The sequence below is a fragment of the Thioalkalivibrio sp. AKL6 genome (genome assembly GCF_000376905.1).
GTDB lineage: Bacteria > Pseudomonadota > Gammaproteobacteria > Ectothiorhodospirales > Ectothiorhodospiraceae > Thioalkalivibrio > Thioalkalivibrio versutus.
On record NZ_AQXS01000009.1, the window covers coordinates 278,505 to 336,175 of the forward strand.

At 65.9% G+C, this 57,671-nt stretch carries 53 protein-coding genes and 1 riboswitch (2 of these 54 cut by a window edge); of the genes, 35 read left to right on the forward strand and 18 right to left on the reverse strand.

Going from position 1 to position 57,671, the window contains the following annotated elements; all coding sequences use genetic code 11:
* The 10 genes from D575_RS0106545 to gshB form a co-directional block, all read right to left on the reverse strand.
* Positions 1–39: the start of a dihydroorotase gene (locus tag D575_RS0106545; protein WP_018145118.1), read on the reverse strand. It extends 1,254 nt beyond the left edge of the window; the window shows 39 of its 1,293 coding nt (coding positions 1–39); the start codon lies at positions 37–39; the stop codon falls past the left edge of the window.
* Positions 36–1,049: an aspartate carbamoyltransferase catalytic subunit gene (locus D575_RS0106550; protein ID WP_018145119.1), complete on the reverse strand. Its 1,014-nt coding sequence runs from the start codon at positions 1,047–1,049 to the stop codon at positions 36–38. The genes D575_RS0106545 and D575_RS0106550 overlap by 4 nt, the downstream gene beginning before the upstream one ends.
* A gap of 19 nt (positions 1,050–1,068) precedes the next feature.
* A complete protein-coding gene (gene pyrR / locus D575_RS0106555) occupies positions 1,069–1,590 on the reverse strand; it encodes a bifunctional pyr operon transcriptional regulator/uracil phosphoribosyltransferase PyrR (RefSeq protein ID WP_018145120.1) in 522 nt (173 codons plus the stop codon).
* A complete protein-coding gene (gene ruvX, locus D575_RS0106560) occupies positions 1,587–1,982 on the reverse strand; it encodes a Holliday junction resolvase RuvX (protein WP_018145121.1) in 396 nt (131 codons plus the stop codon). The genes pyrR and ruvX overlap by 4 nt, the downstream gene beginning before the upstream one ends.
* Positions 1,983–1,984: 2 nt before the next feature.
* Positions 1,985–2,563, reverse strand: a complete 579-nt coding sequence (locus tag D575_RS0106565) for a YqgE/AlgH family protein (RefSeq protein ID WP_018145122.1) — start codon at positions 2,561–2,563, stop codon at positions 1,985–1,987.
* 90 nt (positions 2,564–2,653) lie between these two features.
* Complete coding sequence (locus D575_RS0106570) at positions 2,654–3,526, reverse strand: TonB family protein (RefSeq protein ID WP_369772570.1); 873 nt, start codon at positions 3,524–3,526, stop codon at positions 2,654–2,656.
* 156 nt (positions 3,527–3,682) lie between these two features.
* On the reverse strand, positions 3,683–4,231 hold the full coding sequence (locus D575_RS0106575; protein ID WP_018145124.1) for a Gx transporter family protein: 549 nt from the start codon (positions 4,229–4,231) through the stop codon (positions 3,683–3,685).
* A 10-nt stretch (positions 4,232–4,241) separates the two neighbouring features.
* A complete protein-coding gene (locus D575_RS0106580; protein ID WP_018145125.1) occupies positions 4,242–4,616 on the reverse strand; it encodes a NusG domain II-containing protein in 375 nt (124 codons plus the stop codon).
* Complete coding sequence (locus D575_RS0106585) at positions 4,613–5,650, reverse strand: FAD:protein FMN transferase (protein ID WP_018145126.1); 1,038 nt, start codon at positions 5,648–5,650, stop codon at positions 4,613–4,615. Before D575_RS0106585 ends, D575_RS0106580 begins: the two co-directional genes overlap by 4 nt.
* 5 nt (positions 5,651–5,655) lie before the next feature.
* Complete coding sequence (gene gshB / locus D575_RS0106590) at positions 5,656–6,606, reverse strand: glutathione synthase (protein WP_038032125.1); 951 nt, start codon at positions 6,604–6,606, stop codon at positions 5,656–5,658.
* 183 nt (positions 6,607–6,789) lie between these two features.
* On the opposite strand from gshB, the gene pilG reads away from it, so the two are divergent.
* From pilG to D575_RS0106620, 6 genes are read left to right on the forward strand one after another with little or no spacing between them, the layout of a single operon-like run.
* A complete protein-coding gene (pilG, locus tag D575_RS0106595; RefSeq protein ID WP_018145128.1) occupies positions 6,790–7,206 on the forward strand; it encodes a twitching motility response regulator PilG in 417 nt (138 codons plus the stop codon).
* A gap of 45 nt (positions 7,207–7,251) precedes the next feature.
* Complete coding sequence (locus tag D575_RS0106600) at positions 7,252–7,617, forward strand: PleD family two-component system response regulator (RefSeq protein ID WP_018145129.1); 366 nt, start codon at positions 7,252–7,254, stop codon at positions 7,615–7,617.
* The gene (locus tag D575_RS0106605; protein WP_018145130.1) at positions 7,614–8,192 is read left to right on the forward strand and encodes a chemotaxis protein CheW; all 579 of its coding nucleotides are present in this window, start codon (positions 7,614–7,616) and stop codon (positions 8,190–8,192) included. The genes D575_RS0106600 and D575_RS0106605 overlap by 4 nt, the downstream gene beginning before the upstream one ends.
* Positions 8,193–8,231: 39 nt before the next feature.
* Positions 8,232–10,319, forward strand: coding sequence for a methyl-accepting chemotaxis protein (locus D575_RS0106610; RefSeq protein WP_026182073.1), 2,088 nt, complete (start codon positions 8,232–8,234; stop codon positions 10,317–10,319).
* Positions 10,320–10,334: 15 nt separating this feature from the next.
* Complete coding sequence (locus D575_RS0106615; RefSeq protein WP_018145132.1) at positions 10,335–16,085, forward strand: Hpt domain-containing protein; 5,751 nt, start codon at positions 10,335–10,337, stop codon at positions 16,083–16,085.
* Positions 16,082–16,573: a hypothetical protein gene (locus D575_RS0106620; protein WP_018145133.1), complete on the forward strand. Its 492-nt coding sequence runs from the start codon at positions 16,082–16,084 to the stop codon at positions 16,571–16,573. Before D575_RS0106615 ends, D575_RS0106620 begins: the two co-directional genes overlap by 4 nt.
* Before the next feature lie 54 nt (positions 16,574–16,627).
* Here the strand turns inward: D575_RS0106620 and D575_RS0106625 are convergent, their stop codons facing one another.
* The 4 genes from D575_RS0106625 to metK form a co-directional block, all read right to left on the reverse strand.
* A complete protein-coding gene (locus tag D575_RS0106625; protein WP_018145134.1) occupies positions 16,628–17,374 on the reverse strand; it encodes a 16S rRNA (uracil(1498)-N(3))-methyltransferase in 747 nt (248 codons plus the stop codon).
* A 5-nt stretch (positions 17,375–17,379) separates the two neighbouring features.
* The gene (gene metF, locus D575_RS0106630) at positions 17,380–18,234 is read right to left on the reverse strand and encodes a methylenetetrahydrofolate reductase [NAD(P)H] (RefSeq protein ID WP_018145135.1); all 855 of its coding nucleotides are present in this window, start codon (positions 18,232–18,234) and stop codon (positions 17,380–17,382) included.
* Between the two features lie 95 nt (positions 18,235–18,329).
* A complete protein-coding gene (gene ahcY, locus D575_RS0106635; RefSeq protein ID WP_018145136.1) occupies positions 18,330–19,742 on the reverse strand; it encodes an adenosylhomocysteinase in 1,413 nt (470 codons plus the stop codon).
* A gap of 19 nt (positions 19,743–19,761) precedes the next feature.
* Positions 19,762–19,842, reverse strand: a riboswitch (S-adenosyl-L-homocysteine riboswitch).
* A gap of 33 nt (positions 19,843–19,875) precedes the next feature.
* Complete coding sequence (gene metK, locus D575_RS0106640) at positions 19,876–21,048, reverse strand: methionine adenosyltransferase (RefSeq protein ID WP_018145137.1); 1,173 nt, start codon at positions 21,046–21,048, stop codon at positions 19,876–19,878.
* A gap of 405 nt (positions 21,049–21,453) precedes the next feature.
* Between metK and tkt the strand changes: the two genes are divergently transcribed.
* From tkt to D575_RS0106670, 6 genes are all read left to right on the forward strand, one after another.
* Positions 21,454–23,454 (forward strand): transketolase, encoded by a 2,001-nt coding sequence (gene tkt, locus D575_RS0106645; RefSeq protein ID WP_026182074.1) that lies wholly within the window; start codon positions 21,454–21,456, stop codon positions 23,452–23,454.
* 42 nt (positions 23,455–23,496) lie between these two features.
* Entirely contained in the window at positions 23,497–24,495 is a 999-nt protein-coding gene (gene gap / locus D575_RS0106650) for a type I glyceraldehyde-3-phosphate dehydrogenase (RefSeq protein WP_018145139.1), read from the forward strand.
* A 129-nt stretch (positions 24,496–24,624) separates the two neighbouring features.
* Entirely contained in the window at positions 24,625–25,803 is a 1,179-nt protein-coding gene (locus tag D575_RS0106655; protein ID WP_018145140.1) for a phosphoglycerate kinase, read from the forward strand.
* 37 nt (positions 25,804–25,840) lie between these two features.
* A complete protein-coding gene (pyk, locus tag D575_RS0106660) occupies positions 25,841–27,271 on the forward strand; it encodes a pyruvate kinase (protein ID WP_018145141.1) in 1,431 nt (476 codons plus the stop codon).
* A 78-nt stretch (positions 27,272–27,349) separates the two neighbouring features.
* Entirely contained in the window at positions 27,350–28,414 is a 1,065-nt protein-coding gene (gene fba, locus D575_RS0106665; protein WP_018145142.1) for a class II fructose-bisphosphate aldolase, read from the forward strand.
* 131 nt (positions 28,415–28,545) lie between these two features.
* Positions 28,546–29,325 carry a lipid-binding SYLF domain-containing protein gene (locus tag D575_RS0106670; RefSeq protein ID WP_018145143.1) on the forward strand — a complete coding sequence of 260 codons (780 nt, stop codon included), beginning with the start codon at positions 28,546–28,548 and terminating at the stop codon, positions 29,323–29,325.
* Here the strand turns inward: D575_RS0106670 and bioD are convergent.
* Complete coding sequence (bioD, locus tag D575_RS0106675) at positions 29,265–29,984, reverse strand: dethiobiotin synthase (protein WP_018145144.1); 720 nt, start codon at positions 29,982–29,984, stop codon at positions 29,265–29,267. The genes D575_RS0106670 and bioD overlap by 61 nt on opposite strands.
* Positions 29,981–30,877 carry a phosphoribosylaminoimidazolesuccinocarboxamide synthase gene (locus tag D575_RS0106680; RefSeq protein ID WP_018145145.1) on the reverse strand — a complete coding sequence of 299 codons (897 nt, stop codon included), beginning with the start codon at positions 30,875–30,877 and terminating at the stop codon, positions 29,981–29,983. Before D575_RS0106680 ends, bioD begins: the two co-directional genes overlap by 4 nt.
* Positions 30,878–31,168: 291 nt before the next feature.
* On the opposite strand from D575_RS0106680, the gene purE reads away from it, so the two are divergent.
* The 13 genes from purE to trpC all read left to right on the forward strand — a co-directional run bounded on the left by purE (position 31,169) and on the right by trpC (position 42,903).
* A complete protein-coding gene (gene purE / locus D575_RS0106685; RefSeq protein WP_018145146.1) occupies positions 31,169–31,678 on the forward strand; it encodes a 5-(carboxyamino)imidazole ribonucleotide mutase in 510 nt (169 codons plus the stop codon).
* Positions 31,675–32,856, forward strand: a complete 1,182-nt coding sequence (locus tag D575_RS0106690) for a 5-(carboxyamino)imidazole ribonucleotide synthase (protein WP_018145147.1) — start codon at positions 31,675–31,677, stop codon at positions 32,854–32,856. The genes purE and D575_RS0106690 overlap by 4 nt, the downstream gene beginning before the upstream one ends.
* A complete protein-coding gene (locus D575_RS0106695) occupies positions 32,853–33,470 on the forward strand; it encodes a class I SAM-dependent methyltransferase (RefSeq protein WP_018145148.1) in 618 nt (205 codons plus the stop codon). The genes D575_RS0106690 and D575_RS0106695 overlap by 4 nt, the downstream gene beginning before the upstream one ends.
* Positions 33,471–33,472: 2 nt before the next feature.
* On the forward strand, positions 33,473–34,138 hold the full coding sequence (locus tag D575_RS0106700; protein WP_018145149.1) for an energy-coupling factor ABC transporter permease: 666 nt from the start codon (positions 33,473–33,475) through the stop codon (positions 34,136–34,138).
* Between the two features lie 454 nt (positions 34,139–34,592).
* Positions 34,593–34,916: a c-type cytochrome gene (locus D575_RS0106705; protein WP_018145150.1), complete on the forward strand. Its 324-nt coding sequence runs from the start codon at positions 34,593–34,595 to the stop codon at positions 34,914–34,916.
* Between the two features lie 193 nt (positions 34,917–35,109).
* Entirely contained in the window at positions 35,110–35,799 is a 690-nt protein-coding gene (gene rpe / locus D575_RS0106710) for a ribulose-phosphate 3-epimerase (RefSeq protein ID WP_018145151.1), read from the forward strand.
* 23 nt (positions 35,800–35,822) lie between these two features.
* A complete protein-coding gene (locus tag D575_RS0106715) occupies positions 35,823–36,506 on the forward strand; it encodes a phosphoglycolate phosphatase (protein ID WP_018145152.1) in 684 nt (227 codons plus the stop codon).
* 94 nt (positions 36,507–36,600) lie between these two features.
* Entirely contained in the window at positions 36,601–38,088 is a 1,488-nt protein-coding gene (gene trpE / locus D575_RS0106720) for an anthranilate synthase component I (protein WP_018145153.1), read from the forward strand.
* A gap of 9 nt (positions 38,089–38,097) precedes the next feature.
* Positions 38,098–38,901: a triacylglycerol lipase gene (locus tag D575_RS0106725; protein ID WP_018145154.1), complete on the forward strand. Its 804-nt coding sequence runs from the start codon at positions 38,098–38,100 to the stop codon at positions 38,899–38,901.
* Positions 38,902–39,040: 139 nt separating this feature from the next.
* Entirely contained in the window at positions 39,041–39,634 is a 594-nt protein-coding gene (locus D575_RS0106730; RefSeq protein WP_018145155.1) for an aminodeoxychorismate/anthranilate synthase component II, read from the forward strand.
* Positions 39,635–39,800: 166 nt separating this feature from the next.
* Positions 39,801–41,030, forward strand: coding sequence for a multidrug effflux MFS transporter (locus D575_RS0106735; RefSeq protein WP_018145156.1), 1,230 nt, complete (start codon positions 39,801–39,803; stop codon positions 41,028–41,030).
* A gap of 29 nt (positions 41,031–41,059) precedes the next feature.
* A complete protein-coding gene (trpD, locus tag D575_RS0106740; RefSeq protein ID WP_018145157.1) occupies positions 41,060–42,094 on the forward strand; it encodes an anthranilate phosphoribosyltransferase in 1,035 nt (344 codons plus the stop codon).
* Positions 42,091–42,903, forward strand: coding sequence for an indole-3-glycerol phosphate synthase TrpC (gene trpC / locus D575_RS0106745; protein ID WP_018145158.1), 813 nt, complete (start codon positions 42,091–42,093; stop codon positions 42,901–42,903). The genes trpD and trpC overlap by 4 nt, the downstream gene beginning before the upstream one ends.
* A 33-nt stretch (positions 42,904–42,936) precedes the next feature.
* Here trpC and crp read toward each other — a convergent pair whose 3' ends face one another.
* Positions 42,937–43,584, reverse strand: coding sequence for a cAMP-activated global transcriptional regulator CRP (gene crp, locus D575_RS0106750; protein ID WP_018145159.1), 648 nt, complete (start codon positions 43,582–43,584; stop codon positions 42,937–42,939).
* Positions 43,585–43,828: 244 nt separating this feature from the next.
* Here crp and D575_RS0106755 point away from each other — a divergent pair, with 244 nt between their 5' ends.
* From D575_RS0106755 to D575_RS0106770, 4 genes are read left to right on the forward strand one after another with little or no spacing between them, the layout of a single operon-like run.
* Positions 43,829–44,986, forward strand: coding sequence for a site-specific integrase (locus tag D575_RS0106755; RefSeq protein ID WP_018145160.1), 1,158 nt, complete (start codon positions 43,829–43,831; stop codon positions 44,984–44,986).
* Entirely contained in the window at positions 44,979–46,598 is a 1,620-nt protein-coding gene (locus D575_RS0106760; protein WP_026182075.1) for a hypothetical protein, read from the forward strand. Before D575_RS0106755 ends, D575_RS0106760 begins: the two co-directional genes overlap by 8 nt.
* Positions 46,595–48,463: a tyrosine-type recombinase/integrase gene (locus tag D575_RS0106765; protein WP_018145162.1), complete on the forward strand. Its 1,869-nt coding sequence runs from the start codon at positions 46,595–46,597 to the stop codon at positions 48,461–48,463. Before D575_RS0106760 ends, D575_RS0106765 begins: the two co-directional genes overlap by 4 nt.
* Positions 48,450–48,887 (forward strand): hypothetical protein, encoded by a 438-nt coding sequence (locus tag D575_RS0106770; RefSeq protein ID WP_018145163.1) that lies wholly within the window; start codon positions 48,450–48,452, stop codon positions 48,885–48,887. The genes D575_RS0106765 and D575_RS0106770 overlap by 14 nt, the downstream gene beginning before the upstream one ends.
* A 217-nt stretch (positions 48,888–49,104) precedes the next feature.
* Here the strand turns inward: D575_RS0106770 and D575_RS0106775 are convergent, their stop codons facing one another.
* On the reverse strand, positions 49,105–49,347 hold the full coding sequence (locus tag D575_RS0106775; RefSeq protein WP_018145164.1) for a helix-turn-helix domain-containing protein: 243 nt from the start codon (positions 49,345–49,347) through the stop codon (positions 49,105–49,107).
* Positions 49,348–49,452: 105 nt separating this feature from the next.
* On the opposite strand from D575_RS0106775, the gene D575_RS0106780 reads away from it, so the two are divergent.
* The 6 genes from D575_RS0106780 to D575_RS0106810 form a co-directional block, all read left to right on the forward strand.
* Positions 49,453–50,604 (forward strand): hypothetical protein, encoded by a 1,152-nt coding sequence (locus D575_RS0106780; protein ID WP_018145165.1) that lies wholly within the window; start codon positions 49,453–49,455, stop codon positions 50,602–50,604.
* A gap of 199 nt (positions 50,605–50,803) precedes the next feature.
* The gene (locus tag D575_RS0106785; protein ID WP_026182076.1) at positions 50,804–51,094 is read left to right on the forward strand and encodes a nucleotidyltransferase family protein; all 291 of its coding nucleotides are present in this window, start codon (positions 50,804–50,806) and stop codon (positions 51,092–51,094) included.
* Positions 51,095–51,974: 880 nt separating this feature from the next.
* Positions 51,975–53,954: a class I SAM-dependent DNA methyltransferase gene (locus D575_RS0106795; protein WP_018145168.1), complete on the forward strand. Its 1,980-nt coding sequence runs from the start codon at positions 51,975–51,977 to the stop codon at positions 53,952–53,954.
* A complete protein-coding gene (locus tag D575_RS0106800) occupies positions 53,951–55,348 on the forward strand; it encodes a restriction endonuclease subunit S (RefSeq protein ID WP_018145169.1) in 1,398 nt (465 codons plus the stop codon). The genes D575_RS0106795 and D575_RS0106800 overlap by 4 nt, the downstream gene beginning before the upstream one ends.
* Complete coding sequence (locus D575_RS0106805; RefSeq protein WP_018145170.1) at positions 55,345–56,298, forward strand: GIY-YIG nuclease family protein; 954 nt, start codon at positions 55,345–55,347, stop codon at positions 56,296–56,298. The genes D575_RS0106800 and D575_RS0106805 overlap by 4 nt, the downstream gene beginning before the upstream one ends.
* A gap of 14 nt (positions 56,299–56,312) precedes the next feature.
* Positions 56,313–57,671 carry the 5' end (the start) of a type I restriction endonuclease subunit R gene (locus tag D575_RS0106810; RefSeq protein WP_018145171.1) on the forward strand. It continues 1,836 nt past the right edge of the window, so the window shows 1,359 of its 3,195 coding nt (coding positions 1–1,359); its start codon is at positions 56,313–56,315; its stop codon lies beyond the right edge, outside the window.

Consider the following 57,671-nt stretch of genomic DNA (forward strand, 5'->3'; position numbering starts at 1 on the left):
CGGGTCGAGGATGCGGGCGTTCTCGATCAGCACGCTCATGCCTGATGAGCCCCCATGACCATGGACATCACCGCCATGCGCACCGAGATCCCGTAGGTCACCTGTTCGAGGATCACCGAGTGCGGTCCGTCGGCCACGGCGGATTCGATCTCCACCCCGCGGTTGGCGGGGCCGGGGTGCATGACCAGGCAGGTCGGGTGCGCCAGTTGCAGCCGCCGCGAGGTCAGGCCGAACAGCTGGTAGTACTCGTGTTCGGAGGGCAGGTGGGCGTGTTCCATGCGCTCGCGCTGCAGGCGCAGCATGATGATCACGTCGACGTCTTTCAGGCCGGCGTCGAGGTCGTTGTAGACGTGTACGCCCAGCTGGTCGACATCCGCCGGCAGCAGCGAGCAGGGGGCGACCACGCGGACCTCGCCGGTCTGCAGGATGTTCAGCGCGTGGATCTGCGAGCGCGCAACCCGCGAATGCAGGATGTCGCCGACGATGGCCACCTTCAGCTTGGTGAAGTCGCCCTTGTGGCGACGGATGGTGAACATGTCCAGGAGCGCCTGGGTTGGGTGCGCGTGGCGGCCGTCGCCAGCGTTCAGCACGCTGATCCCCGGGGCTACGTGGCGAGCGATGAAATGGGCGGCCCCGCTCTCCTCGTGGCGCACGACGAACATGTCGACATTCATCGCCTCGATGTTGCGCAGGGTGTCCAGCAGGCTTTCGCCCTTCACCGCCGAAGAGGTGTTGATGTTCACGTTCAACACGTCGGCGGACAGGCGCTTGGCGGCCAGCTCGAAGGTGGTACGGGTGCGGGTGCTGGCCTCGAAGAACAGGTTGACGATGGTCTTGCCGCGCAGCAGCGGGACCTTCTTCACCGCCTTCTCGTTCATGTTGGCGAACGATTCGGCGGTGTCCAGGATCTCGGTCAGGAGCTCCCGGTTCAGCCCTTCGATGGTCAGCATGTGGCGCAGCTGGCCGTCATCGGTCAGCTGCAGGCGGTTGGGCAGCGGGCCCGGTTCGGGCAGCCGCGCGCCGGGGTGGGCGATCTGGGTCTCGGTCATCCGTTGTGCATCCGGCGGGTCAGGCCTTGAGGTCCTCGGGATCGATCGTCACCCGTTCCAGGCGCAGTGGCTCGGGGCCGCGCAGCTTGATCTGTTCGGTCTTGCCGAGCTCCATGTGGGCGCCAACGATCGCCGCCGCGATCGGCAGTTCGCGCCCGTCGCGCTCGACCAGCACCGCGAGGGTCACCGAGGCCGGGCGGCCATAGTCGAACAGCTCGTTCAGCGCCGCGCGGATGGTGCGGCCGGAGTACAGGACGTCATCCACCAGTAGCACGTGTTCCCCGTCGAGATCTTCCGGCAGTTCCGACGGGCGCACCTGCGGGTGCATGCCGATGCGCGAGAAGTCGTCGCGGTAGAAGCTGATGTCCAGCTTGCCCAGTGGGCGCTCTACCCCCAGGCGTTCGCGCAGGTGCTCCGCGATCCAGACCCCGCCGGAATGGATGCCGACCACGATGGGTGCGGCGATCCCGTGGGTCTTCAGGTAGTGGCGGGCCTGCTCGGCCATGTCGTCGAGCAGGGTCGGGACGTCCGGTGTCGTCATGATGCATTCTCCAGAAACCAGCCTTCGAGGATGACCGCAGCGGCGTGGGCGTCCAGCCCCGGGTCATGGCGTCCCGGCCGGCGTCGCTCGCGGGCCAGATGAGATGTCAGGTGCTCGTCGCACCAGTATACCGGTTGCCCGTAGCGCTCTTCGAGCGTGCGGGCAAAGGCGCGGATACGTCGGGCCAGCGGTGTGGGCTTGCCATCGGCCTGGGTTGGCCATCCGACCACGAACCCTTCCGGCGCCCATTCCGCGACCAGGGTGTCAATCGCGGGCCACAGATCGGGGGCATCGCTGGTGAGCGTGCGCAGGCCGCGGGCCGAGCCCATGATCTCCTCGCCCACCGCGACCCCGATGCGGCGCCGCCCGTAGTCGAAGGCCAGCAGTCCCACCGTCAGGCGTGGCCGGAGGCCGGGCTGATCAGGTTGACGTCGATGCCGATGAGTTCGGCGGCGGCGCGCCAGCGCTCGGCGCTGGGGCGATCAAACAGGATGTCGGCGTCGGCGCGGGCGGTGAGCCAGGCGTTCTCGGCCAGTTCGCTTTCCAGCTGGCCGGGGCCCCAGCCGGCGTGGCCGAGCGCGATCAGGACCCTGCGGGGCCCCTGGCCCGCGTTGATCGCCTCGAGGATATCGCGCGAGGTGGTCAGCACGATGGAGTCGGTGATGGGCTGGCTGCCACGCCAGGTCTGCTCCGCGGAGTGCAGCACAAAACCGTGTTCCGGCTGCACCGGACCGCCGCGGAAGACCGGCATGTCCGGCAGATCCTCGCCGGGTTCCAGTTCCACGTGCTCCAGCAGCTCGCGCAGGGAGAACTCGGTGGGCTGATTGATGACCAGGCCCAGCGCACCTTGTTCGTCGTGATCGCAGATATAGGTGACCGCATGGCTGAAATAGCCATCGTTCAGGCTCGGCATGGCGATCAGGAAGTGATCGCGCAGGCAGTCGGGCTCGTGACGGGCGGGCGTCGGCTTCATGCCACCAGTATCGATGCTGACTCTGCAGGTCGCAAGGAAGGCCGGGTCGGTTTTCCGGTCCCGTGTGCGCCGCCGTTAATTCGTGTCTCCCTAGCGGATCTGTTCCATCTGGTCGCGGCGGAAGGCCCAGGTGCGGGTGATCACCAGTTCGTCGTATTCCTCGCGCATCGCCTCGGTGAACGGCGCGTACGGGGCCGCCAGCTCCACGATGCGGATGGCGGCCTGGTCCAGTACCGGCTCGCCGGAGCTGCGGGCGACCTCGATGTTGACCAGTTCGCCCTCCGGATCCAGGCGGACCGATAGGACCAGGGTCCCCGACAGGCCGCGGCGCCGCGCCTCGTCCGGATAGTTCAGGTTGCCCAGGCGTTGCACCTTGTTGATCCAGGCCTGCAGGTAGGCGGCCTCGGGCGCGCTGCGCGCGGCCAGACTGTCGAGGTAGCGCGTGCGGCTGGCGCGAGTGGAGAAGGTCCGGCGCTCCTCGGCCGGCGCGGCGCGGGCACTCTCCAGGCCGCGATTCATCAGCGTCGCGGCAGAGGGTCGGTCCTCGGCATCGGGAGACTCCAGCGGCTCGGGGTCGGCGACCTCGGGGGGCGCTGCACGCTCGTCCGGCGTCTCGGCGGTGACCTGCTCCGGTTCCGGTTCGGGTTCCGGGAGCGCCGGGTCCATTACCAGCGGGCCGGCCTCCGGCAGTGGCGCGTCGAGGCCCTCCGGCTCGGGGTCGCCGACGCCGGCATCCTCCGCATCCGGGGCCTGTGCCTCGCGGATCTCTTCGCCCTCGCCGCTTGCGGCCTGATCGCGGGTGGCCATGTGCTCGATCTCGTCGTCCAGCGCCGGGGGCGGGGCGTCGGGGTCGGTCACCCAGGTGATGTCCAGGGGCTCGCGGGCGGGGGCCTCGATCGGATCGACCGCGAAGCCGATCCCGAGGATGACCAGGGCATGCGCGATCACCGCGAGGAAGATCATGGTCCCCAGGTGGTCCTGTACGCGGGGCGGTTCCGGCGGCGGCCTGCCGGCCGGTTTTCCGGCGAGGGCGTCCGGGGAGGCGTGCGCCGTCATGCCCCCTCCGGCCCACGGCGGACGCACACGGCCCCGGGGCCCGCGGAGCGGGCCGGGCTGGCGTCAATGATTGGGGGCGGAGTTGCGGACATGGCGCTGGATTCGCGGGTCGGCGAGTACGTGGGCGGTCAGTATACCGGTCAGGCCGCCGGTGATCAGGGCGGCGAGCAACAGTGGCGGAAGCACCAGCGGCAGGTGGGGGTGCGGGATGATGATTGCCCAGGCGAGCAGGAACTGCCCGGTGATGTGGGCCATCGCGGCGGCGATGGCCAGGCCCACCGGCCCGACATGCCGGGGGGCGAAGGGGCGCAGGGCGGCCAGCAGGGCGAGGCTCGCCAGGGCGCCGGCCAGCGACAGCCAGAACGCCGGGCTCAGCAGGGTCCCCAGCAGCAGGCTGCTGCCGACCACCCGGATCAGGGTGACCGCGACGGCCGCGCGCCAGCCGAGGACCAGCAGGGTGATCAGGGTGACGATGTTGGCCAGCCCCGGCTTGATGCCCGGGACCGGGCTGGGGATGGCGGCCTCGAGGATCTGGATCCCGATGGCAATGGCGGCCAGCGCAGCGATCGCCCGGTCGCGGGTGTCGGTCCCGGCCTGCGGATCGCCGGTCATCGTGGGCACATCAGTAATGCAGGCTGTCGAAGCCGGGTTCCGTGCCGAGGACCTGCAGGGTCAGCCGGTTGGGCAGGCTCACGGCGATCTCGCCGTGGGCCTGCAGCCAGCCGCTGGCCTCGCAGATGTTCTGGCGCCCGGGGGAGTCGGCGCAGCGGGCCCGGCCCGGTTCGATCTCGATCTGGGTGATCCCGGCCGGACCGTGGATCTCGAGGACCCGGGCCCGGTCCAGTGGCTCGTGCTGCGGGGTGGCCCCGGCCTGGCTGATGACCAGTACCCGGGCCTCTCCCGAAGGGCTGTAGGCGAAAACGAAGGCCGCGACGACGACCCCCGCAGCCAGAGCCCCGATCAGGGTATCGCCCCAGCGCAGCAGCCTGTGGTTCACGGCAGTTCGCGTACCACGAACGGCTCCCGGTCGGGGCCGGGTTGCATGCGCTCGGCGAGCGCCGGCGTGGCCTCGATGCGGTCGTCCAGTACCACCAGGGCCTGCTCGATGCCCATCTTGCGGGCGTACTCCGGCCACGCGTCGGGCCCGGCGATCATCAGCGTGGTGGCGGCGGCGTCGGCCAGCGCCGGGTCGTGGTGGAGCACCGTGGCGCTGTCGATTCCCTGGCTTGGCCGGCCGCTGCGCGGGTCGATGACGTGGTGGATGCGCTCGCCTTCCCACTCGTAGCCGCGCTCATAGTCGCCGGAGGTGAACAGGGCCTCGCCGGCGTCCAGTTCAATGCTGCCAAGCACGCCGCCATGTGGATGACGGATGCCGACCCGCCAGGGCCGTTCGCTGGGGCGGCCCAGGGTCATCAGGTCGCCGCCGGCGTTGAAGATCGCGGCCTGTACCCCCTGTTCGGCGAGCAGCTCCAGTATGCGCTCCACCGCCAGGCCCTTGGCCAGGCCGCCGAAGTCGAGCTGCAGGTCCGGATGCGTCCCGCGCAGGCGTACGCCGTTGCGTTCGATGTCCTGCATGCGGGGCGGGTCGTCCAGCAGCTCGGCCAGGGTGGCCTCGTCCGGGGGTGGGCCGTCGGGTTCGTCCTGATGGAAGCCCCAGGCGGCGACCAGCTTGCCCAGGGCAGGGTTGAACAGGCCCTCGCTCAGGGTCTCCATCTCGCGGCCGCGTTCGATCAGCGGCAGCACCGAGGGCGGGGCGCTGAACTCGCCCTGCAGGGCGAGTAGTTCGTTGGTGCGCCCCAGTGAGCCAGATTCCCATGCATGCCAGGAGGTATGCAGGATCTCCAGTTCCTCCTGAACCGCGGTTCCGATCGCCTCCACGTCGTATTCGCCGGCCGGGTAGAGGCTGAGGTCCACCAACGTGCCGAAGGCGTAGAAGCCAAGCTGTTCCGTATCCGGTTCCTCGCGGCCGCAGGCGGCCAGGAGGGTGGCCGCGAGCAGCAGGGGCAGGGTTCGAGTCAATACGGAGCGCATGCCGCTCATCCTTCGGTCGGGCGAGTGAGGTAGTCGATGTACTGGCCGGCCAGATCGTGGCCGCCTGCCGCGTCCAGTTCGCGGACACCGGTGGGACTGGTGACGTTGATCTCGGTCAGGGAGTCCCCGATCACGTCGATACCGACGAAATCCAGCCCACGGGCCTTGAGTTCCGGGGCGATTTCGCGGCAGATCCAGCGATCGCGTTCGGTCAGGGGCACGGCCTCGCCCCGGCCGCCGGCGGCCAGGTTGGCGCGGCTTTCGCCCGCGGCCGGGATGCGGGCGAGGGCGTGGTCGTAGGGCTCGCCGCCGATCAGGATGATGCGCTTGTCCCCGGCGGTGAACTCCGGCAGGAAGCGCTGCGCGACCACGCTGCGCTGGTCGAACTCGGTGATGGTCTCGAGGATCACCGAGGTGTTCGGGTCGCCCTCGCGGACACGGAATATCGAGGCCCCGCCCATACCGTCCAGCGGCTTGACCACGATGTCTCCCTGCGCCTCGAGGAAGGCGCGGATCCGGCCCCGGTCACGGGTAATCAAGGTGGGCGGGCAGCACTGGGGGAAGTGGACGGTAAAGGCCTTCTCGTTGACATCGCGCAGGGCCTGCGGGCGGTTCGATACCCGTACGCCGTCGCGCTCGGCGAGCTCAAGGGCGTAGGTCGCGTAGATGTACTCCAGATCGAACGGCGGGTCCTTGCGCATCAGCAGCAGGTCGAAGCGCGCCGCCGGACCCGTCACGGGCTCGCCCAGGGTGAAGAAGTTCTCGCGCCGGTCGTGCACCTCGATCGGGCGGCTCCGGGCCGCCGCCCGGCCCTCTTCGATCCACAGGTCGGCCGGCTCCAGGTAGTGGAGGCGATGGCCGCGGGCCTGTGCTGCCAGCATCATGGCGAAGGTGGTGTCCTTCCATGGTTTGATACCCGCGATCGGGTCCATCAGGATGGCGATGTTCTGGGCCACGTTGCCTCGCACGAACGGGATGTTCCGGGGAGTATGCCATGCCCGCCGGGGCTGTCGGTGACCCCGCAAGCTGGATCAGCGCCGCGCGCGTTGCGGCCCCCGGTATGCAATATCATTGTGTGCTGTTTGTCACAGAGCCCCGGTTCCGCTAGATTCGGGGCGAAATGACCTCAGGGGGAAAAGGTGTCTAACGCGCTTGCCGAAGCGGACTCGGCCATCGAGTTTCAGGGGCTCAAGGTCATGGTGATCGATGACAGCAAGACCATTCGGCGTACCGCCGAATCCTTGCTGCAGAAGCACGGGGCCGAAGTCATTACCGCCGTGGACGGCTTCGAGGCGCTGTCCAAGGTCGCGCAGTCGCGCCCGGACATTATCTTCATCGACGTCATGATGCCGCGCCTGGATGGCTACCAGACCTGCGCACTGATCAAGAACAACAGGGAATTCCGTGCCACGCCGATCATCATGCTGTCGAGCAAGGACAGCGTGTTCGACAAGGCGAAGGGGCGCGTTGTGGGGTCGGAGGACTACCTCACCAAGCCGTTTACCCGGGATGACCTCCTGGGCGCCATGCGCCGATACGCCAGTCCTGCGGCGTGATGCACAGCGTCGCCACTGCACACTAACCAAGGAAAGACGAACCCCATGGCCCGCATTCTGATCGTTGACGATTCGCCGACCGAAATCCATGTCCTGCGCACCATGCTCGAGAAAAACGGGCACTCGGTGACCACCGCCGAGAGCGGCGAGGATGGGGTGGCCGCCGCCAAGTCGCAGGTGCCGGATCTGGTCCTGATGGATGTGGTGATGCCGGGCCTGAATGGCTTCCAGGCCACGCGCCAGCTTTCCCAGGCGGATGAAACCGCGCATGTCCCGGTGGTTGTGGTCAGCACCAAGGATCAGGCCACCGACCGGGTCTGGGCGATGCGTCAGGGGGCTCGCGACTACATCACCAAGCCAGTGGTCGAGAAGGACCTGCTGGCCACCATCGGGAAATATCTGTCGGCATGAAGACCGACCTGTCCTCGCCGTTTGCGCTGATTGCGAGCCTTGATCGTGAAGGGCGCCGCGTCAATCGCGAACTGCGGCGGGACATCGGCACCGGCTGGCGCGGCGTCCTGTTACGGGTTGGCGATTTCCGCTTCCTGGTCGATATGGATTCGATCGCGGAGGTCGCCGACCCGATGGCGCTGACCCGCGTGCCGCTGGCGGATTCCGCCGTGCTCGGCGTGGGCAATCTGCGGGGGCTGGTACTGCCGGTCTTCGACATGGGCAGGCTGCTGCTGGACCGGCCATTGCCGGACGACGCGACCGGGCAGCGCATCGTGGTGGCGCCTCAGGGCCAGGGCATGGCCGGGCTTCTGGTCAGCCAGGTCGAGGGGATGCGCCGTTGCATCCCTTCCCAGCGGCGCCTGGAGGTCTCGGTCCCCGAGGCCGTCCGCCCGTTCATTACCGGCGGGTTCGATCTGGGGCACCGGTTGCACCCGGTGCTGGATCTGGACCTGCTACTCAATGACAACAATCGCTTTACCGGCACGGGCTTGGCCGGTGCATCCAATAGCGAACAGTCCGCAGCTACCGTCTGATGACGGGGTTCGCGGTGCTGCGACAGGGAGTATGAACTGATGGGATCGAGTCGTCGCGCACGTAACTTCGTCCTCGGGGGCTTGCTGGTGCTGGCCCTGATCGCGACAGGCGGGGCCTTTACCTACCACGAGTACGAGCAGAGTCAGTACCGTGACCGGATCGCGCTGGCCAATGACTTGCGTCTGTTGTCGCAGCGTCTCGCCACCAGCTCGCTGGAGGCGGCCGCCGGCTCCGAGCAGGGATTCCGCGATCTGCAGTCCCTGCGCGATGACTTCGAGGCCCGCCTGGATCGAATCCGCCAGGGGGGTGACGGCCTGCAGCCACTTCCGGAACCCTTGCAAGAGGATATCGCCGCGGTGGATCGCGAATGGTCGGCGTACCGGGACAACATCAACACCGTCATCCTCGGGCGTTCGGATATCCAGTTGATCACGGAATTTTCCGATGCGGTGGCCGCGTTTTCGCCGGAGCTCTCGCGCCTGTCCGACGATGTGGTGCGGCGCATGACCCGGATCGGCGAGCCGCCGGAGCAGGTTTATGTGGCGGCGCGCCAGACCATGCTGATTCAGCGTATCGCCAACAGTCTGGGTCGCGTGCTCCAGGGGGGCGCCGAGGCGGCCCCCGCGATCGAGCGCTTCGAGCGCGATGCAACGTTGTACGGCCGCGTGCTGGACGGCCTGATCGAGGGGTTCGCCCCGCTGGGGGTCGAACCGGTCGATGACCCGCAAGCGCGTGCCTTGCTGATGGAGATCGCCACGCTGTTCGTCGCCTTTAGCGAGGCGGTGGAAGGCGTTCTGGATACCTCCACCCAGGTGTTCGAGGTCAATGCGGCGGCCTCCAATGTCGAGGCCAGCAGTGGTGCGATGCTGGAGACCACCGGTGACTTCGAAAACGCCATCACCGTTGAGGCCGAACGCGCGGGCGTGATCGCGCTCATCGGGTTCGGCTTCGGTGGCCTCGCGCTGCTGCTGCTGATCGCGATGGGTCTGTTCCTCTACCGCGATACCAAGCGCGAGCTGGCGGAGACCGAGGCGCAGAACGAACGCAACCAACAGGCAATCCTGCGCCTGCTCGATGAAATGATGAACCTTGCGGATGGCGACCTCACGGTCAACGCGACGGTGACCGAGGACTTCACCGGGGCCATCGCGGACTCGATGAACTACGCGATCGAGAACCTGCGCACCCTGGTCGCGACCATCAACACGGTGGCGGCCGATATCAGCGAATCCTCGGCTTCCACGCGGTCCCAGGTGCTGGGGCTGGCCGAGAAGTCGGAAGAGCAGGCCCGCGAGATCCAGCGCGCGGACGATGCGATCGAGGAGGTGTCGGGCTCGGTCGACAAGGTCGCCCAGGATGCCGAACAGTCGGCCTCCGTGGCACGTAACTCGGTGGAGATTGCATCCCGCGGGGCGGGCACCGTGCGCCGTTCCATCGAGGGCATGGACAACATCCGCGAACAAATCCAGGAGACGGCGAAACGGATCAAGCGCCTGGGTGAGTCGTCGCAGGAGATTGGCGACATCATCGGCCTGATCAACGACATCGCGGAACAGACCAACGTGCTCGCACTGAATGCCGCGATCCAGGCCTCCGCCGCGGGCGAGGCCGGGCGTGGCTTCGCGGTGGTGGCGGACGAGGTCCAGCGCCTTGCGGAGCGCTCCTCCAGCGCGACCCGTCAGGTGGAGGGGCTGGTCAAGGCCATCCAGGCGGATACCAGCGAGGCCGTGAGTTCCATGGAGCAGAGTACCGCCAACGTGGTCCAGGGGGCCGAGCTGGCCCAGGCCGCGGGCGAGGCGCTGTCCGAGATCGAGCAGGTCTCCAGCGATCTGGCGGATCTGATCGACGGGATCTCCTCGTCGGCGCGCAAGCAGTCCGAGATGGCTCAGGATGTGACCTCCATCATGGCCCAGATCCGCGAGATTACTTCCGAGACCACGCAGGGGACCCAGTCCACCGCGGCGGCGATCGGCGACCTGGCCCAGCTCTCGGCCCAGCTGCAGTCCTCGGTATCGGACTTCAAGCTGCCGGAGCCGGGCGGCACCACCGAGCGTGTCGATGCTGTGATCGAGGAGGAGCCGGCTTCCGACCCCGGTCCGACCTCTTCCGACGAACAACGAGCCTGACGGCGGACGCGGCCGATGGCATCCAGCGCACTGAACTGGGTCCGCGACGAGCTCGACAAGCTGTTTGTCGAGGTCCAGGACGCGTTGCGACGGTACTCCGACGATCCGGGCTGTAGCGATTGTCTGGCCGAGGCGCGCAGTCGTGTCGAACAGATCCGCAACACCCTGGTCATGGTCCAGGTCGACAGCGTGGTCCTGATCTGCGACGAGATGTTGCAGGTCCTGGGGCAGATCGAACGCGCTGACGAGCCGAATGTGGCCGCCACCGAGCCGCTGCTACGGGCCGCCCTGCAACTGCCCGACTACCTCGAGAACGAGGGCGATGGCGAATTGCCGTCGCCCATGATCCTCGTCCCTCTGCTGAATGAATTGCGCAACAGTCGCGGCGCTTCGTTGCTGCTGGATGTCGCGGCATTGATGCCGGACCCGCAGACAGTGGACGATGAGCGTGTAGGCTCGGGTGGCGATGTGCTCGACCCGACATCTCGCGTCCCGCTGCTGCAACAGGCGCGTCGGCGCTTTCAGCGCGATCTGCTGGAATTGGTGCGCGGCGAAGATGCGACCGAACCGGCCGCCCGAATGCAGGCGACTGCCCGCGTGGTGGAGGAGGCCGTTCCGGCGGGCGAGGCCCGGCGCTTGTTCTGGGTCGCCGGTGCGATGCTCGAGGCGGTCGCCGAGGGCGGTGTCGAAGCCGATACCGACGTGCGCCGACTGGTCGGCCGGGTCGATCGCGAACTCGGACGCTATCTGAACGCCTTGTCGGCCCATGTGGAGGCCGGTAATGCCGGATCGGAACCGGAATACGAGGCCTCGCCCGACCTGATCAAGACCCTGTTGTTCCACGTTGCCTGCGCGACCTCCGAGGGCGAACAGACCCTCGCCGTGCGCGAGGTATTCGGGCTCGACCAGTTGAGCCTCGTGGAAGGTGGTACCGGGGTGGGCCGTTCGGTCTACGACAACCTGCGCCAGGCCCTGGAAGACGACCTTGCCGAGGTCCGCGAGCGGCTGGATGTCTTGATGCGGTCACAGGTGCGGGGTGTCGACGACCTCGAGAGCCTGCGCGGGCAGGTCGAGCGTATTGGCTCGACACTCAGCCTTCTCGGGCTGGATGCCGGACAGGACCACACCGACGCCCTGATGGCATCGCTCACTCCCGAGCGCGCGGGCGCGGCGGATGAACAGGTCGACATGGTGCTGGCGGAGCACCTGCTGGCGCTGGAGTCCCTGTTGGAATCGGGTCTGCGCCGCAAGAGCGCCAGCCCCACGCCCCAGGCCGAATTCGATCGCGCGCTGGCGGCGGCTGTCTACAAGGAGGCCCTGGTGGATGTGCGCCGGGTCCGCGACATCTTCCTCGGATTCCTTGATGCCGGCGCGGACGCCTCTGGCGATGGACTCGACGAGGCGCGCGAGGGGCTGCGCCGGATCGAGGGCGCGATGTCGATGTCCGGCTTCGAGGCCCTGCACGCCCTGCTGGGCCCGCTGATCCGTCATCTCGATTCCCGCGCCGGCATGGCAGCGGCCGAACTCGACGAAGGCGAGATCGAGGCCCTTGCCGAGGTCCTTAGCAGTATCGAGGTCGCCCTGGAGTCTTCCGGACAGCCCTGGCGTGAACTGGACAGTGTCCACGAGCGGGGGATTGCGGCCCTGCAGCGCATTGGTGCGATCTCCGGCGGCGACGTCGCCGCCGTTCATCTGGCTGCGGTCCCGGATGCGCCGGCGGTAGACACCGGGGCTGAATTGGACCCCGCCGGCCTCGCCGAACCTCCGCCTTTCGATCTCACACCCAACGACGAACCTGGCGAAGAGCCATTGGACACGCTCGCCGCCGATGCCGATGCCGATGCCGATGCCGATGCCGATGCCGATGCCGATGCCGATGCCGATGCCACGCCTGTCGTGCAACCGGCGAGCCCGCTGCCCGCGGCCGGTCGCGATTCATTGCCTTTCGACGACACCGTGCTGGCGGAGCAGGTCCGCGGTCCGGAGGTCGACCTGGAAATCCTGGAGATCTTCCTCGAGGAGGCGGACGAGGAGGTAGCCAGTCTGGGCGAACACTTCCCGCGCTGGCAGGCCAACCCGGCCGATCTCGACAGCCTCTCGGTCATTCGCCGTTCCTTCCACACACTGAAAGGGTCGGGGCGGTTGGCCGGCGCCTTGCGCCTGGGCGAATTCGCCTGGGCCGTGGAGTCGTTCCTCAACCGCCAGCTGGATTCCGGCCAGGAGGCGGACCACGCCACGTTGCAGGTGATTGAGGATGGCATCGGCGTCCTGCCCGGACTGGTGGCGGAGGTGCGTGACGATACCGGGCCGGTTACGCCGGTTCTGGACATTGCCTTGCGCCTGCGGGCTCTGGCCGGCGGCGAGCCGGAACCCGAGGCCGAGGCCGAGGCCGAGGCGGAGGATGATGAGCCGGCTGTGCGCGCTGCGCCGCCGGGTGCGGACGCGGAGTTCGAGGCCCTGGCGCGTACCCTCGACGAACTGGACGCACCGGATTCGCTCGAAGGCGCCGAGACGGCGGCCCCCGACCAAGACGAGGCGGCCGACGAGCTCCTGCAGGAGCCGGGCCCCTTTGTGCCCGATCTGCCGCCGGATGCCCTGGCAGCGGCGACCGAAAAAACGGAATCCGCCGAGTCCGAGCACGGGGGAACCCTGGATTCGCCGTGGGAGACGGAAGAGCCGGCGGCGGCTGAGCGGTCTGCTGAACCGCTGGATCTCGACGCCCTGGAGCTTCCCGCCGATGCCTTCGAGGTGACCGAAGAGGCGCTGACCGAGGGCGACACGATGGCCCCGGATGTTGCGGCCGAGGTCGGGGAGGATTCCGGCGCCGTCGAGGAGGGTGCCCTCGAAGGTCCTGTCGACGGAGAGGCCGAGGCTGAAGAGCCGGAGCTCCCGTCCGAGCCCGTGGCCGCTCGCATGGACACGGATCCCCAGCTGTGGCAGGTGTTTGCCGCCGAGGCGCAGGTCCATCTGCTCGCGCTGCGTGGTTGGCTGGACGAGTCCCAGTGGCGCCCGGACCGGGTCCCGAACCATGACCTCGAGCGGGCGCTGCATACCCTGAACGGCAGCGCCCGGACGGCCGATATCCGTGGCATTTATTCGGTGTGCGGACCGTTCGAACGGCTGATCCGGATCCATCGCGACATGGAATGGGCACTGCCGCCGCAGGCCATCGAGTTGCTGCGGCAGCTGGAGACGTACGTGGCCGATGCAGTCGGCGACGAGGCACCGGACCCGCTCAAGGTCCTGGACCCGCCGCCCTGGGCCCCCGAGGTCTATGCCCTGCTGGATAATGCGACCGCGGAACAGCTGCTGCGGACTGAAGATGATGCCAGCGAGGAAGCGTCGCCCGACTTCGACGACCTCGATGTCGCCGAGTCGGCCGCAGAGTCGGAACCGGAACCGGAGATCGACTGGGAGTTTGCCGAGGTCTTCATCGAGGAGGCGCGCGATATCCTCGAGTCTGCGTTCACGGCCCTGAATGGCTGGCGCGAGACTGGGGGGCGCCCCGGGCCCGATCAGAATGCCTTCCAGCGCGAAGTGCACACCCTGAAGGGCAGCGCCCGCATGGCCGGTTTCACCGTGGTCGGAGCCATTGCGCACGCCCTGGAAAGTGCATTGAGCGTGGAGACCGAGACCGGTCTGGAGCCGCGCGACGGCTTCTTCCAGCTTACCGAGCGGGCCTTGAGCGACGTACAGCGCCTGGTCGAGCGCGGGGTCGGGGCCTGGCAGATGGACGAATCGGCCAGCGAATCGCTGCCCGCGCTGCGCGCCTGGGCCGGGGGTGAAGCGGACGCCGAATCGACCGACGCGGAGCCCGAGGCGGATACGTTTGAGAGCGACGACTCCGAAGCCGAAGCCACCTCCGGGAGGGATCTGGAGGTCGAGGAGGCCCGAGCGGAGACGGACCGGCGCAGCCACGAGACGCCGGAGACCGAGGGCCGGCGGATCCAGGACCAGGTGCGCATGGATGCCGAGGTCCTCGACAGCCTGGTGAACAATGCCGGCGAGCTGGCGACCTTCCATCGCCGCTTCGAACAGACGGTTGGGCGGGTCGAGAGCCAGGTCGACGAACTGGAGCGCACCATCGCCCGTCTGCGCGACCAGCTGCGCAAGCTCGAGATCGAAACCGAGACCCAGATCCTGTTCCGCGTGGAGGAGGAGGGTGGCGAGGACGCCCTCGACTTCGATCCGCTGGAAATGGACCGCTATTCCGGCATCCAGCAGCTGTCCCGCGCGCTCGCCGAGAGTGTGAGTGACCTCGAGGCCCTGAAGCAGGAAGTCGGTGACGAGTTGCAGAATGCCGGGGGCATCCTTCTGCAGCAGCGGCGGGTGGGGACCGATCTGCAGGACCAGTTGATGCGTCAGCGCATGGTGCGTTTCGCGCGTATGGCGCCGCGGCTACGGCGGGTGGTACGCCAGGCGGGCGAGGACCTGGGAAAACAGGTCCGCGTCGAGTTCACCGGCCAGGGGGCCGAGCTGGACCGTGCCCTGCTGGAACGCCTGGTGTCGCCGTTGGAGCACCTGCTGCGCAATGCCATTGCGCACGGCATCGAAGGCGCTGCCGAACGGGAACAGGCACACAAGCCGGCGCAGGGCCAGATCGATGTCAGTCTGGAGCAGTCCGGGAGCGAAATCCGGTTGCAGGTCACGGATGACGGTCGGGGCATCGATGCCGAGGCGATCCGGGCGCGCGCGGTGGAGCGCGGGCTCATTGCGGCGGATGCCGAGGTCACGGATGCCCAGGCCCTGCAGCTCATCCTGCAGTCCGGTTTCTCCACCGCCGCCGAGGTCTCGCAGGTGGCGGGGCGCGGCGTTGGCCTGGACGTGGTGAACAGCGACGTGAAACAGCTGGGCGGCACGCTGGAGATCCAGTCGACGCCAGGCAAGGGCTCGCGTTTCACCATGCGCCTGCCGTTCACCCTGGCGATCTCGCAGGCCTTGCTGGTGCAGGTGGGCGAAGAAACCTTTGCCGTCCCGATGGCCTCGGTGGAGGGTGTGGTTCGCGCGCGTGCCGAGGAGATCGATCGCCGGGACGACGAGGCAATCTACAACTACATCGGTCAGGACTACGCAGTGCGCGGGCTCGGTGACTTGATGGGTGTGGAGAGTCAGGCGGGCGTCGAACACTTGCCGGATCATCCGTTCCCGTTGTTGCTCGTGCGCGCCGATGATCAGCGTATCGCGTTGCGCATTGACGGCCTGCTGGGTAGTCAGGAGGTTGTGGTGAAGTCGGTGGGCCCGGTCCTCAGTCGTATCCCGGGTGTGGCCGGTGCCACCCTCCAGGGCGATGGTTCGGTCATGCTGATTCTTGATCTGAGCATGTTGGTCAGGTTTGCCTCCGCGACGGCGTCCCTGGCGGAGACGCCGCAGGCTGTTGGCGAGACGGCGAGCGCGAAACGGATCATGGTGGTGGATGACTCGATTACCATTCGCAAGGTCACCGCGCGCCTGCTGACGCGCCACGGCTACGACGTGGTCACGGCCCGTGACGGTCTCGATGCGGTGGGCCTGCTGGACGAGCGGCGCCCGCAGCTGATCCTGCTGGACGTGGAGATGCCGCGCATGGACGGCTTCGAGTTCGCCGCCCACGTGCGCGATCATCCGGACTTCGGGCGGGTGCCCATCATCATGATCACCTCGCGCAGCGGGACCAAGCACCGCGAGCGCGCCAACCGTCTCGGGGTCAACGGTTATCTCGGGAAACCGTATCTGGAGAATGACCTGCTGAACGCGATCCGCGAGCAACTCGAAGGGATACCGGCATGAGCGAGGAAGCACAGGGTCAGGCCGTCGAGGCGGTGATCGTTCAGCTGGATAGCGGCTCCATCCTGCTCCCGCGCAGCGCCTTTCTCGAGGTGACCACCCGCGCCGGGGCCGTCCAGCAGGAATCCGAGCATCCGGATGTCCCCTGGCTGCAGCCCAGCCTGGTCTGGCAGGACGTGCAAGTGCCGGTGATCAACGTGAACCAGTTGCTGGATCCGGGCCGCGACAGCGGCGAGGATCGCCGGCGGTTCACCCGGCTTCTGGTGATGCAGGCGGTGATGCAGCCGGATCACCTGCCGTTTTATGCCCTGGAGGTTCGCGGTACGCCGCATCCGGTGCAGATCACCGCGCAGAATATCTATGCGCTGGAGCACGTCGACGCCACTCCGTGGTCCTGGCGGGTGAAGGCCTCGGGCGTGACGACTCACTTGCTTCGACTGGATACCCTCGAGCAGCGTCTGCTCGAGCTTGCGGAGACGCAGCCAGCCTGATCATGTGGCGGCGACTCGAGACGACCCCACCGGGGCGGTTCCCGCCTGTTGTGACTAGCCTCGAAGGTCCCCGAGACGCGCCTGTACCAGGGTGATCAGGGCCATTGCGGCCGTCTCGGTGCGCAGGGTCCGCGGGCCCATGCCGACGCCCAGAAATCCACCTGCCCGGGCCTGCTCGCGCTCCGCAGGCGTTAGCCCCCCTTCCGGTCCGATATACAGCGCCACTGCGCCGGGCGGGTGCCCGCGGGCGACCAGGCGGTCGTCCAGCCCGGGCGCGCCTTCCTCGGCGAGCAGCCCGAGGCTGTCCGGGCATTCCGCGAGTGCGGCCGCGGGCAGGGCCGGTTGATGTAGCGCGGGCAGTTCATTGCGGCCGCATTGCTCCACAGCGGCCTGCAGGATGCCCTGCCAGTGCCGCTGGCGTTTCTCCAGTCCTTTGTGGGCGGCAGCCGAACGCGAGCGTTCGCACAGCACCGGGCGGATGGACTGTACGCCGAGCTCCACGGCCTTCTGAATGGCCAGGTCCATATGGTCGCCGCGGGCCACGCCCTGCAGCAGGTGGATCGGAAACGCGGGATGGGTCGGGGCGGCGGCACGTTCGCCCAGATGGAAGGTGCCGTGGCGTCGGTCGGTGAGTTCGAGGGTCGCGTCGAATTCGTTGCCGAGGCCGTCGAAGACGCGGCAGGGGGCACCGCTTTTCAGACGAAGGACGGTGGTGGCGTAATGCAGCCGGTCCTGTGGGGCGGGGAGCGACTGCCCCGCGGCCAGTGCCTCGGATTCGAGCAGCAGCCGGGGGCAGCGCATGCCGTCTACTTCCGGTTGTCGAGGTCCAGGGCCTTCCAGATCTGTTCGGTCGGTCCGGCCTGGTTCATCGAATAGAAGTGGATTCCAGGCGCGCCGTTATCGAGCAGGTCGTCGGTCAGACGCGTGGCGACCTCGATCCCGAATTTGCGGATCGATTCCTTGTCGTCGCCATAAGCCTCCATCCGCTTGCGGATGTAGCGCGGGATCTCGGCGCCGCACATCTCGGAGAAGCGCACGATCTGGGTGTAGTTGGTGATCGGCATGATCCCGGCAATGATCGGGATTGTGATGCCCATCTTCTCTACCCGTTCCATGAAGGCCACGTAGGCGTCCGGATTGTAGAAGTACTGGGTGATCGCGGCGTCGGCGCCAGCATCCACCTTGGTCTTGAAGTTCTCCAGGTCCTTCTCGGCATTCGGTGCCTGCGGATGGAACTCCGGATAGGCCGCGACCTCGATCTTGAACTGGTCGCCGAACTCGGCGCGGACGAACTCCACCAGCTCGGAGGCATAACGGAAATCACCGCCGGAATGCTTGGTGCCGGACGGCAGGTCGCCGCGCAGCGCCACAATGCGCTTGACCCCGGAATCGCGGTAGGTCGACAGCAGGTCCCGCAGCTCGTCCTTGGTCGACGAAATGCAGGAGACATGCGGGGCGGCGGGGATGCCATCGTTGTCGATGATGTCCCGGACCGTCTCCAGGGTGCGGTCGCGGGTGGATCCCCCGGCGCCGAAGGTGACGGAATAGAACTCGGGATTCAGTGCGCCCAGACGCTTGCGGGCCTTGGCCAGGCGTTCGGCTCCGGCCTCGTCCTTGGGCGGGAAAAATTCAACGCTGTAGACGCGTTCTTGTGCAGACATGTTTGTCCTCCAGACAAAAAGAAGGCGGACCGCACGAACATGCGGCCCGCCTCGGCGTTCACATTACCAACGAATTGAAATGTGAGGCTGGCCGATCAGTAGCGGTAGTGTTCCGGCTTGAACGGGCCATCCGCCGACATACCCAGGTACTTCGCCTGATCGTCGGTAAGACGGGTCAGGTTGGCGCCCAGCTTGAACAGGTGCAGCTGTGCGACCTTCTCGTCCAGGTGCTTCGGCAGCACGAAGACGTTCTTGTCGTACTGGTCACCCTTGGTCCACAGCTCGATCTGAGCCAGGGTCTGGTTGGTGAAGGAGTTGGACATCACGAAGCTCGGATGGCCGGTACCGCAGCCCAGGTTCACCAGACGGCCTTCGGCCAGCATGATGATCCGGTTGCCATTCGGCAGGATGATGTGGTCAACCTGCGGCTTGATGTTCTCCCACTCGTACTTGCGCATCGCGGCCACGGCGATCTCGGAGTCGAAGTGACCGATGTTGCAGACGATGGCCTGGTTCTTCATGCGGGTCATGTGATCTTCGGTGATCACGTCCTTGTTACCGGTCGCGGTGACAAAGATCTCGGCCTTGTCGGCCGCGTCTTCCATCGTGACGACGCGGAAACCTTCCATGGCGGCCTGCAGGGCGCAGATCGGGTCGATTTCGGTGATCCACACGGTGGCACCGAGGCCGGCCAGCGACTGGGCGGCACCCTTGCCGACGTCACCGTAGCCGCAGACCACGGCGATCTTGCCGGCGATCATGACGTCGGTGGCGCGCTTGATGGAGTCCACGGTGGACTCGCGGCAGCCGTACAGGTTGTCGAACTTGGACTTGGTGACCGAGTCATTGACGTTGATCGCCGGGAAGGCCAGTTCGCCGTCTTTCGCCATCTGGTACAGGCGATGCACACCGGTGGTGGTCTCTTCGGTCACGCCCTTGATCTTGGCGAGCTGCTCGGAGTACCAGGTCGGCTGCTTGGCCAGGCGATCCTTGATCGAGGCAAACAGGGCGACTTCTTCTTCGTTCTCCGGGTTGGAGATGACCGACTGGTCCTTCTCGGCCTTGGCGCCGATGTGCAGGAGCAGCGTGGCGTCACCGCCATCGTCCAGGATCATGTTGGCGCCGCCGTCGAATTCGAAGATGCGGTGGCAGTAGTCCCAGTACTCTTCCAGGGTTTCGCCCTTCACGGCGAAGACCGGGGTGCCGGCGTCGGCAATTGCGGCCGCGGCGTGGTCCTGGGTGGAGTAGATGTTGCAGGAGGCCCAGCGCACGTCGGCACCCAGGGCTTCCAGGGTCTGGATCAGCACCGCGGTCTGGATGGTCATGTGCAGGGAGCCGGCAATCTTGGCGCCCTTCAGCGGCTTGGAGGCCGCGTACTCTTCGCGAGTCTGGATCAGACCGGGCATTTCGGTCTCGGCAATCGCAATTTCCTTGCGGCCGAATTCGGCAAGGTTAATGTCCTTGACGACGTAATCGGTGGTCTTTTTGTCGTTCATCACAGCATTCATGGATCAACTTCTCCGTTTATCTGGATGAGCGCCGTGTTCATGTTTCAGGGTGCATCCGGCTGAGCCTGACGGTAAAACCGCTGCAGCGCTCCTCAGCCGGATGGGTATTTCTTCTAAGAAGTGTCGGAGACTCTTAGAGGCCCGCCATCTTCTTGAGTTCCTCGGCCTTGTCGGTACGCTCCCAGGGGAGGTCGACATCTTCGCGGCCGAAGTGACCGTAGGCGGCAGTCGCCTTGTAGATCGGACGCAGCAGATCCATCATCTGGATCAGGCCCCACGGGCGCAGATCAAACACTTCGCGCACAAAGCCTTCGATCTTGCGATCGTCCAGCTTGCCGGTGCCGAAGGTGTCGATCGTGATCGAGGTCGGTTCGGCCACGCCGATGGCGTAGGAGACCTGGATCTCGCACTTCTCGGCCAGGCCGGCGGCAACGATGTTCTTGGCCACATAGCGACCGGCGTAGGCTGCGGAACGGTCCACCTTGGACGGGTCCTTGCCGGAGAACGCGCCACCACCGTGACGGGCCATGCCGCCGTAGGTGTCGACGATGATCTTGCGGCCGGTCAGGCCAGCGTCGCCCACCGGGCCGCCAATCTCGAACTTGCCGGTCGGGTTGATGTGGAGCTTGTCGTCGGCGACCTGGCTCAGCCATTCAGCCGGCAGGACCTTCTTGAAGATCTCTTCGTAGATCGCTTCCTTCAGATCCTTCTGCGAGATGTCCGGGCTGTGCTGGGTCGACAGGACCACGGCGTCCAGACCGGCCGGCTTGCCATTTTCATAGCGCAGGGAGACCTGGCTCTTGGCGTCCGGACGCAGCCACGGCAGCTTGCCGCTCTTCATCAGTTCGGACTGGATGCGCACCATCTTGTGGGCGTAGAAGATCGGGGCGGGCATCAGGGTGTCGGTCTCGCGCGCGGCGTAGCCGAACATCAGGCCCTGGTCGCCAGCGCCCTGGGTGGCGCGGTCGGAGACGTCGCGGTCCACACCCATGGCGATGTCCTGGGACTGCTCGCCCAGCACGTTCAGCACGGCGCAGGTCTTGCCGTCGAAGCCGACGTCGGAATCGTTGTAGCCGATCTCGACGACGGTGTCGCGCACCAGGCGCTCGTAGTCGATCTGCGCGCCAGTGGTGATCTCGCCCAGCAGCATGACCATGCCGGTCTTGGTGGCGGTCTCGCAGGCGATACGTGCATGCGGATCCTGCTCGATGATGGCGTCGACGATGGTGTCGGACACCAGGTCGGCCATTTTGTCGGGGTGACCGGCAGAGACAGATTCCGAAGTAAAGATATAGTCGTTGGACATTAAGCGTTCCTTTTGGGTCGTTTCGATTTAGTTTTGCGCAAAACGACCTCTAGTGTAACGCGACTCGCAGGATTTTTCTAAGCCCCTCCTCCGCGATCGTCAGGGCATCGGTGCCCCGGCCGGCGGCGAGGGCGCAGCGTGGCGCGGTTTGGGGCCGACTTGCCCCGGTGCCCGAAAGTGGCCAAAATGCACCGCCTTTGATGGGGAGTGCTGCCCGCCGCGCGTTCGCGTGGCCGAGTAAGGGTCCGCTCCCGCAGGCTGCTCGGGCCACCGCCGTGCGCTGGCGCGCCGGCCGGTACTGGTGAGCCCTCGTTCGGTCGACTCGTCCGGGTCTGCCGCCGCTGGCGCCTCGCGCCGCCGCCCGCCATCAGCCGAACCCAATACTACTTAGAGCAGGAGATCAGCATGCCGACCCGTAGAGAGCTTGCCAACGCCATCCGCGCCCTTTCGATGGACGCAGTTCAGAAGGCCAATTCCGGTCACCCGGGAGCGCCGATGGGGATGGCGGACATCGCCGAGGTGCTGTGGAACGACTACATGCAGCACAACCCGGCGAACCCGAGCTGGCCGGATCGCGACCGCTTCGTGATGTCCAACGGTCACGGCTCCATGCTGGTCTACTCGCTGCTGCATCTGAGCGGCTACGACCTGCCGATGGACGAGATCAAGCAGTTCCGTCAGCTGCACTCGCAGACCCCGGGCCACCCGGAATACGGCTACACCGCCGGTGTCGAGACCACCACCGGTCCGCTCGGCCAGGGCATCTCCAACGCGGTCGGCATGGCGCTGGCCGAGAAGATGATGGCCGCCCACTTCAACCAGCCGGGCCACGACATCGTCGACCACAACACCTACGCCTTCCTTGGCGACGGCTGCATGATGGAAGGGATCTCCCACGAGACCTGCGCGCTGGCCGGCACCCTGGGCCTGGGCAAGCTGGTCGCGTTCTGGGATGACAACGGCATCTCCATCGACGGCGAGGTCGAGGGCTGGTTCACCGACGACACCCCGGGGCGCTTCGAGGCCTACGGCTGGCACGTGGTGCGCGGCGTGGATGGCCACGACGCCGACGCGGTCAAGGCCGCGATCGAGGAGGCCCGCCAGAACAGCGACAAGCCGAGCCTGATCTGCTGCAAGACCGTGATCGGCTTCGGCTCCCCCAACAAGTCCGGCAAGGAAGAGTGCCACGGCGCCGCCCTGGGCGACGACGAGGTCGCCCTGACCCGCAAGGAACTGGGCTGGGAGCACGGCCCGTTCGAGATCCCGAACGACATCTACGCGGGCTGGAGCGCGAAGGACAAGGGTGCCAAGGCCGAGACCGAGTGGAAGGAACGCTTCGCCGCCTACAAGGCCGCCCATCCGGAACTGGCCGCCGAGTTCGAGCGCCGGATTGCCGGGGATCTGCCGGCCGACTGGAGAGAGAAGGCCAACGCCTATATCAAGCAGACCATCGAGAAGGCCGAGAAGGTCGCCTCGCGCAAGGCCTCGCAGAACGCGATCGCCGGCATGGCCCCGGCCGTTCCGGAACTGCTGGGCGGTTCCGCCGACCTGGCCGGCTCCAACCTGACCATGTATGGCGGGTCCAAGGGCGTCACCCGTGACGACGCCGCCGGCAACTACGTCTTCTACGGCGTGCGCGAGTTCGGCATGGCCGCAATCATGAACGGCATCGCCCTGCACGGCGGGTTTATCCCGTACGGCGGTACCTTCCTGATCTTCTCCGACTACGCCCGCAACGGCATCCGCATGTCCGCGCTGATGAAGCAGCGCGTGATGTACGTGCTGACCCACGATTCCATCGGTCTCGGCGAAGACGGCCCGACCCACCAGCCCATCGAGCAGACCCCGAGCCTGCGTCTGATCCCGAACCTGAACGTCTGGCGCCCCTGTGATGCGGTCGAGACCGCCGTCGCCTGGAAGGCCGGCATCGAGCGTACCGACGGCCCGTCCGCGTTCATCCTGTCGCGTCAGGGCCTGCCGCACATGGAGCGTGACGGCGAGCAGCTCGCCAACATCGCCCGCGGCGGTTACGTGCTGAAGGATTGCGACGGCACCCCGGACCTGATCTTCATCGCCACCGGTTCCGAGATTGAACTGGCCGTGCAGGCCGCCGACGTGCTGAGCGGCGAGGGCAAGAAGGTCCGCGTGGTCTCCATGCCCTGTGTCGAGCTGTTCGACCAGCAGGATCCGGCCTACCGCGAGGCCGTGCTGCCGAAGGCCGTGCGCGCCCGTGTCGCCATCGAGGCCGGCGCGACCACGACCTGGCACAAGTTCACCGGCCTCGACGGCGCGGTGTTTGGCCTGGATCGCTTCGGCGAATCCGCCCCGGGTGGTGCCCTGCTCGATTACTTCGGTTTCAAGCCGGAGAACGTCGCCCAGGTCGCACGTGACGTGCTGAACGGCTGAGCCCGAATTCGATTTCGCTTAAGCAATAAAGAGGAGACTCTCATGTCTATCAAGGTTGGTATCAACGGCTTCGGTCGTATCGGCCGCATGGCTTTCCGTGCCATCGCCAAGGATTTCCCGAACCTCCAGGTGGTCGGCATCAACGACCTGCTGGATCCGGAATACCTGGCCTACATGCTGCGTTATGACTCGGTCCATGGCCGCTTCGAAGGCGACGTCAGCGTCGACGGCAACGACCTGGTGGTGAACGGCAACCGCATCCGCCTGACCGCCGAAAAGGATCCGGCCGCGCTGAAGTGGGGCGATATCGACGCCGACATCGTGATCGAATCCACCGGTCTGTTCCTGACCGCCGAGACCGCCCAGAAGCATCTGGACGCCGGCGCCAAGAAGGTCGTGATGTCCGCGCCGTCCAAGGACGACACCCCGATGTTCGTCTTTGGCGTGAACCATGGTGAGTACGCCGGCCAGACCATGGTCTCTGCCGCGTCCTGCACCACCAACGCCCTGGCCCCGGTGGCCAAGGTGCTGAACGACAAGTTCGGCATCAAGCGTGGTCTGATGACCACCGTGCACGCCGCCACGGCGACCCAGAAGACCGTCGATGGCCCGTCCATGAAGGACTGGCGCGGGGGCCGCGGCATCCTGGAGAACATCATCCCGTCCTCCACCGGTGCCGCCAAGGCCGTGGGCAAGGTGCTGCCGGAACTGAACGGCAAGCTGACCGGCATGGCCTTCCGCGTGCCGACCTCCGACGTGTCGGTGGTCGACCTCACCGTGGAGCTCAACAGCGACGCCAACTACGACGACGTCTGCGCCGCCATGAAGAAGGCCTCCGAGGGCGAGCTGAAGGGCGTGCTGGGCTACACCGAAGACCTGGTGGTCTCCACCGACTTCCGTGGCTACACCGCCCCGTCCGTGTTTGACGCCGGCGCCGGCATCCAGCTGGACCCGACCTTCGTGAAGGTCGTCGCCTGGTACGACAACGAGTACGGCTACACCTGCAACATGCTGCGCATGGTGGAGCACGTCGCCAAGTAAGGCCGGATGGCCGGGCCCCTCGGGGTCCGGCCATTTGCATTGCCTGGGTCCAAGAGGTCTGGGGCCAGTCCCTGCGGGGGCTTGCCCGAAGCCTTTTCTCTTTCCAACCGTATTTCGAGAGGTACTCCCATGTCTGTCATCAAGATGACCGATCTCGACCTGCAGGGTCGCCGTGTGCTGGTGCGTCAGGATCTCAACGTCCCGGTGAAGGGCGGTAAGGTCACCTCCGACGCCCGTATCCGCGCGAGCCTCGAGACCGTGCAGAAGGCCCTGGACGCCGGCGCGGCCGTGATGCTGATGTCGCATCTGGGCCGCCCGACCGAGGGCGAGTTCTCCGAGGAGGACTCTCTGGCCCCGGTCGCCGAGCATATGGGTGGCCTGCTCGGTCGCGAAGTGCGCCTGGTTCGGGATTACCTCGACGGCGTGGATGCCAAGCCGGGCGAGGTGATCCTGCTCGAGAACGTGCGCTTCAACGCCGGCGAGAAGAAGGACGACGAGGCGCTGGCCAAGAAGTACGCGGCGCTGTGCGACGTGTTCGTGATGGACGCCTTCGGTACCGCCCACCGCGCCCAGGCCTCCACCCATGGCGTGGCCAAATTCGCCCCGCAGGCCTGCGCCGGCCCGTTGCTGGCCAAGGAGCTGGAGGCCCTGGGGCAGGCCCTGGAGACCCCGAAGCGCCCGCTGGTGGCAATCGTCGGTGGCTCCAAGGTCTCGACCAAGCTGACCGTGCTGGAGTCGCTGTCCAAGGTGGTCGATCAGCTGATCGTCGGTGGCGGCATCGCCAACACCTTTATCGCGGCCCAGGGCCATGGTGTCGGCAAGTCGCTGTACGAGGCGGATCTGGTCGATGAGTCCAAGCGCCTGATGGAGGCCGCCCGCGCCAAGGGCGGCGAGATCCCGGTCCCGACCGACGTGACCGTGGGCAAGGAGTTTTCCGAATCCACCCCGGCCGAGACCAAGGCCGTGGACGCCGTTGCGGACGACGACATGATCTTCGACGTCGGCCCCGAGACCGCGGCCACCTACGCCGAGGCCCTGCGCAATGCCGGCACCATCGTCTGGAACGGCCCGGTGGGCGTGTTCGAGTTCGATCAGTTCGCCGGCGGCACCAAGGCCCTGGGCGAGGCGATCGCTGAGAGCAATGCGTTCTCCATCGCCGGGGGTGGCGACACCCTGGCCGCGATCGACAAGTACAACCTGGCGGATCGCATCAGCTACATCTCCACCGGCGGCGGCGCCTTCCTCGAGTTCCTCGAGGGCAAGACCCTGCCGGCCGTCGCCATCCTGGAAGAACGGGCCAAGGGCTGAGGCCCTTGTCCTTTCCCGCTGACGGAGACACGCGCGGATGAGACGTACCAAGATCGTAGCCACGCTGGGGCCGGCAACGGACAGCGACGAGGCCATGGAGGCCATCATCCGGGCCGGTGTGGATGTGGTCCGGTTGAATTTCTCGCATGGCGATCCGGATGACCACCGCCAGCGCCTGGCGCGGCTGCGGGCCGCCTCCGAGCGCGCCGGCCGTTGCGTCGGTGTCCTGGGCGACCTGCAGGGCCCCAAGATCCGCATCGACCGCTTCCAGCAGGGCAAGGTGCAGCTGGAAGAGGGCGCGCCCTTCGCGCTGGATGCCGAGCTGGATCGCGACGCGGGCGATGCCACCCAGGTCGGCCTGACCTACAAGGACCTCCCGGACGACGTGCGCACGGACGACATCCTGCTGCTGGATGACGGTCGTATCGTGCTCAAGGTCACGGCGGTCAATGGCAGCCGGATCGAGACCACCGTCGAGGTCGGCGGCGAGCTGTCCAACAACAAGGGCATCAACCGCCAGGGCGGCGGCCTGTCTGCGCCCGCGATTACGGACAAGGACCGCGACGATATCCGCCTGGCGGCCGAGCTGCAGGTGGACTACCTGGCCGTCTCGTTCCCGCGTTCCGCCCAGGACCTGCACCTGGCGCGGGGCCTGTTGAAGGATGCCGGCTGGGAGGCCGGGATCTGCGCCAAGATCGAGCGCTCCGAGGCCTTGGAGGTGATCGACGAGATCATCGCCGCCTCGGAGGTCATCATGATCGCCCGCGGCGATCTGGGCGTGGAGATCGGTGACGCCGAGCTCCCGGGGGTGCAGAAGACCCTGATCACGCGCGCGCGCAGCCTCAATCGTCTGGTCATCACTGCGACCCAGATGATGGAGACCATGATCCAGAACCCCATCCCGACCCGCGCCGAGGTATTCGACGTGGCCAACGCGGTGCTGGACGGTACGGATGCGGTGATGCTCTCTGGCGAGACCGCGACCGGGCGTTATCCTGCGCGCGTGGTCACCAGCATGGACCGGATCTGCGAGGCTGCCGAGCGCCAGCGCGCCGCACGCCAGTCGGACCATCGCATGGATTCGACCTTCGGCCGGGTCGACGAGGCCATCGCGATGGCCACCATGTACACCGCCAACCATCTCGATGTCTCCGCGATCGCCGCGCTGACCGAGTCCGGATCCACGGCGCTGTGGATGTCGCGCATCAGCTCGGGCATCCCGATCTACGCGCTCACCCAGCACGAATCCACCAGCCGCCGCATGACGCTTTATCGCGGCGTCTATCCGGTGACCCTGAAGCCGATCCCCGAGAGCCACGAAAGCGTGAACCGTGAGGCGGTGAACTTGCTCAAGGCCGAGGGCGTCGTGCAGGATGGCGAGTTGGTCATCATTACCAAGGGCGACCTGCAGGGCGAGCATGGCGGCACCAACGCCATGAAGATCGTGCGCGTCGGCGAACTGGCCTGAACCGCGCACCGCCCGCAGTCGCCAGCCAGATAATCGACTTTTTCACTACCTCAGTCCGAATCCCGTAAGGAGGAATCCATGGCTCTAATCTCACTTCGCCAGCTTCTGGACCATGCCGCCGAGCATGGCTATGGCATGCCGGCGTACAACGCCAACAACATGGAGCAGGTCCATTCGATCATGGAAGCGGCCGCTGCGGTCGACTCCCCGGTGATCATTCAGGCCTCCGCCGGTGCCCGCAAGTACGCCGGCGAGCCCTTCCTGCGCCACAACATCATTGCCGCCATCGAGCAGTACCCGGACATCCCGGTTGTGCTGCACCAGGATCACGGCTCCGAGCCGGCAGTCTGCCTGCGCTCCATCCAGTCCGGCTTCAGCTCGGTGATGATGGACGGCTCCCTGATGCCTGACATGAAGACCCCGGCCTCTTACGACTACAACCGTGACGTGACCGCCAAGGTCTCCGAGATCGCTCACGCCTGTGGCGTGTCCGTGGAAGGCGAGCTGGGTTGCCTGGGCTCCCTGGAAACCGGCATGGCCGGCGAGGAAGACGGTTCCGGCGCCGAGGGCCAGCTGTCCCACGACCAGCTGCTGACCGACCCGGACGAGGCTGCCGACTTCGTGAAGAACACCAAGTGCGACGCCCTGGCGATCGCCATCGGTACCTCGCACGGCGCCTACAAGTTCACCCGTCCGCCGACCGGTGACATCCTGGCCATCCAGCGCGTGAAGGAGATCCACGCCCGCATCCCGGATACCCATCTGGTCATGCACGGCTCCTCCTCCGTTCCGCAGGAGTGGCTGCAGATCATCAACAAGTACGGCGGCGACATGGGCGAGACCTACGGCGTGCCGGTCGAAGAGATCCAGGAAGGCATCAAGCACGGCGTGCGCAAGGTCAACATCGACACCGACCTGCGCATGGCCTCCACCGGTGCGGTGCGCAAGTTCCTGGCCGAGAACCCGAAGGAATTCGATCCGCGCAAGTTCCTGAAGGCCTCGACCGCCGCGATGAAGGACCTCTGCCAGGCCCGTTACGAGGCCTTCGGTTGCGCCGGCATGGCGTCCAAGATCAAGCCGATCTCCCTGGACGACATGGTCAAGCGCTACCTGTCCGGCGAGCTGGATCCCAAGGTCAACTAATCCTGCGGATTGCAGCACGAAAAAGGGGGCTTCGGCCCCCTTTTTTTGTGCCATGATGAATGTATTCGTTAGGGAGACGCCGACGCATTCGCGCGGCCGCGTCTCCCTTGGCCTTTCTGGAGGTTTCCACGATGCAACGACTGATCCTTTTCTGCCTGACGACGCTGGTGTTTGCCGCCATGGTGGGGAGCGCTCACGCGAACCCGTTCAGCCGCGAGATCGATCCGCAGGACATCATCGATCGCGCCCAGGCGACGGTGGAGAACATGGCGACCCACCCCGAGTACGAGTCCCTTAAAGAGGACCTGCGCGACGCCCGCGGCGTGGTGATCTTCCCGCGCGTGGCTCGCGGGGCCTTCCTGATCGGAGGCTCCGGCGGCATCGGCGTGTTCCTGGCCTGGGACGACGAGCGCGGCGATTACTCGCCGGTGGCGTTCTACTCCCTCGGTTCGGTCAGCTTCGGCATGCAGTTCGGTGGTGATGCCGCCGAGGTGGTGATGGTCGCGCGCACCCAGGATGCGGTGGACTCGATGTTCGGGTCCGCGATCCGTCTGGGGGGCGACGCCTCGGTGGCTGCCGGTCCGGTCGGCGCGGGCCGGAGTGCCACCCCGACGGCCGACTTCCTGTCCTACTCGCGGGCGCGGGGTGCCTATCTGGGCATGAGCTTGTCCGGCTCGCGCATGACCGTGCGCGACGACTTCAACGAGGCGTATTACGGCGAGTCCCAGCGCCCGGTGCATATCATCGAGAGCCGCCGCGTCGACCGCGAGGGGACCCGTGCCCTGCGCGAGACCCTGGCCGGGTTCCGTGTTGACGAAGAGGAAGCCCCTGCGGCCTCCGAGGACCGCGGTCAGGAGCGTGAGTCCTCCGGCGGCGTGCGCCCGGACAACTTCGAGGTGGAGAGCTTCTGAACCAGCGCCGCGCGGGTGATTCCTTCCGCTGACTCGATGATCGGGGCGCTCGTGCGTGAACGCAGCGCGGCCGCATTGTCGAGGCGCGGGTCGGCATCCACCCGGCGCCGGTTCAGCACGATCCCGGCCAGTTGCAGGCCGCGTCGTTCCAGGGCCTCCAGGGTCAGCAGGCAGGTGTTCAGCGTGCCCAGCCGGTCCTCCGCCACCAGCAGGACCGGCAGCCCGAGGGCCTCGGCGAGGTCCGCGTTCAGCCCATCGGCACACAGCGGCGAGTAGAAGCCCCCCGCACCCTCCACCAGCCGCGGGCCCGTGCCGTCGGGGGCGCAGGCCGCGGCCAGCTCCGCGATCGTCAGGCGCACGCCCTGGTTCGCGGCGGCCTGGTCCGGGGCGATGGCATCGGGGAAGCGCCAGGGCGTGACCTGCTCGATGGCGGCGTCCGGAAGGCCCGCCGCGCGGGTCAGGTTCATCCCGTCCTCGGGCCGCAGCCCATCGGGGCCCGGCGGGCAGCCGGATTCCACCGGCTTGCGCGGTTGCGGCCGCAGCCCATGGTCCCGCCAGAGTTCCAGCAGCGCGCAGCTGACGAAGGTTTTGCCGACGCCGGTATCGGTGCCGGTGACGAACAGGCCCTGCGGGGGCGCTCCTGTCTGTGTCGGGCTCATGCGTCGCGGGTCAGGCGCTCCAGGGCCTCGCGATAGCGCGCGGCGGTCTGTTCCACCACTTCGGCGGGCAGCTCGGGGCCGGGCGCCTGCTTGTCCCAGTCCAGGGTCTCGAGGTAGTCGCGTACGTACTGCTTGTCGAAAGACTCGGGGCTGGTGCCCGGTGTATAGCGGTCGGCGGGCCAGAAGCGCGAGGAGTCCGGGGTCAGGACCTCGTCGATCAGATGCAGGGTGCCGGCGGCATCGACGCCGAACTCGAACTTGGTGTCGGCGATGATGATGCCGCGCTCGGCCGCGTAGTCGCGCGCCATCGCGTAGATCGCGAGTGCTGCGTCGCGCACCTGTCGGGCCCGTTCCGCGCCGATGGTCGCCACCACGGCATCAAAGTCGATATTGGCATCGTGGTCGCCGACGTCGGCCTTGGTGCTGGGGGTGAAGATCGCCTCGGGGAGCTTCGAGGCGAGCTCCAGGCCGGCCGGGAGCGGGATGCCGCAGACCGCGCCGCTGGCCTGGTAGTCCTTCCAGCCGGAGCCGATCAGGTAGCCGCGTACCACCGCCTCCACCGGTAGGGCCTCGAGCCGCCGAATCACCAGGCTGCGTCCTTCCAGCGGGGCGCGAATGGCCGGGTCCGGGATCACCCGTTCCAGCGGGATATCGGTCAGCTGGTTGGGGATGCCCAGCTCGCGCTCCACCTTGTGCATCCAGAACTGCGTGATCTCGGTCAGCACCCGGCCCTTCTCGGGCACGGCCGTGGGCAGGATCACGTCAAAGGCGGACAGGCGGTCGGTGGTGACCATCAGCCAGTGGTCGGCGTCCACCGCATAGAGATCGCGCACCTTGCCGCGATGGACGAGTTCGAGGTCGGGGATGTGGCTTTCAAGCAGGGTGTCAGTCATGCCGCGATTCTACCGGGCGCGGGCCTTGCGCACCACGAAGCGGACGAAGACACGAAGAAAAGCGATCCACAAGGAGACGCGACGATCGGCAGCAAGCGCATGGGCGCGTCGCGCCTTATCCTCCGGCCATTCACGCCCCCCGCTTCGCTCTCACCAGTGAGGCCTTCCGGCCTCTGGGTCTCCCTGTGGATCGCTCCTTGATCGGGCTTTTCTGCGCGTCCGGGAGCGCTTCGTGGTGCGCATGGCTTGTCGGGTGGGGCCGGGGTCGCTATCGTTCGGGCCATGACTGAGATGGCAGGCAATTCGGCGGCGCCTCGCGTGGGCGTCGTGATGGGGAGCACCTCCGACTGGGCGACCATGGAGCGGGCGGTGGATGTGCTGGACGAACTCGGGGTCCCGTTCGAGGCCCGGGTGGTGTCGGCTCACCGAACACCGGATCTCCTGTTCGAGTACGCCGAGCAGGCGCGCGAGCGGGGCCTGCAGGCGATTATCGCCGGGGCCGGCGGGGCGGCGCACCTGCCGGGGATGCTGGCGTCCAAGACGCCGGTACCGGTGCTCGGGGTGCCGGTTGCCTCGCGCCACCTGAAGGGGCAGGACTCGCTGCTGTCCATCGTGCAGATGCCGCGCGGCATCCCCGTGGCGACCTTCGCGATCGGCGAGGCGGGCGCGGCCAACGCCGCCTTGTTCGCCGCCGCGATGCTGGCGAACCACGATCCCGATCTGCGTGAGCGTCTGGATGCCTTTCGCCAGTCCCAGAGTCAGGCCGTGCTGGGGCAGACTCTGCCACCGGACCCGTCATGATCCAGCCCCCTGCGACCCTCGGGCTGCTCGGTGGCGGGCAGCTCGGCCGCTATTTCGTGGAGGCCGCACAGGGAATGGGCTATCCCGTATGGGTCCTGGACCCGGACCCGGCGAGCCCGGCCGGGCGAGTGGCGGCGCGGCACCTGTGCCAGGCCTTCGACGACCCCGATGCGCTGCAGGCCCTGGCCGGGGCCTGCGCGGTCATTACCACCGAGTTCGAGAACATCCCGCGCCCGGCCGTGGAGTGGCTGGATGCCCGCGCCTGTCTGCGCCCGGGGCCGCGCGCCCTGAGCATTGCCCAGGATCGCCTGGAGGAGAAGGCCTTCCTCGGCGAGATCGGTGTGGCGGTGGCTCCCTGGCAGGCGGTCCTGGCCGGCCAGACGCCCGAAGTGCGAGCGGACGCGGGAGGGCCGACGTTCCCCGCGATCCTGAAGACTGCGCGCCTGGGTTATGACGGCAAGGGCCAGGTCCGGCTGGCGCAGGCCGGCGAGTTGCCCGCGGCGCATGCGGAGCTGGGACTGGTGGACTCCGTGCTGGAGGCCCAGGTCGAGCTGGAGCGCGAGCTCTCGGTGCTGGTGGCGCGAACCGCGGACGGATCGAACGAGGCCTTTCCGGTGGCGGAAAACACCCATCACGAGGGCATCCTGCACCTGACGCGGGTGCCGGCCCGAGTCGGTGACGAGCCGCGCGAACGCGCCACGGCGATCGCCCGGCACATTGCCGAGCAGCTCGATTACCAGGGGTTGCTGGCGGTGGAGTTCTTCCTCACGGTGGAGGGTGAGTTGCTGGTCAACGAGATCGCGCCGCGTCCGCACAACTCCGGGCACTACACCCAGGATGCCTGCACCGTCAGCCAGTTCGAGCAGCAGGTGCGCGCGGTCTGCGGGCTGGGATTGGCCCCGGCCTTGCTGACGACCCCGGTGGCGATGGTGAACCTGCTGGGTGACCTGTGGCCCGCCGCAGCGGAACCCGACTGGCAAGACGTGCTGGCTGCCGGCCGCGCGCGGCTGCATCTGTATGGCAAGGCCGAGGCCCGGTCCGGCCGCAAGATGGGGCACGTCAACGTGCTCGGTCTGCCGGGCGAGGACGACGCCGGCGCCGCGGCCGCCACCGCCGAGGCCCTGTGGCAGGGCCTGGCCAAGGCTGTGGGGCGGACTGTGGACGGAGGGATGGCATGAAGGAGGGCTTCCCCACGATCCAGGCGCGGCGTACCCGTCAGGCGGAGCTGAAGCGCGACCTGGAGTTCGAGGACACGCTGGCCGGAGAACACCTGCGGTTCCGCACGACCTGGGGCCTGTTCTCGCCGCGCCGCATCGACGATGGCACGCGGATGTTGCTGGAGCGCATCGAGGTGGAGCCAACCGATGCCTGCCTGGATCTGGGCTGTGGCTATGGCCCGATCGGCCTGACGCTGGCGCGCAAGGCCTCGCAGGGACACTGCACGCTGGTGGACACCAACTTCCTCGCGGTGGAGTACAGCCGGCGCAATGCCGAGCTGAACGGCATCACCAATGTGGACTGCGTGACCAGCAACGGCTTCGCGCAGATCCGTGACCGGCGTTTCGATCTGGTCACCTCGAACCTGCCGGCCAAGGTGGGGCGCGAGATGCTCTACACCTACCTGCTGGACGCCCACGAGCAGATGAACCCGGGTGGACGCATCTATGTCGTAACTATTACCGGGTTGCGGCGGTTCATCGAGAAGGGGTTCAAGGAAGTGTTCGGCAACTACGACAAGGTCAAGCAGGGCCGCGAGTACACTGTCGCGGCCGCGGTGCGCGAGCCCGACTGAGCATGGTCGAGGGGGCGGGCGAACTGCCGGTTGCGCTCCGGGTGCTGTCCGCCGTGCTGCTGGGTGGCGGCATGCTGGTGATGCTGCGGCGCATGCCCTGGGAGACCTTCTTCGTGCCCGGCCGCGCCCAGCTGTTCGTGATCGCCACGCTGTGCCTGCTGCTGATCTGGAGCCTGCGGGCGCAGGCCCTGGATGGGCTGGCCCTGCATTTTCTGGGTATGGCCACCGTGACCCTGATGTTCGGTTGGCAGCTGGCGATCCTGATGGTCTTCCTGGTAGTGGCGATCCTCGGCCTGTTCGGCGTGCTCCCGCTAGCCGCCTTCCCGTTGACGGTGCTGCTGGCGGGCATCCTGCCGGTCGCGGTCACCTGGGGCCTGCTGCGGCTGTCCGAGGCGCGTCTGCCCGCGCACATGTTCATCTACCTCTACGCGGTCGGTTTCCTCGGCGGGGCGCTTTCGGTGGTTGCCACCGTGCTGGCCTCGGCGGCGATCTACGGGTTGTTCACCGAGCTCGCCTGGGCGGATATCCATCGCGACTACCTGCGCTACCTGGCCCTGCTGGTGCTGCCCGAGGCGGTGATCAACGGGATCGTGATTACCGGCCTGGTCATGGTGCGTCCCGAGTGGCTGGCGACCTGGTCGGACGAGCGCTACATCCACGGACGCTAGGGAAACACTGATCAATGAACGCGTTCGCGCTCGAGTCGCTTTTGCGTGCGAACAAGGCGCGGTGACTGCCGTGCAGTCATTCTGCACAAGGGAGCCGCAACGCCGTTCCCACGCAAAAGCGGCCGAGCCCCTGCATTCAATTGGTTGTGGGGTTGGTGCCCCAGGTTCCCCGATTCTGCGTTGCGCCGCTTGCCGGTAGAACCACTACCGGCTGCGCGCCGCGCCTTGTCTCGGAAAACCTGGGGCACCAACGCGAACGCGTTCATTGATCAGTGTTTCCCTGGGAAGGCTTCGGCCCGCATTCTCCGACCGATCGAATGGCTCCATGGAGCGGCCTGTGGCTATTTCCCTGTTTGGTTCTATGTTAATGCACCATTCAGGAAAGCCCTGCTAACGTTTGCATCAAGACGGGGCGACGACCCCGCCCAGGAACTTGAACGAGGAGACTACAATAATGAAAACCAAGCTGTTCGTGCTGGCCGGTATTGCCGGCAGTGTCCTGATGCTGTCCAGTGCGGCCCAGGCCGCCGATATCCAGGCGGGTCAGTCCAAGTACCAGAACACCTGTGCCAGCTGTCACGGTGCCCAGGGCAAGGGGCAGGCGATCTTCCCGGCCTTGGCCGGCAAGGACGCGGACACCGTGGCCAGCCTGCTGGAGCGCTATCGCGCCGGCGAGGAAGTCGGTGATCATACCGCGCTGATGCGTCCGCAGGCCCAGGGCCTGAGCGACGACGACATCGCCAACCTGTCCAACTACATCGCGACCGAGTTCAACTGATCCGGGCGCCTTGGTAGAGGCAAGCGAAGGCAGCAAACGGGCCGGGGGTTTCCCCGGCCCGTTTGCGTTGGAGTGCCGCCCGCTGCGACCACTGGCTTTTGCCTGGCATCCTGGCATCCGGTAAAGTTCGGCGATTCCGAGAGCACGGTCGACGGTCGGCCCTGCTTCACCAGCGATCCCTGCGAGGCTTTCCATGGCACAACCCGATTTCATCGCTCCGTCCATCCTCTCCGCCGACTTCGCCCGCCTGGGCGAGGAAGTCGACAACGTCCTGGCGGCCGGTGCCGACACCGTGCACTTCGACGTGATGGACAACCACTACGTGCCCAATCTGACGATCGGTCCGCTGGTCTGCGATGCCCTGCGCAAGCACGGCGTGACCGCGCCGATCGACGTGCACCTGATGGTCAAGCCGGTGGATCGCATCATCCCGGACTTCGCCCAGGCCGGTGCCAGTTACATCACCTTCCATCCGGAGGCCTCCGATCACATCGACCGCACCCTGCAGCTGATCCACGCCGAGGGCTGCAAGGCCGGGTTGGTGTTCAATCCGGCAACCCCGCTGTCCTATCTCGAGTACGTGATGGACAAGGTCGACATGATCCTGCTGATGTCGGTGAACCCGGGCTTTGGTGGCCAGAAGTTCATCCCGAATACGCTGGACAAGCTGCGCGCCGCGCGCAAGATGATCGATGACTCCGGGCGTGATATCCGCCTCGAGATCGACGGTGGCGTGAAGGCCGACAATATCCGCGAGATCAAGGCCGCCGGTGCCGATACCTTTGTGGCCGGGTCCGCGATCTTCGGCGCCGGCAGCGACACCGACCCGAACCGCTACGACAGCATCATCCAGCAGATGCGCGACGAGCTGGCCAAGGCCTGAATCGACGGTTACCGGAGACCGGGATGTCCCTGAAACGCCCCCGCATGATCCTGATCGACCTGGACGGCACGCTGATTGACAGTGTGCCGGACCTGGCCTTTAGCGTGGATGCGATGATGCGCGAGCTGGGCCTGCCCGAACGCGGCGAGCCGGCCGTGCGCAACTGGGTCGGCAACGGCGTGGAACGGCTGGTCCAGCGTGCGCTGGTCAACGACCTCGACGGCGAGCCGGACGCGGAGCAGTTCGCACGTGCGCTGCCCGTGTTCATGCGTATCTACCAGGAGAACACCGCCGGGCGTTCGCCGCTTTACCCGGGCGTGCGCGAGGGGCTGGACCAGCTCAAGGCCGCGGGCTACCGCCTGGGCTGCGTGACCAACAAGGCCGAGCGCTTCACCGTGCCGCTGCTGCGCGAGAAGGGCATCCTCGACGACTTCGAGATCGTGGTCGCCGGCGACGCCCTGCCGCAGAAGAAGCCGGATCCGGCGCCGCTGCTGCACGCGGCCGACAAGCTCGGCGTGGATCCGTCCGAGGCGCTGATGGTCGGGGACTCGAAGAGCGACGTTAAGGCCGCGCGCGCGGCCGGCTTCCAGATCGTCTGCATGACCTACGGCTACAACCACGGCAAGGATATCCGCGACGAGCACCCGGACGCGGTGCTCGATCGGCTGGACGAGCTGCCGGACCTGCTGCCCGCCCGGGCGGCGTGATCCGTGATGTCGGCAACGGACCGGACAACGGGGCGATGGCGAGACGGCGAATGAAACGCCGCGCCATCCATCCCCTTTGTCTGGAACCGTTGTGATGACCCCCGAACAGTTCGATCAGCTGGCCCGCGAGGGCTATAACCGCATCCCGTTGGTGCGCGAGGTCCTGGCGGACCTCGAGACCCCGCTGTCCATCTTCCTCAAGCTGGCCAACCGGCCGTATTCCTACCTGTTCGAGTCCGTGCAGGGCGGGGAGCGCTGGGGGCGGTATTCCTTCATCGGCCTGCCGGCGCGCACCCGGGTGCGCGTGCATGGCCACGACATCACCGTGGAGACCGACGGCGCGGTGATGGAGCAGACCACCGAGACGGACCCGCTGGCCTGGATCGAGGCCTATCAGGCGCGCTTCAAGGCCGCGGAGCTGCCGGGGCTTCCACGCTTCACCGGTGGCCTGGTCGGCTATTTCGGGTTCGAGACCGTGCGCCTGATCGAGCCGCGCCTGGAGGGGCCGGAGAAGCCGGATGCCCTGGGGTTGCCGGATATCCTGCTGATGGTCTCCGAGGAGGTCGTGGTCTACGACAACCTCTCCGGGCGGCTGTATCTGGTGGTCCATGCGGATACGACCCAGGCCGGTGGCCAGGCCGTGGCCGCCGCCCGCCTGGACGAGCTGGAGACCCGCCTGGGCGAGCCGCTGGTACCGCCGGAGGATCCGCCGCATCCACACGCGGTGCCGGAGTATGTGTCCGGCTGGTCGGCCGAGGGCTATCAGGCCGCCGTCAAGCGGGCGCAGGAATACATCATGGACGGCGACGTGATGCAGGTGGTGCTGGCACAGCGTATGAGCGTGCCGTTCTCCGCACCGCCGCTGAACCTCTACCGTGCCCTGCGGGCGCTGAACCCGTCGCCCTACATGTACTACCTCGACCTGGACGATCACCACGTGGTCGGTGCGTCGCCGGAGATCCTGGTGCGCCTGGAGGACGACTGCGTGACGGTGCGTCCGATCGCCGGCACCCGCCCGCGTGGGCGTACCGAGGCGGAAGATCGCGCGCTGGAGGCCGAACTGCTGGCGGATCCAAAGGAGCGTGCCGAGCACCTGATGCTGATCGATCTGGGGCGCAACGACGTCGGCCGGGTCTGCGAGATCGGCTCGGTGGAGGTGACTGACACCATGAGTATCGAGCGCTACTCGCATGTGATGCACATCGTCTCCAACGTGGAGGGGCGGCTGGCCCCGGGCCACTCGCCGATGGATGTCCTGCGTGCGACCTTCCCGGCCGGGACCGTCTCGGGGGCACCGAAGATCCGCGCGTTGGAGATTATCGACGAGCTGGAACCGGTCAAGCGCGGGCCCTACTCCGGTGCGGTGGGGTACCTCTCGTGGTCGGGCAATATGGACACCGCGATCGCGATCCGCACCGCCGTGCTGCACGACGGCGAGTTGCACATCCAGGCCGGGGCCGGTGTAGTCCACGACTCGGTGCCGGAAAACGAGTGGCAGGAGACCCTGAACAAGGGGCGCGCGGTGGTGCGTGCGGCCGAGACTGCCCTGGGTGGTCTGGGGCCCCGGCGCCACCGCGACTGAGGGCCGGTCATGCGGTGCGGTGGCCTTCGCATCCTGTTGCTGGTGCTCGGGCTCTGGCTGTTGCCGGGGCTGGCGGCGGCGCAGATCGTGGTGCTGGTACCCGGGGGCTGGGATCGCGGCGACGGTTTTCGCCAGGCCGGGTTCACCGCGGCCCTGAACGCCGCCGGCTATGCCGATGGCGGGCGTGCCCGTGCAAACGTGGGCGCTGCGCACTTCGAGCGAGCTCCCGACCCCGCCGCACGCCAGTTCTATACCGTGGATCTGCCGACCGCTGTGGCTCCACCGGAACGGGCGCGGGCGCTCGGCCAGGTGGTCGATGGTCTGACCCGGCGCCACCCCGGCCGCGAGCTGGTGCTGGTCGGGCATTCCACCGGCGGGGTCGTGGCGCGCGAGCTGCTGGTGCGTCAGCCGCACCCGGCCATCTCCACCCTGGTGACCTTCTCCGCGCCGCATGCGGGGGGCGGCTGGTCCGCGCTGGCGCGTTCGGTGACGGATGCGCTGGCCGATTCCCCGCTGGGGCTGTACGCCCCGTTCGCCGGAATGCAGGGGCTGCACCGGCGCGAGGGGCTGTGGGGGCCGGAGGGCGGCTCGCCGGATGCGACGCACCTGGAGTGGCTGAACACGCGGGAGCATCCGCCCATCCGCTATGTATCGGTGGTGCGGCTGGCCGACCCATGGGTGGATGCCGCCAGTCAGGACATGAACCGTCTCCCGGCCTTGCGCGGACGGGCGCATACCCTGCCCAGCCCTGGCGGGCACCGGTTGGAGGCCGCCGACGGCACCCTGCTGGTGGCGCTATTGCTGCCCCGATGAAGGCGCACGGTTTCGCCAGCGCGATTGCGGTTGCGGCGCAACCACTCGGGACCCGGGGTATGCTTGGTCCCTGCCTGGGTGCGCATGACCTCGGTTCTATTCGTCTGTCCGTTTCTTTCGGTCTCCAGGGACGTTCGCCATGATCCTGATGCTCGACAACTACGACTCGTTCACCTTCAACCTGGTCCAGTACCTGGGCGAGCTGGGGGCGGAGGTGGTGGTGCACCGCAACGACTGCATCACCCCGGAACAGATTGCGGAGCTCGACCCCGCCGGTATCGTGATCTCCCCCGGCCCCTGCACGCCGAACGAGGCGGGGGTGTCGTTGGAGGTGATCCGGCGCTTTGCCGGCGAGATCCCGATCCTCGGGGTCTGTCTCGGCCACCAGGCGATCGGCCAGGTCTTTGGTGGCCGTGTGGTGCGGGCGCGCGAGATCATGCACGGCAAGACCTCGCCGGTGCATCACACCGGGGTCGGGGTGTTCGCCGGGCTCGAGAATCCGCTGGAGGCCACGCGCTACCACTCCCTGGTGGTCGAAGCCGCGAGCCTGCCGGATTGTCTGGAGGTGACCGCCTGGACCCAGCGCGAAGACGGCTCGCGCGACGAGATCATGGGCCTGCGTCATCGCGAGCTGGATGTCGAGGGCGTGCAGTTTCACCCGGAATCCATCCTGACCCGCCAGGGGCACGAACTGCTCGGCAACTTCCTGAGTCGCCTGCCCCAGCCGGCGTGAAGCGCAGGTCAATAGACACCTCTCCACGCGGCGCTCACTGCTTGTTCTGGACGGCAGGTGGGGTTCGCCTGGCCGCGCCTGCTGGCGGTATTGCGGCTCGCACCGCTCGCGCGGCGGCCTCTCGCGGGTCGTGCCCGGCTGGTGTTCACTCTCGATTCCGGCGCGCATGCCTCGCTTGAGGGGCGCCGCCACGGAACGCCGGACGCGGCTGCGCTTCGCCCTGCTGGTGGCGCCGCTGTCCATGCTGGCGCCGTTCTCGCTGGATACCTATCTGCCCTCGTTTCCGGCGATGGCCGAGGCCCTGGCCGTCGATGGCGTGGCGATGCAGGCGACGCTGTCCGCCTATCTGGTCGCGTTCGCCGTTGCCACCCTGATTGCCGGCCCGCTGTCGGATGCCTATGGCCGGCGCCCGGTGGTGTTGTGGGCCCTGCTGGCCTACGTGCTGACCTCGGCGCTGCTGGTGTTCGCGATGGAGTACTGGCAGGTGCTGGCGTTGCGCATGGGGCAGGGGCTGGCGGCGGCGGCCGGGGTGGTGGTCGGGCGAGCGCTGATCCGCGATCGCTTTGATCCCACCGACGCGCGGCGGGTTTTCGCGCTGGTCACCATGATGTTCGCGATCGGGCCGGCCGCCGCGCCGATCATCGGCGGCTGGTTGCAGGCGGCGTTTGGCTGGCGTTCGGTGTTCGCCTTCCTGACACTCTACGGCGTCTTCCTGCTATTGGCGGTGCGCGCCTGGATGCCGGAGACCCTGCCGCCGGTCGGCCGCGTCTCCAGTCACCCGCGTCCGGTCATCCGGGGCTACCTGGGCACGCTGCACAACCCGGCGTTCCTGTTCCCGGTCGCGGTCCATGCGGGGATGTTCGGGGCGATGTTCCTGTTCATTGCCGCGTCCCCGACCATCATCTACGAGCACCTGCAAGGCGGGGAACAGGACTTCTGGTGGTTGTTCGGGCCGCTGGTCGCCGGGCTGGTGGTGGGCGGCTTCGTCGCCGGGCGCGTGGCCGGGGTGGTGAGCCCGCAGCGGGCCGTGGCGATCGGGCTCGGGCTGTCTGGGCTGTCGCTGGCGCTGGTGGGCCTGGCGGTGCTGGCCGACGGTCCGGTGGTCGCGATCACCCTGCCATTCGCGCTGTACAGCTTTGCCCTGGCCACCGCGATGCCGTCCCTGACCCTGTTGGCGCTGGACTGTTACCCGGGCGCGCGCGGCATGGCCGCGGCCATGCAGGCCTTCGTGCAACTGGGCTTCAGTGCGTTGCTGGCGCTGTTCCTGGTCGACTGGCTGGACGATGCCATGGGGCGTCTGGTCCTCGCGGCGTTGCTGCTCTGGGCCCTGGCACTGGCCGCCTGGCTGGTCGCGCCGGGCGGTGGTCGTGCGGGCACCGCGCGGACGTTACACTAGCCGCTTCGATTTTCCGCAGGAGCAAGCCCGTGACCGTGCAGCAAGCGATAGCGGCCCTCATCGAGCGCCGCGACCTGGACGAGGCGACCATGACCGCCGTGATGCAGGCGGTGATGACCGGCGAGGCCACGGATGCCCAGATTGGCGCGTTCCTGGTGGCCCTGCGCATGAAGGGCGAGACCATCGAGGAGATCCGCGCGGCTGCCGGCGTGATGCGCTCGCTGGCCACGCGCGTGGATGTGCCGCGTACCGGGCTGGTGGATACCTGCGGAACCGGCGGCGATGCCTCGGGCACCTTCAATATCTCCACCGCCGCGGCGCTGGTGGCGGCGGCGGGCGGCGTGCGGGTCGCCAAGCACGGCAATCGCTCGGTGTCGTCGAAATCCGGCAGTGCCGACGTGCTGGAATCGCTGGGGATCTCGCTGGGCCTGTCGCCGGCGGCGGTGGGGACCTGCATCGACGAGGTCGGTGTTGGCTTCCTGTTCGCTCCCGCCCACCACGGCGCGATGAAACACGCGATCGGTCCGCGCAAGGAACTCGGCGTGCGTACGCTGTTCAATGTGCTGGGACCGCTGACCAACCCCGCCGGGGCGCCGAATCAGGTACTCGGCGTGTTTTCCCAGGATTGGGTGCGCCCGTTGGCCGAGGCCCTGAAGGGGCTCGGTAGCGAGCACGTCCTGGTGGTGCATGCCGAGGATGGTCTGGACGAGATCAGCATCGCCTCGCCGACCCGGGTGGCGGAGCTGCAGGATGGCGAGATCCGCGAATACACCATCCGTCCGGAGGATTTCGGGCTGACCACCACCGCGCTGGATGCGGTGCGGGTCGACAGCGTGGAGGCCTCGGCCAGCATGCTGCGCGGCGTGCTGGACGGACAGGCGGGTGCGGCACGCGACATCGTGCTGCTGAATGCCGGGGCGGCGATCTACGCCGGTGGCGGGGCGGACACACTCGCAGCGGGGATCAAGGCCGCCGCCCGGGCGATCGATTCCGGCGCGGCGCGCGAACGGCTGGAGCGCCTGCAAGCGACCAGCGCAAGACTGGCAAACAAGGAAGCACAATGAGTGAAGGCAACGCAGTACCCGACATCCTGCAGCGCATCCTGGAGCGCAAGCGCGAGGAGCTGAAGGAACGCGAGGTGTACTGGCCACTGCGCGAGTTGCGCGGCTGGATGGGGTCCGCCCCGGCACCGCGCGGTTTTCGCGCGGCCCTGCAGCGCGATATCGACGCCGGGCGCCCTGCGGTGATCGCGGAGATCAAGAAGGCCAGCCCGAGCCAGGGCCAGATCAGCCCGAACTTCAACCCCGAGGCGTTTGCGCGCAGCTACGAGGAGCATGGTGCGACCTGTCTGTCGGTGCTGACCGACGTGGACTTCTTCAAGGGGCGCGACGGCGACCTGCGCGACGCGCGTGTGGCCTGCACGATCCCGATCCTGCGCAAGGATTTCGTGATTGATCTCTACCAGGTCTACGAGGCCCGTGTACTCGGCGCGGATTGCGTGCTGCTGATCGCGGCGGCGCTGGATGACACGGCGCTGCACGAGCTCTTCTTCCTGACCCGCGAGCTGGGCATGGATGCCCTGGTGGAGGTACATGACGCCGAGGAGCTGGAGCGGGCCAAGCGCATCGGGGCCGACCTGATCGGCATCAACAACCGCGACCTGCACAGCTTCGAGACGCGGCTGGAGACGACGCTGGAGTTGAAGGATCAGGTGCCGGAGGAGGCCCTGCTGGTGACCGAGAGCGGCATCCACACGCGCGAGGATGTCGCCCGCATGCAGGCGGCGGGGGTGAATGCCTTTCTGGTGGGCGAGGCCTTCATGCGCACCGAGGACCCGGGCGCGGCCCTGGGCCGGCTGTTCCGCGGCGAATAACGGCCCCGCGGGCCCGACCCGGGCGGGCTCGCGTCAGCGGGTGCCGAACACCACGATGGTCTTGCCGTGGGCGGTGATCAGGCCGCGTTCTTCCAGATCCTTCAGCACGCGTCCGGCCATCTCGCGCGAGCAGCCCACGATACGCGCGATCTCCTGCCGGGTGATGCGCAGCTGCATGCCGTCGGGGTGGGTCATCGCGTCGGGCTGCTGGGCCAGGTCCAGCAGGGTGTGGGCGATGCGTCCGGTGACATCCACGAATGCGAGGTCCATCACCTTGCGCGAGGTCTGACGCAGGCGGGCCGCGATCTGGCTGGTGAGCAGCATCAGGATCTCGGGGTCGCGCTGGGCGATCTCGCGGAACTGGGTGTAGGGGATCTCCGCGGTCTCGGTGTCCTCGCGGGTGGTGACAGTCGCGCTGCGCGGGTCGTCCTCGAACATGCCCAGCTCGCCGAAAAACTCGCCCTTGTTCAGGTAGGCAAGTACCAGCTCATGTCCGTTGTTCTCGCCCAGTACCGAGACCGAACCACTGACCACGTAATACAGTGTGTCGGGTACGGTGCCCGAGTGAATGATCGTGGTGCGCTTGCGGTACTGGCGCCGGTGGCAGTAGCCGAGGAAACGCTCCAGCGCGGGCGACGGCTGCGCCGGGCGGTAAATGAACGGGTTGTTCAAGGCTTCCATGGTCACGTCCGATATCAGCTTCCTGAAGATGAGCGCCAGTGTAATGCAGCATCCGTGCCCTGCACCCCGGGGTAACTGGCACCGTTCACAAAATCCGCCGGCAGGGCCCTGTTTTGTGCAGCAGGTCCGCCCTGAGTAGAGTTCTACCCGAGTATAGGCGTGGATTTCTCCATCCAACAGTGTGAAAGGACAAGCCCGATGATTCCCGTGTTGCAGAGTGATACATTCCTGATAGGGTGTCAGCATGGAACTTTTCTTTAGCACCGCGAAGTTCAGGCTCAACGGTCATAGCTACACCGGCTTTCCGATTCTCATCACGGAGGAAGGCAAGGTGGTCAGTGAGGCTCTCGACTTCTGTATCACCTACCTGATCAAGCGTGGGCGCGTTCAGAGCCCGAAGTCCTGGGTGACATACGGCAAAGCGCTCTACCAGTTCCTTGGTTGGTGTGAAGCCAATGCCATCGATTGGCGCGACGTTGGCAATGATCGGGAATCCACGATACTGGCCGAGTTCAGGGACTGGAATCTGAGTTCGGAGGGCGGCAGCCTATCTGCCGTCACCATCAATGCCCGGCTGAGGCTGCTGTGTGCGTTCTATCGGCATGCCGTGAACAAGGGTTGGATCGAAACCGTCCCGTACGACATCGAGACCGTCACGGTCAGGCAGCCCAAGGGGTTTCTTGCGCATGTAGACGCCAGTGGCGGCGAGCGCTCTAGCGCCGACGTCATGCTCAAGACGCCGCGGACCGTCATCAAGGTGCTGAGCAAATACCAGTCGCGGGAACTGCTCGACGCGATCAAGAACCCCTCGCACCGCCTGATGGTGCGATTGGCGCTCACTACGGGCCTGCGCCGTGAGGAGCTGGCGAGCTTTCCGCTGAAGTATGTTGTCAACCCGGTCTCCTATACCAAGCATCGCTCGTTTATCCGGGTCAATCTCGATCCGAGAGACATGGTGATCAAGCGCCATCAGCCCCGAGGCATCGATGTGCCGAGAACGGTCATGGAAGACCTCTGGCAGTACGTCATCGGGGAGCGTCACCGTCTGGAAAGCATTTCCGGGGAAGCCCAGCCCACGCTGTTTCTAACGGCTGATGGCTGGCCGTATGCGAATGACGGCGCGACGATCCTGGGCATCGTGAAGAAGGCGGGCGCTGCGGCGGGCATTCCCTACGTCAATGTCCACGTACTGCGGCACACCTACGCCACGCATACGCTGTACGCAATGATGCAGGCCAAGGCCCAGACGCATGCCTTGATGTACGTGCGCGATCGCCTGGGCCACGCCTCGGTGACCACGACCGAAAAGTACCTGCACTGCTTCTCCGAACTCGAAGACGCGCTGATGAACGACTATCAGAGCGAGATTGATGTCATGAGCCGAGAGGTGGCGGATGGCTAAGAAATCGTTGCGATCCAGCGCCTCCCGACCGGATCGCGCGGACACCGACGACACACTGGACCTGGCCGCATTGCCGCCGGCGCAGACGGTCGTAAGGCTGCCGCAGAATTCGTCCGGCGCTCGCAATCTCGACTTCAGCAAATACTACGGACGCGGCTGCGATGCGGTCGTGTACGCCGCACAGCGCGTCCTGGAGCGGATGGCCCAGGCGAGCGTCGGCAGTGATGGCAAGACGTTGAGCCCAAGCACGATAGCCGGCTACTACAATAACGGCCTGGCTTCCTTTCTGCCGTTCTGCGCCACGATGGCCGCTGCGCTGGGACGCGACTTGCGGCTGGACGATCTGGACGGTGCGTTCATTGAGCATTTCGTGGCGTATCTTCGGCAATCGGACCGCAAGCTCGCGTCCCAAAAAAATCTTTACACCACTGCCAAGTCGGTGTTGGTCGCCATGGGGGAGGCGGGTTGGATCGCCAAGGGCATCTTCCCTCGCAATCCGTTTCCGCATTCCAACCGATCCCAGAAAGGCCAGTCGCCTTTGAGCGAACCCGAGCGCCGCAGCGTGCTGAAGGCCCTGCAAGCCGATATGCGGGCGATCGTACGCGGCAGCGGCCCACTGACCGGCGAGGATCTATCTGTCTGTGTGTTGGCGATTGCGGCGCGTACCGGCCTCAATCCGACCCCAGCGCTGGAACTGGTCACGGACTGCTTGCAGCCGCACCCGATCAAGGCCGAACGGTTCGTTCTGATCAGCTACAAGCGTCGCGGGAACGCAACGCACATCCAAAGCCTGCGCCGCGCCTCCGAGATCGAGGCCATGGTCACGGCCCTGCCCGATGTGGCCCGAATTATTGACCTCGTGCGCGCGCGCAACGCCGGTCCGCGCGAGGCCAGCAAGTACCCGCAGCGGTTGTTCGTCCACGAGAGCCGGCGCGGCCGGCGCGCGGGGGAAAATGTCCCTCTGACGAACCACAATCTTTACTACTGCATCGGTCAATTCCTCGATCGCCATGCATTGCAGGATGCCGACGGCAAGCCTCTCAAAATGAACCTGATGCGGCTGCGCAAGACCTTCGAGAATCGGCTGTTCTCCCTTTCCGGCCAGGACCCGTTTCTGACGGCCAAGCTCGGTAACCATTCGGTGCGGGTATCCAACGACCACTATCTGGAGGCGCCTGAGACCGCTGAACGCGACTGGCGCTTGATGGGCGAGGTCCGCACCGATGAGTTGCTGTCTCGGGGTGGCAAGGTCTCCACGTTGCCGACCGAGAACACGCCGGTCGCGCGCTGCCGGGACACGCTGCACGGCGAGCATGCGCCGAAGAATGGCGACCACTGCCAGAAGTTTCTGGCGTGTTTTCGGTGCCGGTCATTCATCGTGACCGGCGATGATCTCTACCGCGTGTACAGCCTCTACTGGATGCTGGTGCGCATGCGCGACTCCATGGGGGCCAGCCGATGGAAGCGGGTCTACGGGCATATCATCCGGATCATTGATGGAGAGATCGCCCCTCAATTCGACCACGAACTGGTGGCGATGCAGCGCCAGCGCGCCAAGGTGGACCCGCATCCCTTCTGGCGTGAACCGGATCTTCTGGAGGGGGCGGCATGAACGAAGCCGCCTTCCGCGCGGAGCAGCAAAAAGCCCTCCAGAGCGCTCAGACGGGCGCTATCGATGCCGAGGCGGTAATCACCGGCATGCGGCTGACAGACGGCAGTTGGCACGTCCTGAGCCGCTACGGCGATCCGGTCTGGACGCTGCCCGGCAGCCTCTTTGCCGCTAGCACCAAGGACAGCCAAAAGAAGCTGAACTTTGCACGGGTCCCCACCGCCTATCGGGAAACGCTGCGCGCCTGCATGGCGCGCTACATCCTGTTGGGCGTCGAGGGTCGCGTCCGGCCAAGGGGAGGCACAGTCGTAGAGTTCTTCAAGAACACACTCCAGTTCCTGGTTTGGCTGGACGACAAAGGCGTCAGCTCGCTGCGAGTGGTGACACCGCTGGTGGCACAGCAATATGTCGAGGTCCGCAGGGGAGAAAAGCTTTCGGCTAGCACCCTCCGACTGCGCTTCAGCGCAATCGAAACCCTCCATATTCTCAGCCAGCACACCGCCGATCCCATGCCCCATCCGTGGCCGGAATCATCCGCCAAGCACTTGGCGGGATTGACGGGCGACAACACCCCGCAGCGGCAGGAAAGCAAGACCGCCATCATCCCGGATGAGGTGTTGCGTACGCTGTTCCAGGCGGCCGTGGACGAGTTGGATCGAGCCGATGAGATCATCGGCTTGCAGGCGCAGATCGCGGGGTGGCAGACGCAGGGCCGAAGTCCGCGTTCCATCGACCTTCGCCTCGCCAAGCAAGGCTGGAGGGCTGGCGAGATCAACCGTGCAGCCCGTGACCTGCAAACGGCGTGCATGGTGATCATCCTGGTGACGAGTGGCATCCGTGTCTCCGAGTTGTGTTCGCTCGTAAATGGGTGTGCGTACACGAAGCAGGATGATGTAGGAGACACCTACCACTGGCTGCGTGGCGTCGCATACAAGACCGGCACGGGTCCCTGCGAGTGGTTGGTGACCGAACTCACTCACCGTGCGATTGCGGTGGCCGAACGCCTGGCGCATCCGCTGCAAGCTCGTCTGGAGCAATCGATGAGCGCTATGGGCAGGGACAATCCAAGCGACCCCGAGATCACACGACGGAGCGAACACGCCCATCGCCTTTTCCTGGTTAGGTCCAAAAAATGCCGTCGGGTCGGAACGCTCTCTGGCTCATGGGTTATCGGCCGCCTGAACGCCTTCGCCGCCGGGTGCGGACTCGACTGGCGTTTCACACCGCATCAGTTCCGGCGCACCTTTGCCGTCTATGCGGCCCATAGCGCGTTCGGCGATCTGCGCTACCTGCGAGACCACTTCAAGCATTGGTCGCTCGATATGACCAGCCTGTATGCGATGAACCGCGAGCAGGACGCTGAGCTTTACGATGAAGTCGGATCGGCAGCGTTGGACATCAAACACGACTTGTTAGAACACTGGTTGCAGCCCGACGCGATCCTCACGGGTGGTGCGGCTGAACCGATCCGGACCTTCCGCGCGAAGAACGAGGAGCTGGTGACCAAGGAGAGCCGCGCCGAGATGGCGAAGACCTTGAGCCCCCTGGTTCATGTGCGCGCGACCGGCGTGGCCTGGTGTACCGCCGACACCGGTGGCTGCAACGGTGGCCAGGGCGTCGAAAAGACACGATGCGGAGATTGTGCCAACGCGGTGATCGACGAGGCGCACAAGCCAGTCTGGCAAGGCATCTACAAACAGCAGCTCGAACTGCTTGAGCTGACCGACATTGGTCCCGGCGGCGCGGAGCGGGTCGAGCGTGATATTGCACGCTGCAAGGCTGTTCTGGCCGAGCTTGGGGCCGCAGAACAGGACCTCTCCGACACCGAAGCGGCGACAGAGGAGCGCACTGCCAATGACGACATCTGAAAAGGATGCTCAGCCCCAGTCGCGGGGCGAGCTTACTGCGAAAGCCATACGCCAGGCCATTGTTCGGATCGAGCAAGGCCGCCCGAAGGTGGTCAAGCCCGGTCGCAAGCTCTCAATCAAGTCCGTGGCGGAGGAAGCCGGGGTCAGCCGAGCCACGATCCATAACAATTACCCGGCACTCGCTGAGCGCATCCGTGAGGCCGTTAACAAGGTGGCACGGGCTCAGCGCGACGAGAAGCATGCCGCTCTGCGGGAGTTACGGGCCAAGTACACCGCCCTACGCCAAGAACTCAGTCGCTGCCGTGAACTCAACCAGGATATGGCCTCTGAGCTGGCAACCCTCACGGTCGAGAACGAGCATCTGCGCGCGATCGCGGGAAGCACAAAGGTGGCCGTTTTCCCGTCAAATAGAATCAAACCATAGGGTCTTAAACCCCCGGCCGTCGCCCCTCACCGCAAGGCTGCGCAGGAATCTCGATCGCCGCGGCACGGCTCACGCCCGAGGTACTGGTACCTGTGGATGGCCGGACTTTCCGGCGATCGTGCTCCTACATACTGGCGATGTCCTCCCGGTAGCAGTGCCCAGCGGTGGCTCGGATATTGATCGCTGGGGTCTGACACCGAGCCCACGACCACCATGACTAGGCCTCGCAGTGTGCGAACAGGTCGGCTGGAGAGGCTGCCAACGCTCGCGCAAGCCGAAGGATATTGATCAGTGCGAGGTTCCTCTGCCCTCTCTCGATTCCGCCGACATAACTTCGGGCAAGTCCGCTCTCCAGCGCCAGACGCTCCTGCGACCAACCTTTCTGGCCCCGCAATTCCGCGATCCGCTGGCCGAACCGGCGTAGCTGCTCTTTGTCGTCGGCTGTCAGTCTGTCGGACATCCGAGCGACGCTAGCCAGCAACGCACCCGCCCGCCACGTCCTATGAGTGACAATCGAGGCGTATTCTGCGTAAAGTCTCACCGGGCTCTATAAACCGGCACCCCGATGGGACAGAACGACGCTCTTAACCACCTGACTGAGGATCAGCTCTCCGAACTGATGGCTCGGTACTACCGCGGTGATCACGTCCACGACCTGATTGAGCGGTTCGGTCTCAAGTGCAGTACCAACACACTCTGGCGACAGTTCCCTGCCAAGCGGCTTGATCAACCGTGCCACGTCTGTGGTGCTCCCCTTTGGGAGGAAAGACTGCCGCGAACCAAGCACTTGGCCGGCGTGCACCCTTCGGCATCCTGTACCCACTGCGGTCACATCGAGGGGGCACCGTGCCACTGCCCCGCCTGCGAGCGTCAAAGGGCGGACGAAGCGATCAAGGCGGCCCGGCGAGAAAAAGACGAAATCGCGGGATTTTGCTTTCGCCATTGGAGTTATGAGCGGCGCCAGATCGAGCCTGGCGACTTATCGCTAAAGGCAGCGGTGGCATTGATCGCGCTGGTGCGAAGCGGCGGGTGGGATGACAAAGAGAACGTGCGTCCCTGGGGTGCGTCTGGGGCTCCCTGGACGCCGGACGCGATCCACTACCAGCGCCATCTCCTGAATACCTTGCTCGGCGAACAGCTCGTCGCCCCATTTCCCGACTCCGAAGCGTTTCCCGAGAGCACCCGCAAAGAGCGCACGTGGCGGCCCGAGCACGCGAGCTGGGTAGTTCTGCATCCCGCCCCCACTCAGTTCATACGCCAGATCATCGAAACAGCGGAGTCACAAGTTTGGCCGGAAGAATGGCGTCAGCACTGGATGGATGTGGGTCAATCCCTCGGTCACGCCGAGGGCTGGGAGTTCTGTAGCATGAGCATGGAGAGGCGGAACCTCCCCATGCCAGGGGAAACGGCTTTGAAGGAGCTCATTACCGATCTGCTTCGACACTTCTCCGTTTCACGCTGCTACCGACTCCTGTGGATGGGTGCTGCCCGCGCGACCGACGCGATGGCGCAGCGCAATCTGAACCGCAAACACGCTGCCAACTACATGATCGGGGCATGCCAACGGGCAGCGGATCGTGCTCGCGCAGAAGGCTGGGACTTGAAGGGCTTCGGTCGCAACCACGACCTGCCTCGGTCCGAGATGAGCCACGTACTCCATGACGTGTTCCTGAAACACGGCGAGGACGGCTTCTATCAGTGTGCAACCGAATGGTGAGCAGCCGATCCCCAGATACCCCTGCGGCTGAGGGCCGCGCAAGTGGGACAGCAGCGCCCCAAGGCACAAAGCACATGTACCGAAACCGGGGTAGTACCCGCCGCACGAACCGGACTGCCGAGGACGGCCCGGGGCTTATCGAAGCGCTCGCTTGACGCGAGGGCCTCGTCAGGCCTCTGGGAATCGCTAGACTGGACGCATGAAACCGTCAGCCGCACTTGAAAAACACAGGGAGGACATACGACGCATTGTCGAGCGGAATCACGGGGTGAATCCCCGTGTTTTCGGGTCTGCCCTTGACGGAACAGATACGGAGCATAGCGACCTGGACATCCTCGTAGACACCACTGAGGAAACGTCGCTCTTAGACATCGGCGCCATGCAAGTGGAGCTGATGGAGCTGCTTGGGTTGAAGGTCGACGTGCTGACGCCCGGGGCGCTGCCGGACCGGTGGAAATCAGACGTACTCAAGACGGCTCAAACGATCTGAGAGCCAAGCGTGCGGGTTTTCCGTTTAGCCAAGAAGAGAGGCAGCGCCCCGTCAATTCGCGCATCGCGTCCTGCCAGTGATGGGATTGCTACACTCGGGGCATGTGCATGTGCATGTGTTTCGTCGAATCTCCCTGCGTCGCCCCCCGGGTACGGCAGAACCGTCTGGGTTCCTTTTACAGGAGTACCGCATTGGCGTACTTGTCAGAATCCTCGTACTGGCACCCCTGCGTGTCCGCCACGAAGCGGGTCAAGCCATGATTTGGCTCCTGTTCGCGCTTGTGGTCGTGGGTGTAGCTGGCGTGATCGCCCTGGCTTTGTATCTGGAGCGCAAGGACCTCGCCTTGGCACGCCAGAGGCGCCGAACCTCCTCGGGCGATAAATCCTGACGAAAGTCAGCCTGTTCCTGTAGATAGAAAATAGCCCTCGCGAAGAGGGCTATGCCGCAAACCAGGCCGGTCCTTCATCGAACGTGTCCTGGCTTGGCTGCGCCGGACAGACCTTGGACGCAGTCTCGAATGCCCGATACCAGCGGTAGAGCGGGAACAGCGGAACTATAGCGAATCCAGCCTTTCGGTGGTAACTGAATCCACCGGGTGCGGAGGTTCACGGGGCCTGTCTTCCAACTATGGATGTTGGATCGTACTGTGTGCCAGAGGATCACACCTTGCTTCTTGCCACCCTGGCGGGCCCAAGACAAAAAGCAAGGTTGGACCGTGGATCCGCAGGGCTGCCCCCTAGGTGCGGCGTCCGACCCAAAGGGGCACGTGCCGTACGCGGTTGTCTTTCCGGTGTTCGCCGCCGGCCTTCGTTTACTGCAACAATGTTCCCATCACTGGGACTTGGTCCCGGGCATGGGAAAAAGAACAGGGGAGCAGGGCTTGAACACGGAGAATCATTCGGAGACGGCGGCGTGGATCTGGTCGGTGGCGGATCTGCTGCGGGGGGACTTCAAGCAGTCGCAGTACGGGCGGGTGATCCTGCCGTTCACGCTGCTGCGGCGGCTGGAGTGCGTGCTGGAGCCGACCAAGGACGGCGTCCTGGCTGCCGCGAAGGAGCACGAGAACAAGTCGGAGACCGTTCGCGAGCAGCTTCTTCTGCGCAAGGCGGAACAGCCATTCTTCAACACCTCGCCGCTATCGCTGGGCAGTCTGTCAGACACGCAGACGGCCGAGGACCTGATGAGCTACATCGAGTCCTTCAGCCCCCATGCCCGTGAGATCTTCGATCACTTCCACTTCGAGGACTTCGTCGAGCAGCTCGCGTCCAACAACCTGCTGTATCAGGTAGTGCAGCGCTTCGCCGCCATCGACCTGCGCCCGGCGCGCATCTCCAACTTCGGCATGGGCCTGATCTTCGAGGAGCTGATCCGCAAGTTCGCGGAAAGCTCCAACGAGACGGCGGGGGAGCACTTCACCCCGCGCGACATCGTGCACCTGACCACCTCCCTGGTGCTCACCGGGCAGGACCACAAGCTCAAGCCGCACGGCATCGTCACCGTATACGACCCGACCTGTGGCACCGGCGGCTTCCTGTCCGAAAGCGACGAATACGTCCAGCAGATCAGCCAGGACGTGACCGTGTCCCTGCACGGGCAGGAGCTGAACCCCGAGTCCTACGCCATCTGCAAGGCGGACATGCTGGTGAAGGGCCAGGACGTCGAGAACATCAAGCTCGGCAACACGCTCTCCGACGACCAGCTCGACGATCTACAGGCCGACTTCATGCTCGCCAATCCGCCGTTCGGCGTGGAGTGGAAGAAGGTCCAGAAGCAGGTCACCGACGAGCACAACCACAAGGGCTTCAACGGCCGCTTCGGCCCCGGCCTGCCACGCGTGTCCGACGGCTCGCTGCTGTTCCTGCTGCACTTGGTCAGCAAGATGCGCGACCCGCGCAAGGGTGGCTCGCGCATCGGCATCATCCTCAACGGCTCGCCGCTGTTCACCGGCGGGGCCGGCAGCGGCGAGTCCGAGATCCGGCGCTACCTGCTGCAGCACGACATCGTCGAGGCCATCATCGGCCTGCCGACGGACATGTTCTACAACACCGGCATCGCCACCTACATCTGGGTGCTGAACAACAACAAGCCGGCCGAGCGCCGTGGCCAGGCGCAACTCATCGACGCGACCGACCGCTACGCCAAGATGCGCAAGTCGCTGGGCTCCAAGCGCCAGTACATCGACGACGCCAACATCGACGCGATCGTGCGCACCTACGGCAGCCTGGAGGAGAGCGACCAGAGCAAGTTCTTCCCCAACGAGGCCTTCGGCTACCGCCGCATCACCGTCGAGCGCCCGCTGCGCCTCAACTTCCAGGCCAGCCCCGAACGCATCGAACGCATGCTGGCCGAGAAGCCGATCCAGAAGCTCGACGAGACCACCCGCCTCGGCGTGCAGGCCGCCTGCGAGCGGCTGGACGCCGACCGTGTCTATACCAACCGCGAGGCCTTCTTGAAAGACCTGAAGGCCGAGCTGAAGGATCTCGGCATCAAGCTGGGCGCCCCGGGCCTCAAGTCCATCTGGAACGCACTGAGCGAACGTGACCCCGAAGCGGACATCTGCACCGACAACAAGGGCAACTCGGAACCGGACAGCGACCTACGCGACACCGAGAACGTCCCGCTGGGCGAGCACGTCTTCGACTACTTCGAGCGCGAGGTGAAACCACACGTACCGGACGCCTGGATCGACGATAACAAGCGCGACGAGCAGGACGGCGAGATCGGCATTGTCGGCTTCGAAATCCCCTTCAACCGCCACTTCTACGTGTTCCAGCCCCCACGCCCGCTGGAGGAGATCGACGCCGACCTCAAGGCTGTCACCACCCGCATCAAGCAGATGATCGACGAGCTGTCGGCGTGAGCTTCCCGAAGTATCCCGAATACAAGGACTCCGGCGTCGAGTGGCTGGGCGAGGTGCCCAAGCATTGGCGCCTTCATAAGATCGCTTGGCATGTGCCCTTTACCGTTGGCTGGACCCCGCCATCATCTAACGAGGAATACTACGATGGGGATCACCTCTGGGTAACCATCGCGGATCTCAGAAGCCATCGAATTGGCGATACCAAAAGCAAGATTACCGATAAGGCGGTTATGGAGAAGGGTGCGCGGAAGTCCCCGGCCGGTAGCTTGTTATTTTCTTTTAAGTTGACGGTCGGTTCTGTCGCCTTTCTAGAGAAATCTGCCTACACAAATGAGGCTATTGCGGCTTTTGAGCCAAACTCCCATCTCGACCTTCGGTTCTGGGCTTACGCGGCTCCAATCTTTATCCCGAAATACGGTAGGGAAAACATTTACGGTGCTCTCCTTCTTAATCAGGAGCTGATCTCATCCGTGAGGTACGTCGCCCCTAAGATCGCTGAGCAAGAACAAATCGCCGCCTTCCTCGACCACGAGACCGGGAAGATCGATGCGCTGATCGAGGAGCAGCGGCGGCTGATCGAGCTGCTCAAAGAGAAGCGGCAAGCGGTGATCTCCCACGCCGTCACCAAGGGCCTCGACCCCAACGTGCCCATGAAGGACCCCGGTGTCGAGTGGCTGGGCGAGGTCCCGGCGCATTGGGATGTGGTTCCGCTTGGTTTGCTAGCGAGAAAAATCCAAACAGGGCCTTTTGGTAGTCAGCTTCATTCGCACGAATATGTTGAAGGCGGTGTACCGGTCATAAACCCATCCAGTATTGTCGATGGGTGCATAGTGCCGGATAAACGTTCGACAGTTGGCCGAGTTGTTGTTGAGCGCTTAAATCACCATAAACTGGTTGAGAATGAATTGGTTGTTGGTCGTCGTGGCGAGATGGGTCGGTGTGCCGTTGTCTCATGTAAAGAAGCAGGTTGGTTATGTGGAACAGGATCAATGAAGGTGTCCTTGAGTGAACGTGTTGATCCATGGTTCCTCTCGCATTTTATGCGGATACCGCTCGTGCGTGGGCTGCTTCAGTTGGAGTCTGTGGGCTCGACTATGGACAACCTTAATCCCGAGCTGCTGTCTCGTGTCAGGGTGCCGATTCCCCCAATTGCGGAACAGCGTCATTTGGTCGCTAGGATCGAAGAAAATGCGGATCAAACGAGTCGGCTTATCAATGAGGCAGTAAAGGGTAGCGAATTGCTTTTAGGACGCCGATCGTCTCTCATCTCCGCTGCGGTCACTGGCAAGATCGACGTACGCGGCTGGTCGGCCGGGGCCGAGGCGGAAGAGCCGGGGCTGGCAATGGTCGCCGAGGAGTCGGCCGGGTATTCGGCGCAAGGCGGTGCCCAATGACCCAGGGCCGCAGCATCCGCCTGTTTCTGGTCGATGGCACCCCGCACGGGCTGCTGACGGCGGAGATCATGAACTGGACCGGGCATGTGCTCACCGGGCCGCGCGGCAAGCTGAGCGAGCTGGTGCAGCGCCCGGAGTGTGGTCGCACCGGCGTCTACTTTCTGGTGGGGCCGGATGCCGAGAACAGCGTGCGCCCGCAGGTGTACATCGGCGAGTCGGATGATGTCGGCAAGCGGCTCAAGCAACACAACCGCACCGAGGATCAGGGCGGCAAGGACTTCTGGGAAAAGGTCTGCCTGATCACCAGCAAGGACCAGAACCTGACCAAGGCCCACGTGAAGGTCCTGGAGAGCCTGCTGATCCAGCAGGCCCAGCGCGTGGGCCGCTGCACCCTGATCAACGGCACCCGCCACGACTACATCGGCTTGCCCGAGGCCGACCAGGCCGACATGGCCTTCTTCCTGGAACAGATCCGCACCGTGTTGCCGGTGCTGGGCTTCGAGTTTCTGCGTGACTCCAGCCGTCCCCCATCCAAGGATGTTGTCGCAGGCCACACACCTGTATCCAGTCCGGACGAGGCCTCACCACGCTTCCGTATGGCGCTACCCAAGAACGGCATCACCGCCTACGGGCAGGAGATGGACGGCGAGTTCTTCGTCCTGGAAGGATCACAGGCTCGCGAGGCGTGGGTGGGCCCGACGCCCCACGGCTATCAGCGCCTGTTCGAGCAACTGGTGGAGGAAGGGGTGCTCGTACCGGATGGCAATGGTCCCATGCGGTTTTCACGCGACTACGCATTTTCCAGCCCCAGTGCCGCCGCTGCTATGGTGGTCGGAAGAACCGCAAATGGCCGCAAGGAATGGCAACGCGAGGACACCGGCCAAGCCTACGGCGAATGGCAGGAACAATTGGTCGCCGAAGCGGCGGAAGTAACCCCCGAAGACCCCTAAGAACGAGAAACGGAATGGCGGACAGCAAGGAAGCACAGTTCCAGCAGGACATCATCGACGCGATGACCGCCGATGGTTGGCTGACCGGACCGGCCGGCGGCTATGACGCTTTGAGCGCGCTGTATACCGAGGATCTGGTCGGCTACCAGCAGGAGGCCTGGCCGGAGCGCTGGGAGAAGTTCGCAGCGAAGAACCCGCAGGACCCGCAACGGGCCCTGGTGCGTGCGGTCACGCGCGAGCTGGAGCGCGGCGGCACGCTGGACGTGCTGCGCCACGGGGTGAAGACGCCCGGCGTGAAGCTCGATCTGTGCAGCTTCAAGCCCGACCATGGCATGAACCCCGAGTCCCAGGCCCGCTACGGCGCCAACCGCCTGCGCGTGGTGCCGGAGGTCTCGTACTCGCCGCATGCTCGCAGCGGGGAGTACAACCCGCGGCTGGATCTGGTGCTGTTCGTCAACGGCATCCCCACCGCCACGCTGGAGCTGAAGAGCGAGTTCAAGCAGTCGGTGGAGAACGCCAAGCGCCAGTACCGGCGCGACCGCCCGCTGAAGGACCCGGTCACCCGCAAGCCCGAGCCGCTGCTCACCCCCAAGCGCGGGGCGCTGGTGCATTTTGCGGTCAGTCAGCACGAGGTGGCGATGGCGACCCGCCTGGCTGGCAAGGACACCTTCTTCTTGCCCTTCAACCAGGGCACCGAGGACGGCGGCGCCGGCAACCCCGCGCCCCCGAACCCGGACAGCTATGCGACCGGCTACCTGTGGCAGCAGGTGTTCCAGCCCGATGCCTGGCTGAAGGTGCTGGGCCGCTTCCTGCATCTGGAGCAGAAGACGGTCGAGGACTTCCACGGCAAGCGCACCAAGAAGGAGACCCTGATCTTCCCGCGCTTCCACCAGTGGGATGTAGTGAACCAGTTGATCGGGGCCACGCGGGAGGAAGGTGCCGGTCAGCGCTACCTGATCCAGCACAGCGCGGGCTCCGGCAAGTCCAACTCCATCGCCTGGATCGCGCACCAGCTCGCCTCGCTGTACGACGAGAGCGGCCAGAAGCTGTTCAACTCCGTGGTGGTGGTCACCGACCGCACGGTTCTGGATAGCCAGCTCCAGGACACCATCTACCAGTTCGAGCACGCGCACGGAGTGGTGCGGCCCATCACCCACGACGTCGGCAACCAGAGCAAGTCGGAGCAACTGGCCGAGGCGCTGGCCGAGCAGACCCGCATCATCATCGTGACCATCCAGACCTTTCCGGCGCTGTTCGACGCGCTGGACAAGCGCCCGGAGCTGGCCGCCGGGCGCTACGCGGTGATCGCCGACGAGGCGCACTCCTCGCAGACCGGCTCCTCCGCCACCAAGCTCAAGGCCATCCTGGGCACC

Coding starts and splice junctions, on each gene's coding strand:
- gap (WP_018145139.1), top strand. CDS start 23,497: ATGTCTATCAAGGTTGGTATCAACGGCTTCGGTCGTATCGGCCGCATG.
- D575_RS0106625 (WP_018145134.1), bottom strand. CDS start 17,374: ATGCGCTGCCCCCGGCTGCTGCTCGAATCCGAGGCACTGGCCGCGGGG.
- trpE (WP_018145153.1), top strand. CDS start 36,601: ATGACCCCCGAACAGTTCGATCAGCTGGCCCGCGAGGGCTATAACCGC.
- D575_RS0106755 (WP_018145160.1), top strand. CDS start 43,829: ATGGAACTTTTCTTTAGCACCGCGAAGTTCAGGCTCAACGGTCATAGC.
- D575_RS0106780 (WP_018145165.1), top strand. CDS start 49,453: ATGGGACAGAACGACGCTCTTAACCACCTGACTGAGGATCAGCTCTCC.
- D575_RS0106550 (WP_018145119.1), bottom strand. CDS start 1,049: ATGACCGAGACCCAGATCGCCCACCCCGGCGCGCGGCTGCCCGAACCG.
- tkt (WP_026182074.1), top strand. CDS start 21,454: ATGCCGACCCGTAGAGAGCTTGCCAACGCCATCCGCGCCCTTTCGATG.
- bioD (WP_018145144.1), bottom strand. CDS start 29,984: ATGAGCCCGACACAGACAGGAGCGCCCCCGCAGGGCCTGTTCGTCACC.
- rpe (WP_018145151.1), top strand. CDS start 35,110: ATGGCACAACCCGATTTCATCGCTCCGTCCATCCTCTCCGCCGACTTC.
- metF (WP_018145135.1), bottom strand. CDS start 18,234: ATGTCTGCACAAGAACGCGTCTACAGCGTTGAATTTTTCCCGCCCAAG.
- D575_RS0106610 (WP_026182073.1), top strand. CDS start 8,232: ATGGGATCGAGTCGTCGCGCACGTAACTTCGTCCTCGGGGGCTTGCTG.
- D575_RS0106585 (WP_018145126.1), bottom strand. CDS start 5,650: ATGCGCTCCGTATTGACTCGAACCCTGCCCCTGCTGCTCGCGGCCACC.
- purE (WP_018145146.1), top strand. CDS start 31,169: ATGGCAGGCAATTCGGCGGCGCCTCGCGTGGGCGTCGTGATGGGGAGC.
- D575_RS0106715 (WP_018145152.1), top strand. CDS start 35,823: ATGTCCCTGAAACGCCCCCGCATGATCCTGATCGACCTGGACGGCACG.
- D575_RS0106695 (WP_018145148.1), top strand. CDS start 32,853: ATGAAGGAGGGCTTCCCCACGATCCAGGCGCGGCGTACCCGTCAGGCG.
- D575_RS0106705 (WP_018145150.1), top strand. CDS start 34,593: ATGAAAACCAAGCTGTTCGTGCTGGCCGGTATTGCCGGCAGTGTCCTG.
- D575_RS0106690 (WP_018145147.1), top strand. CDS start 31,675: ATGATCCAGCCCCCTGCGACCCTCGGGCTGCTCGGTGGCGGGCAGCTC.
- D575_RS0106600 (WP_018145129.1), top strand. CDS start 7,252: ATGGCCCGCATTCTGATCGTTGACGATTCGCCGACCGAAATCCATGTC.
- D575_RS0106605 (WP_018145130.1), top strand. CDS start 7,614: ATGAAGACCGACCTGTCCTCGCCGTTTGCGCTGATTGCGAGCCTTGAT.
- D575_RS0106730 (WP_018145155.1), top strand. CDS start 39,041: ATGATCCTGATGCTCGACAACTACGACTCGTTCACCTTCAACCTGGTC.
- metK (WP_018145137.1), bottom strand. CDS start 21,048: ATGTCCAACGACTATATCTTTACTTCGGAATCTGTCTCTGCCGGTCAC.
- crp (WP_018145159.1), bottom strand. CDS start 43,584: ATGGAAGCCTTGAACAACCCGTTCATTTACCGCCCGGCGCAGCCGTCG.
- D575_RS0106570 (WP_369772570.1), bottom strand. CDS start 3,526: ATGATCTTCCTCGCGGTGATCGCGCATGCCCTGGTCATCCTCGGGATC.
- D575_RS0106670 (WP_018145143.1), top strand. CDS start 28,546: ATGCAACGACTGATCCTTTTCTGCCTGACGACGCTGGTGTTTGCCGCC.
- D575_RS0106565 (WP_018145122.1), bottom strand. CDS start 2,563: ATGAAGCCGACGCCCGCCCGTCACGAGCCCGACTGCCTGCGCGATCAC.
- D575_RS0106765 (WP_018145162.1), top strand. CDS start 46,595: ATGAACGAAGCCGCCTTCCGCGCGGAGCAGCAAAAAGCCCTCCAGAGC.
- D575_RS0106680 (WP_018145145.1), bottom strand. CDS start 30,877: ATGACTGACACCCTGCTTGAAAGCCACATCCCCGACCTCGAACTCGTC.
- D575_RS0106725 (WP_018145154.1), top strand. CDS start 38,098: ATGCGGTGCGGTGGCCTTCGCATCCTGTTGCTGGTGCTCGGGCTCTGG.
- D575_RS0106735 (WP_018145156.1), top strand. CDS start 39,801: ATGCCTCGCTTGAGGGGCGCCGCCACGGAACGCCGGACGCGGCTGCGC.
- pyk (WP_018145141.1), top strand. CDS start 25,841: ATGAGACGTACCAAGATCGTAGCCACGCTGGGGCCGGCAACGGACAGC.
- D575_RS0106700 (WP_018145149.1), top strand. CDS start 33,473: ATGGTCGAGGGGGCGGGCGAACTGCCGGTTGCGCTCCGGGTGCTGTCC.
- D575_RS0106615 (WP_018145132.1), top strand. CDS start 10,335: ATGGCATCCAGCGCACTGAACTGGGTCCGCGACGAGCTCGACAAGCTG.
- D575_RS0106620 (WP_018145133.1), top strand. CDS start 16,082: ATGAGCGAGGAAGCACAGGGTCAGGCCGTCGAGGCGGTGATCGTTCAG.
- fba (WP_018145142.1), top strand. CDS start 27,350: ATGGCTCTAATCTCACTTCGCCAGCTTCTGGACCATGCCGCCGAGCAT.
- D575_RS0106760 (WP_026182075.1), top strand. CDS start 44,979: ATGGCTAAGAAATCGTTGCGATCCAGCGCCTCCCGACCGGATCGCGCG.
- trpC (WP_018145158.1), top strand. CDS start 42,091: ATGAGTGAAGGCAACGCAGTACCCGACATCCTGCAGCGCATCCTGGAG.
- D575_RS0106805 (WP_018145170.1), top strand. CDS start 55,345: ATGACCCAGGGCCGCAGCATCCGCCTGTTTCTGGTCGATGGCACCCCG.
- ahcY (WP_018145136.1), bottom strand. CDS start 19,742: ATGAATGCTGTGATGAACGACAAAAAGACCACCGATTACGTCGTCAAG.
- D575_RS0106770 (WP_018145163.1), top strand. CDS start 48,450: ATGACGACATCTGAAAAGGATGCTCAGCCCCAGTCGCGGGGCGAGCTT.
- pyrR (WP_018145120.1), bottom strand. CDS start 1,590: ATGACGACACCGGACGTCCCGACCCTGCTCGACGACATGGCCGAGCAG.
- D575_RS0106775 (WP_018145164.1), bottom strand. CDS start 49,347: ATGTCCGACAGACTGACAGCCGACGACAAAGAGCAGCTACGCCGGTTC.
- D575_RS0106785 (WP_026182076.1), top strand. CDS start 50,804: ATGAAACCGTCAGCCGCACTTGAAAAACACAGGGAGGACATACGACGC.
- D575_RS0106655 (WP_018145140.1), top strand. CDS start 24,625: ATGTCTGTCATCAAGATGACCGATCTCGACCTGCAGGGTCGCCGTGTG.
- D575_RS0106575 (WP_018145124.1), bottom strand. CDS start 4,231: ATGACCGGCGATCCGCAGGCCGGGACCGACACCCGCGACCGGGCGATC.